This window comes from Mesobacillus harenae (assembly GCF_013343715.1).
In the GTDB taxonomy this organism is placed as follows: Bacteria; Bacillota; Bacilli; order Bacillales; family Cytobacillaceae; genus Mesobacillus_A; species Mesobacillus_A harenae.
This window is the reverse complement of sequence record NZ_JABUNR010000008.1, coordinates 57,672-113,643: the sequence shown is the minus strand read 5'-3', so window position 1 is coordinate 113,643 and position 55,972 is coordinate 57,672. Positions and strand designations below refer to the sequence as shown.

Annotated in this window: 67 protein-coding genes, 1 tRNA gene and 2 pseudogenes (2 of these 70 only partly in view); 15 read left to right on the top strand and 55 right to left on the bottom strand. The window is 38.5% G+C overall.

Going from position 1 to position 55,972, the window contains the following annotated elements; all coding sequences use genetic code 11:
• On the bottom strand, positions 1 to 544 hold the 5' portion of the coding sequence (locus HRJ06_RS11405) for an ATP-binding protein (protein ID WP_174733049.1). 290 nt of this gene lie to the left of the window's left edge; only the first 544 of its 834 coding nucleotides appear in the window; it begins with the start codon at positions 542 to 544; its stop codon lies beyond the left edge, outside the window.
• A gap of 29 nt (positions 545 to 573) precedes the next feature.
• Positions 574 to 2,094, bottom strand: coding sequence for a replication initiator protein A (locus HRJ06_RS11400; protein WP_174733048.1), 1,521 nt, complete (start codon positions 2,092 to 2,094; stop codon positions 574 to 576).
• Between the two features lie 183 nt (positions 2,095 to 2,277).
• Here HRJ06_RS11400 and HRJ06_RS11395 point away from each other — a divergent pair.
• Positions 2,278 to 2,360 (top strand) — tRNA-Leu (locus tag HRJ06_RS11395).
• A 108-nt stretch (positions 2,361 to 2,468) separates the two neighbouring features.
• On the opposite strand, the gene HRJ06_RS11390 is transcribed toward HRJ06_RS11395, so the two are convergent.
• Both HRJ06_RS11390 and HRJ06_RS11385 read right to left on the bottom strand, forming a co-directional pair.
• Positions 2,469 to 2,684, bottom strand: a complete 216-nt coding sequence (locus tag HRJ06_RS11390; RefSeq protein ID WP_174733047.1) for a cold-shock protein — start codon at positions 2,682 to 2,684, stop codon at positions 2,469 to 2,471.
• A 213-nt stretch (positions 2,685 to 2,897) separates the two neighbouring features.
• A complete protein-coding gene (locus HRJ06_RS11385; RefSeq protein ID WP_174733046.1) occupies positions 2,898 to 3,098 on the bottom strand; it encodes a cold-shock protein in 201 nt (66 codons plus the stop codon).
• Positions 3,099 to 3,333: 235 nt separating this feature from the next.
• Here HRJ06_RS11385 and HRJ06_RS11380 point away from each other — a divergent pair, with 235 nt between their 5' ends.
• Together HRJ06_RS11380 and HRJ06_RS11375 are read left to right on the top strand one after the other, a co-directional pair.
• Positions 3,334 to 3,960, top strand: coding sequence for a LysE family transporter (locus HRJ06_RS11380; protein WP_174733045.1), 627 nt, complete (start codon positions 3,334 to 3,336; stop codon positions 3,958 to 3,960).
• A 147-nt stretch (positions 3,961 to 4,107) separates the two neighbouring features.
• Entirely contained in the window at positions 4,108 to 4,398 is a 291-nt protein-coding gene (locus HRJ06_RS11375; RefSeq protein ID WP_338421082.1) for a DUF6509 family protein, read from the top strand.
• 152 nt (positions 4,399 to 4,550) lie between these two features.
• Here the strand turns inward: HRJ06_RS11375 and HRJ06_RS11370 are convergent, their stop codons facing one another.
• The 5 genes from HRJ06_RS11370 to ku all read right to left on the bottom strand — a co-directional run bounded on the left by HRJ06_RS11370 (position 4,551) and on the right by ku (position 8,932).
• Entirely contained in the window at positions 4,551 to 4,946 is a 396-nt protein-coding gene (locus HRJ06_RS11370; RefSeq protein WP_174733043.1) for a cytosolic protein, read from the bottom strand.
• A 28-nt stretch (positions 4,947 to 4,974) separates the two neighbouring features.
• Positions 4,975 to 5,472, bottom strand: coding sequence for a metallophosphoesterase family protein (locus HRJ06_RS11365; protein WP_174733042.1), 498 nt, complete (start codon positions 5,470 to 5,472; stop codon positions 4,975 to 4,977).
• A 67-nt stretch (positions 5,473 to 5,539) separates the two neighbouring features.
• A complete protein-coding gene (locus HRJ06_RS11360; protein ID WP_174733041.1) occupies positions 5,540 to 6,067 on the bottom strand; it encodes a hypothetical protein in 528 nt (175 codons plus the stop codon).
• A gap of 209 nt (positions 6,068 to 6,276) precedes the next feature.
• Complete coding sequence (glpK, locus tag HRJ06_RS11355; protein ID WP_174733040.1) at positions 6,277 to 7,767, bottom strand: glycerol kinase GlpK; 1,491 nt, start codon at positions 7,765 to 7,767, stop codon at positions 6,277 to 6,279.
• 325 nt (positions 7,768 to 8,092) lie between these two features.
• On the bottom strand, positions 8,093 to 8,932 hold the full coding sequence (ku, locus tag HRJ06_RS11350; RefSeq protein WP_174733039.1) for a non-homologous end joining protein Ku: 840 nt from the start codon (positions 8,930 to 8,932) through the stop codon (positions 8,093 to 8,095).
• A gap of 142 nt (positions 8,933 to 9,074) precedes the next feature.
• Here ku and HRJ06_RS11345 point away from each other — a divergent pair, with 142 nt between their 5' ends.
• Entirely contained in the window at positions 9,075 to 10,916 is a 1,842-nt protein-coding gene (locus tag HRJ06_RS11345; protein WP_174733038.1) for a DNA ligase D, read from the top strand.
• A gap of 63 nt (positions 10,917 to 10,979) precedes the next feature.
• On the opposite strand, the gene dapF is transcribed toward HRJ06_RS11345, so the two are convergent.
• The 10 genes from dapF to HRJ06_RS11295 all read right to left on the bottom strand — a co-directional run bounded on the left by dapF (position 10,980) and on the right by HRJ06_RS11295 (position 19,355).
• A complete protein-coding gene (gene dapF / locus HRJ06_RS11340; protein WP_174733037.1) occupies positions 10,980 to 11,969 on the bottom strand; it encodes a diaminopimelate epimerase in 990 nt (329 codons plus the stop codon).
• A 107-nt stretch (positions 11,970 to 12,076) separates the two neighbouring features.
• On the bottom strand, positions 12,077 to 13,330 hold the full coding sequence (locus tag HRJ06_RS11335; protein WP_174733036.1) for an EAL and HDOD domain-containing protein: 1,254 nt from the start codon (positions 13,328 to 13,330) through the stop codon (positions 12,077 to 12,079).
• Positions 13,331 to 13,438: 108 nt separating this feature from the next.
• A complete protein-coding gene (locus tag HRJ06_RS11330) occupies positions 13,439 to 14,014 on the bottom strand; it encodes a TlpA disulfide reductase family protein (protein ID WP_174733035.1) in 576 nt (191 codons plus the stop codon).
• 282 nt (positions 14,015 to 14,296) lie between these two features.
• Positions 14,297 to 14,626: a four-helix bundle copper-binding protein gene (locus HRJ06_RS11325; RefSeq protein WP_174733034.1), complete on the bottom strand. Its 330-nt coding sequence runs from the start codon at positions 14,624 to 14,626 to the stop codon at positions 14,297 to 14,299.
• A gap of 68 nt (positions 14,627 to 14,694) precedes the next feature.
• Positions 14,695 to 15,474, bottom strand: a complete 780-nt coding sequence (locus tag HRJ06_RS11320; RefSeq protein ID WP_174733033.1) for a hypothetical protein — start codon at positions 15,472 to 15,474, stop codon at positions 14,695 to 14,697.
• Positions 15,475 to 15,772: 298 nt separating this feature from the next.
• Positions 15,773 to 16,618 (bottom strand): patatin-like phospholipase family protein, encoded by an 846-nt coding sequence (locus HRJ06_RS11315; protein WP_174733032.1) that lies wholly within the window; start codon positions 16,616 to 16,618, stop codon positions 15,773 to 15,775.
• A 124-nt stretch (positions 16,619 to 16,742) separates the two neighbouring features.
• Complete coding sequence (locus tag HRJ06_RS11310; protein ID WP_174733031.1) at positions 16,743 to 17,522, bottom strand: ABC transporter permease; 780 nt, start codon at positions 17,520 to 17,522, stop codon at positions 16,743 to 16,745.
• A complete protein-coding gene (locus tag HRJ06_RS11305; protein ID WP_174733030.1) occupies positions 17,519 to 18,427 on the bottom strand; it encodes an ABC transporter ATP-binding protein in 909 nt (302 codons plus the stop codon). The genes HRJ06_RS11310 and HRJ06_RS11305 overlap by 4 nt, the downstream gene beginning before the upstream one ends.
• Complete coding sequence (locus HRJ06_RS11300) at positions 18,428 to 18,628, bottom strand: PLDc N-terminal domain-containing protein (protein ID WP_174733029.1); 201 nt, start codon at positions 18,626 to 18,628, stop codon at positions 18,428 to 18,430.
• A gap of 406 nt (positions 18,629 to 19,034) precedes the next feature.
• The gene (locus tag HRJ06_RS11295; protein ID WP_174733028.1) at positions 19,035 to 19,355 is read right to left on the bottom strand and encodes a DUF4870 domain-containing protein; all 321 of its coding nucleotides are present in this window, start codon (positions 19,353 to 19,355) and stop codon (positions 19,035 to 19,037) included.
• Between the two features lie 154 nt (positions 19,356 to 19,509).
• Here HRJ06_RS11295 and HRJ06_RS11290 point away from each other — a divergent pair, with 154 nt between their 5' ends.
• The 3 genes from HRJ06_RS11290 (at position 19,510) to HRJ06_RS11280 (ending at position 21,877) form a co-directional block, all read left to right on the top strand.
• Entirely contained in the window at positions 19,510 to 20,292 is a 783-nt protein-coding gene (locus tag HRJ06_RS11290; protein WP_174733027.1) for an undecaprenyl-diphosphate phosphatase, read from the top strand.
• Positions 20,293 to 20,321: 29 nt separating this feature from the next.
• Complete coding sequence (gene uptA / locus HRJ06_RS11285) at positions 20,322 to 20,906, top strand: undecaprenyl phosphate transporter UptA (RefSeq protein WP_174733026.1); 585 nt, start codon at positions 20,322 to 20,324, stop codon at positions 20,904 to 20,906.
• Between the two features lie 404 nt (positions 20,907 to 21,310).
• On the top strand, positions 21,311 to 21,877 hold the full coding sequence (locus HRJ06_RS11280) for a GNAT family N-acetyltransferase (protein WP_174733025.1): 567 nt from the start codon (positions 21,311 to 21,313) through the stop codon (positions 21,875 to 21,877).
• 73 nt (positions 21,878 to 21,950) lie between these two features.
• Here the strand turns inward: HRJ06_RS11280 and HRJ06_RS11275 are convergent, their stop codons facing one another.
• Positions 21,951 to 22,112 (bottom strand): hypothetical protein, encoded by a 162-nt coding sequence (locus tag HRJ06_RS11275; RefSeq protein ID WP_242035210.1) that lies wholly within the window; start codon positions 22,110 to 22,112, stop codon positions 21,951 to 21,953.
• 783 nt (positions 22,113 to 22,895) lie between these two features.
• Between HRJ06_RS11275 and HRJ06_RS11270 the strand changes: the two genes are divergently transcribed.
• Positions 22,896 to 24,260, top strand: a complete 1,365-nt coding sequence (locus HRJ06_RS11270; RefSeq protein ID WP_174733024.1) for an MATE family efflux transporter — start codon at positions 22,896 to 22,898, stop codon at positions 24,258 to 24,260.
• A gap of 289 nt (positions 24,261 to 24,549) precedes the next feature.
• Here the strand turns inward: HRJ06_RS11270 and HRJ06_RS11265 are convergent, their stop codons facing one another.
• Positions 24,550 to 25,332, bottom strand: coding sequence for an SDR family oxidoreductase (locus tag HRJ06_RS11265; protein ID WP_174733023.1), 783 nt, complete (start codon positions 25,330 to 25,332; stop codon positions 24,550 to 24,552).
• A gap of 234 nt (positions 25,333 to 25,566) precedes the next feature.
• On the opposite strand from HRJ06_RS11265, the gene HRJ06_RS11260 reads away from it, so the two are divergent.
• The gene (locus HRJ06_RS11260; protein ID WP_174733022.1) at positions 25,567 to 26,046 is read left to right on the top strand and encodes an Hsp20/alpha crystallin family protein; all 480 of its coding nucleotides are present in this window, start codon (positions 25,567 to 25,569) and stop codon (positions 26,044 to 26,046) included.
• A gap of 41 nt (positions 26,047 to 26,087) precedes the next feature.
• Here the strand turns inward: HRJ06_RS11260 and HRJ06_RS11255 are convergent, their stop codons facing one another.
• From HRJ06_RS11255 to HRJ06_RS11240, 4 genes are all read right to left on the bottom strand, one after another.
• Entirely contained in the window at positions 26,088 to 26,594 is a 507-nt protein-coding gene (locus HRJ06_RS11255) for a GNAT family N-acetyltransferase (RefSeq protein WP_174733021.1), read from the bottom strand.
• A gap of 303 nt (positions 26,595 to 26,897) precedes the next feature.
• The gene (locus HRJ06_RS11250) at positions 26,898 to 27,368 is read right to left on the bottom strand and encodes a FixH family protein (protein ID WP_174733020.1); all 471 of its coding nucleotides are present in this window, start codon (positions 27,366 to 27,368) and stop codon (positions 26,898 to 26,900) included.
• A gap of 38 nt (positions 27,369 to 27,406) precedes the next feature.
• The gene (locus tag HRJ06_RS11245) at positions 27,407 to 27,709 is read right to left on the bottom strand and encodes a hypothetical protein (RefSeq protein ID WP_174733019.1); all 303 of its coding nucleotides are present in this window, start codon (positions 27,707 to 27,709) and stop codon (positions 27,407 to 27,409) included.
• A 158-nt stretch (positions 27,710 to 27,867) separates the two neighbouring features.
• Positions 27,868 to 28,134: a hypothetical protein gene (locus HRJ06_RS11240; protein ID WP_174733018.1), complete on the bottom strand. Its 267-nt coding sequence runs from the start codon at positions 28,132 to 28,134 to the stop codon at positions 27,868 to 27,870.
• 111 nt (positions 28,135 to 28,245) lie between these two features.
• Here HRJ06_RS11240 and HRJ06_RS23230 point away from each other — a divergent pair, with 111 nt between their 5' ends.
• Complete coding sequence (locus HRJ06_RS23230; protein ID WP_242035209.1) at positions 28,246 to 28,488, top strand: DNA alkylation repair protein; 243 nt, start codon at positions 28,246 to 28,248, stop codon at positions 28,486 to 28,488.
• Positions 28,489 to 28,527: 39 nt separating this feature from the next.
• Here HRJ06_RS23230 and HRJ06_RS11235 read toward each other — a convergent pair whose 3' ends face one another.
• The 4 genes from HRJ06_RS11235 to HRJ06_RS11220 form a co-directional block, all read right to left on the bottom strand.
• Positions 28,528 to 29,373, bottom strand: coding sequence for a hypothetical protein (locus tag HRJ06_RS11235; protein ID WP_174733017.1), 846 nt, complete (start codon positions 29,371 to 29,373; stop codon positions 28,528 to 28,530).
• Between the two features lie 151 nt (positions 29,374 to 29,524).
• Complete coding sequence (locus HRJ06_RS11230) at positions 29,525 to 29,695, bottom strand: DUF2188 domain-containing protein (RefSeq protein ID WP_174733016.1); 171 nt, start codon at positions 29,693 to 29,695, stop codon at positions 29,525 to 29,527.
• A gap of 57 nt (positions 29,696 to 29,752) precedes the next feature.
• Positions 29,753 to 30,679: a CobW family GTP-binding protein gene (locus HRJ06_RS11225; protein ID WP_174733015.1), complete on the bottom strand. Its 927-nt coding sequence runs from the start codon at positions 30,677 to 30,679 to the stop codon at positions 29,753 to 29,755.
• On the bottom strand, positions 30,672 to 31,082 hold the full coding sequence (locus HRJ06_RS11220; protein ID WP_174733014.1) for a hypothetical protein: 411 nt from the start codon (positions 31,080 to 31,082) through the stop codon (positions 30,672 to 30,674). The genes HRJ06_RS11225 and HRJ06_RS11220 overlap by 8 nt, the downstream gene beginning before the upstream one ends.
• Positions 31,083 to 31,201: 119 nt before the next feature.
• Here HRJ06_RS11220 and HRJ06_RS11215 point away from each other — a divergent pair, with 119 nt between their 5' ends.
• Together HRJ06_RS11215 and HRJ06_RS23695 are read left to right on the top strand one after the other, a co-directional pair.
• Positions 31,202 to 31,813, top strand: coding sequence for a class I SAM-dependent methyltransferase (locus HRJ06_RS11215; protein ID WP_174733013.1), 612 nt, complete (start codon positions 31,202 to 31,204; stop codon positions 31,811 to 31,813).
• A gap of 528 nt (positions 31,814 to 32,341) precedes the next feature.
• Positions 32,342 to 32,482: a transposase gene (locus HRJ06_RS23695; protein WP_174733150.1), complete on the top strand. Its 141-nt coding sequence runs from the start codon at positions 32,342 to 32,344 to the stop codon at positions 32,480 to 32,482.
• A gap of 229 nt (positions 32,483 to 32,711) precedes the next feature.
• On the opposite strand, the gene HRJ06_RS11205 is transcribed toward HRJ06_RS23695, so the two are convergent.
• From HRJ06_RS11205 to deoD, 7 genes are all read right to left on the bottom strand, one after another.
• Positions 32,712 to 34,169, bottom strand: a complete 1,458-nt coding sequence (locus HRJ06_RS11205) for a lmo1851 family serine protease (protein ID WP_479684635.1) — start codon at positions 34,167 to 34,169, stop codon at positions 32,712 to 32,714.
• A gap of 252 nt (positions 34,170 to 34,421) precedes the next feature.
• Positions 34,422 to 34,628, bottom strand: a complete 207-nt coding sequence (copZ, locus tag HRJ06_RS11200) for a copper chaperone CopZ (RefSeq protein WP_174733011.1) — start codon at positions 34,626 to 34,628, stop codon at positions 34,422 to 34,424.
• 31 nt (positions 34,629 to 34,659) lie between these two features.
• On the bottom strand, positions 34,660 to 37,089 hold the full coding sequence (locus tag HRJ06_RS11195; RefSeq protein ID WP_277874670.1) for a heavy metal translocating P-type ATPase: 2,430 nt from the start codon (positions 37,087 to 37,089) through the stop codon (positions 34,660 to 34,662).
• A 19-nt stretch (positions 37,090 to 37,108) separates the two neighbouring features.
• On the bottom strand, positions 37,109 to 37,411 hold the full coding sequence (locus HRJ06_RS11190) for a metal-sensing transcriptional repressor (protein WP_174733148.1): 303 nt from the start codon (positions 37,409 to 37,411) through the stop codon (positions 37,109 to 37,111).
• 156 nt (positions 37,412 to 37,567) lie between these two features.
• Complete coding sequence (locus HRJ06_RS11185; RefSeq protein WP_174733010.1) at positions 37,568 to 38,074, bottom strand: GNAT family N-acetyltransferase; 507 nt, start codon at positions 38,072 to 38,074, stop codon at positions 37,568 to 37,570.
• 211 nt (positions 38,075 to 38,285) lie between these two features.
• The gene (locus HRJ06_RS11180; RefSeq protein WP_174733009.1) at positions 38,286 to 39,152 is read right to left on the bottom strand and encodes a D-alanyl-D-alanine carboxypeptidase family protein; all 867 of its coding nucleotides are present in this window, start codon (positions 39,150 to 39,152) and stop codon (positions 38,286 to 38,288) included.
• A gap of 179 nt (positions 39,153 to 39,331) precedes the next feature.
• Positions 39,332 to 40,036, bottom strand: a complete 705-nt coding sequence (gene deoD, locus HRJ06_RS11175) for a purine-nucleoside phosphorylase (RefSeq protein ID WP_174733008.1) — start codon at positions 40,034 to 40,036, stop codon at positions 39,332 to 39,334.
• Between the two features lie 187 nt (positions 40,037 to 40,223).
• Between deoD and HRJ06_RS11170 the strand changes: the two genes are divergently transcribed.
• Entirely contained in the window at positions 40,224 to 40,370 is a 147-nt protein-coding gene (locus HRJ06_RS11170; RefSeq protein WP_174733007.1) for a hypothetical protein, read from the top strand.
• A gap of 104 nt (positions 40,371 to 40,474) precedes the next feature.
• Here the strand turns inward: HRJ06_RS11170 and HRJ06_RS11165 are convergent, their stop codons facing one another.
• Positions 40,475 to 41,245: a sporulation protein gene (locus HRJ06_RS11165; protein WP_174733006.1), complete on the bottom strand. Its 771-nt coding sequence runs from the start codon at positions 41,243 to 41,245 to the stop codon at positions 40,475 to 40,477.
• A 235-nt stretch (positions 41,246 to 41,480) separates the two neighbouring features.
• Between HRJ06_RS11165 and HRJ06_RS11160 the strand changes: the two genes are divergently transcribed.
• Positions 41,481 to 42,638 (top strand): DUF2515 family protein, encoded by a 1,158-nt coding sequence (locus HRJ06_RS11160; RefSeq protein ID WP_174733005.1) that lies wholly within the window; start codon positions 41,481 to 41,483, stop codon positions 42,636 to 42,638.
• 231 nt (positions 42,639 to 42,869) lie between these two features.
• Here the strand turns inward: HRJ06_RS11160 and HRJ06_RS11155 are convergent, their stop codons facing one another.
• On the bottom strand, positions 42,870 to 43,043 hold the full coding sequence (locus tag HRJ06_RS11155; RefSeq protein WP_174733004.1) for a YozD family protein: 174 nt from the start codon (positions 43,041 to 43,043) through the stop codon (positions 42,870 to 42,872).
• Positions 43,044 to 43,206: 163 nt separating this feature from the next.
• On the opposite strand from HRJ06_RS11155, the gene HRJ06_RS11150 reads away from it, so the two are divergent.
• On the top strand, positions 43,207 to 43,371 hold the full coding sequence (locus HRJ06_RS11150; RefSeq protein WP_174733003.1) for a hypothetical protein: 165 nt from the start codon (positions 43,207 to 43,209) through the stop codon (positions 43,369 to 43,371).
• Here the strand turns inward: HRJ06_RS11150 and HRJ06_RS11145 are convergent.
• From HRJ06_RS11145 to HRJ06_RS11065, 17 genes and pseudogenes are all read right to left on the bottom strand, one after another.
• The gene (locus tag HRJ06_RS11145; RefSeq protein WP_174733002.1) at positions 43,368 to 44,084 is read right to left on the bottom strand and encodes a hypothetical protein; all 717 of its coding nucleotides are present in this window, start codon (positions 44,082 to 44,084) and stop codon (positions 43,368 to 43,370) included. The two genes, HRJ06_RS11150 and HRJ06_RS11145, sit on opposite strands and share 4 nt — an antisense overlap.
• 214 nt (positions 44,085 to 44,298) lie before the next feature.
• On the bottom strand, positions 44,299 to 44,517 hold the full coding sequence (locus tag HRJ06_RS11140; protein ID WP_174733147.1) for a YozE family protein: 219 nt from the start codon (positions 44,515 to 44,517) through the stop codon (positions 44,299 to 44,301).
• A gap of 263 nt (positions 44,518 to 44,780) precedes the next feature.
• Positions 44,781 to 45,515 (bottom strand): annotated as a pseudogene (locus HRJ06_RS11135) (glycerophosphodiester phosphodiesterase family protein).
• Between the two features lie 352 nt (positions 45,516 to 45,867).
• Entirely contained in the window at positions 45,868 to 47,115 is a 1,248-nt protein-coding gene (locus HRJ06_RS11130) for a DUF4153 domain-containing protein (protein ID WP_174733001.1), read from the bottom strand.
• A 47-nt stretch (positions 47,116 to 47,162) separates the two neighbouring features.
• Complete coding sequence (locus HRJ06_RS11125) at positions 47,163 to 47,378, bottom strand: helix-turn-helix domain-containing protein (protein ID WP_174733000.1); 216 nt, start codon at positions 47,376 to 47,378, stop codon at positions 47,163 to 47,165.
• 10 nt (positions 47,379 to 47,388) lie between these two features.
• Positions 47,389 to 47,871 carry a DUF2975 domain-containing protein gene (locus HRJ06_RS11120; RefSeq protein ID WP_174732999.1) on the bottom strand — a complete coding sequence of 161 codons (483 nt, stop codon included), beginning with the start codon at positions 47,869 to 47,871 and terminating at the stop codon, positions 47,389 to 47,391.
• Positions 47,872 to 48,215: 344 nt separating this feature from the next.
• Complete coding sequence (locus HRJ06_RS11115; RefSeq protein WP_174733146.1) at positions 48,216 to 48,497, bottom strand: YokU family protein; 282 nt, start codon at positions 48,495 to 48,497, stop codon at positions 48,216 to 48,218.
• 9 nt (positions 48,498 to 48,506) lie between these two features.
• A pseudogene (locus tag HRJ06_RS11110) lies at positions 48,507 to 48,941 on the bottom strand (lysine 2,3-aminomutase); the annotation flags it as partial.
• Positions 48,942 to 48,982: 41 nt separating this feature from the next.
• The gene (locus HRJ06_RS11105) at positions 48,983 to 49,126 is read right to left on the bottom strand and encodes a hypothetical protein (RefSeq protein WP_174732998.1); all 144 of its coding nucleotides are present in this window, start codon (positions 49,124 to 49,126) and stop codon (positions 48,983 to 48,985) included.
• A 194-nt stretch (positions 49,127 to 49,320) separates the two neighbouring features.
• Positions 49,321 to 50,061, bottom strand: coding sequence for a hypothetical protein (locus HRJ06_RS11100; RefSeq protein ID WP_174732997.1), 741 nt, complete (start codon positions 50,059 to 50,061; stop codon positions 49,321 to 49,323).
• 138 nt (positions 50,062 to 50,199) lie between these two features.
• Positions 50,200 to 50,508, bottom strand: coding sequence for a helix-turn-helix transcriptional regulator (locus tag HRJ06_RS11095; protein ID WP_174732996.1), 309 nt, complete (start codon positions 50,506 to 50,508; stop codon positions 50,200 to 50,202).
• 551 nt (positions 50,509 to 51,059) lie between these two features.
• Positions 51,060 to 51,503 (bottom strand): helix-turn-helix domain-containing protein, encoded by a 444-nt coding sequence (locus HRJ06_RS11090; RefSeq protein WP_174732995.1) that lies wholly within the window; start codon positions 51,501 to 51,503, stop codon positions 51,060 to 51,062.
• Between the two features lie 174 nt (positions 51,504 to 51,677).
• Positions 51,678 to 52,076 carry a hypothetical protein gene (locus HRJ06_RS11085; RefSeq protein ID WP_174732994.1) on the bottom strand — a complete coding sequence of 133 codons (399 nt, stop codon included), beginning with the start codon at positions 52,074 to 52,076 and terminating at the stop codon, positions 51,678 to 51,680.
• A gap of 130 nt (positions 52,077 to 52,206) precedes the next feature.
• Positions 52,207 to 52,917, bottom strand: coding sequence for a hypothetical protein (locus tag HRJ06_RS11080; RefSeq protein WP_174732993.1), 711 nt, complete (start codon positions 52,915 to 52,917; stop codon positions 52,207 to 52,209).
• A gap of 86 nt (positions 52,918 to 53,003) precedes the next feature.
• Entirely contained in the window at positions 53,004 to 53,897 is an 894-nt protein-coding gene (locus HRJ06_RS11075) for a hypothetical protein (RefSeq protein WP_174732992.1), read from the bottom strand.
• 157 nt (positions 53,898 to 54,054) lie between these two features.
• The gene (locus HRJ06_RS11070) at positions 54,055 to 55,686 is read right to left on the bottom strand and encodes an Eco57I restriction-modification methylase domain-containing protein (RefSeq protein ID WP_338421081.1); all 1,632 of its coding nucleotides are present in this window, start codon (positions 55,684 to 55,686) and stop codon (positions 54,055 to 54,057) included.
• Positions 55,687 to 55,696: 10 nt separating this feature from the next.
• A protein-coding gene (locus HRJ06_RS11065) for an Eco57I restriction-modification methylase domain-containing protein (RefSeq protein WP_174732990.1) crosses the window boundary here: on the bottom strand, positions 55,697 to 55,972 show its end. The gene runs 2,781 nt beyond the window's last position; the window shows 276 of its 3,057 coding nt (coding positions 2,782–3,057); its start codon lies beyond the right edge, outside the window; the stop codon is at positions 55,697 to 55,699.

Genomic DNA, 55,972 nt, shown 5'->3' with positions numbered 1-55,972 from the left:
CCTTGAAAAACTCCCCTTCAGTTTCTTCACTGTTTTTGGACCACGTGTCTTTTATAATCCTCATAATTTTGTCCATCTCCAAATAGATCGACGTAAACCCTTTTTCTTTAATTTCTTTGTGAATGCTGATGGCCAAGTGGCTTTTCCCAACCCCGACATCACCAAAAAAATACAGTTTTTTGCCATTGTTAGGAACGAATCTCTCAATATAATTAATGGCTTTCTGTAATGCCTTCATCTGGGAACGATCCTCAGAGTACTGAAAATCATTTAAGCTAGCATGTTCTAGATCCGGATTTTGGGTTGTATAGCGGTCAAATTGCTCGACCTTAAGTTCTACCTGTCGCTTTTTAGTTGCCGTTGCAACCTCACAAAGACATTCAGTCCATTGCTGATGTACTGTACTTTCTCCATCTTTGTTAATCTTTGTCGTTTCCCTCAGTTCGAGCATTTGATTGTTGTGAGGGCACATTTTCGTTTCTACTACTCGTTGGCTAAATCTAGTTCCGCCACCCTGGCTTAATAAATCTTTAAAGCTTTTCATAAAATGCTCACCCTTATAAGTTCTAAAATCTATTTGTTTCTTAAACCAGCTAGTTTTTCTTTAAGAGCCTTAGCCTGTCTTCTATACTCGTCTTGTTCTTCTGCGGACATTTTTTCAATGGCACCTTTAGTATCTTTTAAATTAACTATTTTTTCAACCCAATTACTCTCCGGGTGATCTGTTGAATCATCTGGCACTTCCAATACAGGTACTTGTTTTTGACCCTTAGTTTGCAAATCACTTTGGATATATTGAATGGCTTTGCTGAAATAAGATGCAATGCTATATATTTTATCAGCCATGAATAAGCGTCTGAAAGCCATCTGGAAAACTTCGTCAGGAAGATCTGAACTTCCCCTTTCCTGATAAACCGTGTTAACTGCTCTAAAGTTATTCATTACTAGCGCATAACGCTCTGGGAAATAGCTGTCTGCCTTTTTCATCTGCTCGTATACAAAGCTTTTTAAGTGGTCTGGCAGCGCAAATAGCTTTTCTGTAATTTGCCTGATTAAAATTTGGTCTTTGTAAAAAAGCCCTTCATTTTCAATTATAGTTTTGAAAAACTTTGTAAAGTCTGGAAGTTCATTAAGATCCTTGCTGTAATCATACGCCTCAAGGGCTTCGTCGAGCAAGAGATTAAAACGGTCTTTATTAAGCTTAAACTCATTTTTCAGGGTTAGCATAAGCGGAAGGTTGAACAAGTTATTTTCCCTCAAATAGGTCATCTTATCGAAGTGCTTATACAGTATGAGAATGCTGTCATCCGCAAGTAAGGTTCGTTCGGAACCACTTAGATAACTTTCCATAAATTTTAACGCTTTTTCATAAGAATCATCGGATTCGCTATTAGAGAGCTCTCCTTCTGGCTGATGGTCAGGGGAATTGTGTTTCTGCTGTGCAGAATGAGAGCGGCTAAGGCCAGCAGGTTTGTCAATGATCATCTGGTAGATCTTTTTAATTTGCTGATAGGTTATCTCCTGGACAGAATTTCCCACTATACACCGGTTGTACAATTCGTTTATCAGCGTCTCATCCTGTAACTTCTGATCTAGGATAAACTTTTTGAGTAAATGGCTGTTTGCCTTTTGAATAGTTTCTGGCTGTTGACTCAGCGTACTACTATGAGTTGATATACTATTTTCCATTTTTCGAAAGTACTCTTCGCGTTTCTTTTCAATCTCAAGGGCATCTTTTTCGTCCTCATACGGTTTTAAAAGAAAATATTTACTTGATCCGCTTTCACTTGGCTCACTAGCCTCTATCAGATTAAAATGAATCAGTTCTTTTAGCGAATCTAAAGGAGAAATGATTTCTTCCCTTCTATATAATTCAAGCAGCCGTAAAGGCTCAAGTATAAAAACCCTGCCTGTTTCGGGTTCTGACCAGCCTTTTTGCGAACATAACTTCTGAAGATCGAACAAAAGGGACCAAAATATGATCGCTTCAAAGGAAAGCCCTTTATAGTTATGATTCGTCATCAAGCATTTTGGAAAAAAGAAATACTCTTCGTTCCGTAAATCTTTAGCAAAGAAGTAATTATCAGACTGCACCAAACCCCCGCCTTTCCTTGCTTTTGCCAGGATCAACTGGCAGCATATCTGTTAGGCCTTTTAAGGACCTTAAAAGATTATACCGTACTTTCCAAAACACTTAAATGATGAACTATAGGCTTGTCAAAATTTTCCGTGCCAACTGATTTTCTCTATGATATATTATTTTATATCGCATCATATGCGGATGTGGCGGAATGGCAGACGCGCTAGATTCAGGTTCTAGTGGTAGCAATACCGTGGAGGTTCGACTCCTCTCATCCGCATCAAACAAAAGGGCAATCTACACTGAGTAGATTGCTTTTTTGTTTGATGCAAAAAAAACAGCGAAAAAACAGAAAAGACACTAGTTTGTATAGTGTCTTCTGTTCAAGCTATTCTGCTTTAGCATTCAGCTTCTGGCTATGATTATTGACGACTTCTAAAGTTCTAACTTCCTGTTCCATCTCGCTGTGGCAGATTGGGCACTTAGGAACCTCACTGCTCTTAAAATTATCGCGAACCCAGCAGTTGCAATCTTCCGAGCTGCAAGCCCAAACTTTCGTTTCCGCCGTGATTATTTCTTCTGGATTTTTTCTTCCAAATGCCATATTCTCACGCTCCTGTTTAATGATCGCTCTCGGCTTACAAGTAATTGTCAATTTAGAAAAAGAAAATAAGTCCATACAAAAAAAATTCATTTATTATAAAAAGCCCTCAATGTTAACTCTTTATAATAAATGAATATAAATTCTAAATCAACATCTTTTTTTATAATAGCATGCTTTTGTTTTTCTGTCAAAAGTTAGAAACAATTCAGAAGTTTATGCTTTTGAAACATTAACAGCTTGTGGACCACGCTGACCTTCTTCAATATCAAAGGTAACTTCTTGGCCTTCATCCAGACTCTTAAATCCTTCTCCTTGAATGGCTGAAAAATGCACAAACAAGTCTTCTCCATCTTCTCTTTCGATAAATCCAAAACCTTTTTCGGAATTAAACCATTTTACTTTACCAGTAGCCATATCTTTCCTCCTGAAAATTACTAATGTTAGAACGAATAACGTTCTAGAATAGTATGCACATATTTACGAGGTTCATTCGTAAAATAACATTTTTTTATTGAACGTTATCTCCTCCAATTGGTAATAACCTAATTCCTCGATAGAAATAATCCATTTTTAAGTGGTACAAGCATAATGAACTGAATACATATAGTACAAGCAGGACTACACGATATGTTAGATGGAGGGTATAATATTGAGTGCATTTTTTAGCTATGTATTTCTGGGATTATCACTCGCGGCCCCAATTGGACCAGTAAATGCCGCCCAAATGAACAAAGGAATAAAAAGCGGCTTTTTTCATGCCTGGCTTTTAGGATTAGGTGCTGTTACAGCTGATATTATTTATATGGTGGCTGTCTACATGGGAGTAGTCCACTTTCTTGAAGTGCCTTTTATGAAGTCCTTCCTCTGGCTGTTTGGCTGTTTTGTTCTTATATACACCGGAATTGAAAGCATGGCAAACGCTGGAAAACTCGTTTTAGAAAAGGAACGCGGTGGAGATTCTAAATTCAAATCTTTTCTATCAGGATTCTTGCTTTCCATTTCTAACCCCTTAACCATTTTATTTTGGCTAGGGATCTATGGTTCCATTCTTGCTAAAACAGCCGCTTCCTTTGGTACGAGTGAATTGGTCTTTTACAGTTTTTCCGTTATCCTAGGAGTGCTTATCTGGGATATAACAATGGCCAGCATCGCAAGCGGATTCCGCAAATTCTTAACAACCAAGATCCTTACCATTATTTCAATTTTTTCTGGTTTATCTCTAATTGGTTTTGGCCTGTACTTTGGTTATGAAGCAGCTAAACTCTTGTTTGGCTGAAAACAGGCAAAACACATTAGGATCATAGGGTTTTTGGCCAGGCTAAAAGACAAATAAAGCGCAGAGTATGAGCCATCAAAGTCTTTTTTGATTGATAAAGAACTTTTCGTTATATAATATTATAAGTGAATGTACGGAAGGGAGGTCATGGATTTGGAAATAACAGGATATGAGGTAGAGAGCCTGGAAGACCCATTTGGGCTGTTAGCTGGAGAACGCTACGAATACTTATTAAACATAGAAGTGGACGAGGAAGATGAATTATACAGAGAACAAGGTCTTTCTTTAAGAGTGATTTACAGAAATGAAAATGGTGATGGAACTATTTTGCAATATCATTTTATAGACAGGGCAAGCGGAAAAGTGATTGATTTTGCCCTTGAAGAAGACGAAGAAACTCAAGTAATTTCTTATTGCAAGCAGCATTTGCCAGAATAAGAATGAAAGTGCAAGCAAGCGTTGGCGACTAATGGGACTTGAGCGGACGAAAGGGTGCAGAATGCAGGACAACACATTCAGTTATCCCTACTTGGACCTTTTATAATTCCCCATCCCATAAGAAAAGAGCAGGCATCTCTCCTGCTCTTTTTCTATTCTGATATGGTTTTTCCTTCTTCAACAATATGATACATAAGGTGGGCAAGATGTTGTATCGGCCCATAAACTTCCTCATCCTCATTTGTTTCCTCATTGAATTCAAAGTCATTCAGATACAATGCCATAAACTCGTAAAATTCCTTTAATTCGAAACCATAACACGCCGTAGCTTCCTCAGAGTCCTCTTCAAGCTGAAAGACTAAGTGCGAAGCATTTCCTTCTTTATCGACACAATCAAAAAAAACAAAGAAGCCGATATTGGTATCAAGTTCAAATAAATGTCTTGTGCCTCCTTCACTTGCCTTTTCATAGTCTTGCTCATTTAATTTATGAACGGTGATTTCATCTAGTTGATCTTGTTCATGGAATGAAACTGTGAACTTTTTCATGATTTGCTCCTTTGTACTGTACTATTTTTCATTGCTTATTTTCGTAAAAAATATGTTCAAAAACTGGGCTGGAGTCTAATGATATCTTCCCGTATGAAAATTTCGGCTGTCTGCGTTTATCAGTAGCAGACCCTGGGTTAAACAGTATCTTGCCATTTATTAATTTCTTCATAGGGATGTGAGAATGCCCAAAAATAATACAATCAACCGGCTCATCGGCGAAAGCTTTTAAGGCGCGCTTTTCAGTCGAACTTCCCTTACCATGGCCATGAGTTATTCCTATATTGTAACCATTAATCGATATTAGTTCACGATCTTTCAAAGCTGTTTTAAGTTCAGGGCTATCCGTATTGCCTGTCACACCAATGACCTTGCCAAAGTTAGTTAACTGTTTCCACATTTCGATCGTCTGCCAATCTCCAGCATGAATTATTAAGTCAGCCACTTCTAAATCCTTTACAATAGCTTCTGGAAACTGCTTGGCCATTCTAGGCATATGAGTATCTGAAAGTACGATGATTTGCATATCTTGTCCTTCCAGCAGATTGTTACTGTTATCAACCTGCAAAAAACCTTATTGTGAGAATCCTGTTCTAACGGTCCCTCTTAAATTCTGTGATCTCATAATAATCATTGGTGTCTCGGTACCCATTGTATTCGATATCAAGATCATGAAAATAGCGGTGGAGACTTTGAAGCAGTTTAGCATCCTTCTCCCCGGATGCTACCTGTTCAGCGTAACCGGCTATAGAATTAAAATCCTTTTGAAGGTCAGCATGATCTGTTTCAATTAGAGCCAGCTCAGCTTGAAGTTCAGAAGCTGCCTTTTGCTGGTCTATCCAGCTAACCGCCTTAAGCCCGCCCCAGCCAAGCTTCTGGTTATACCATTCATGATACTCAGCTATAAAGTCTCCAACGTTTTTAAATTCTGATGCCCCTTCATTAAATTGAGCTTCTTCCTCTAACGGCCCGTCAACTTCGTCTGGCAGGTTTGCTTTTTCCTGTAAGGTTTGTTCTGAAGAAAGGTTTAAGTAATGATATCCCCAATAGGTACCAAGCACCCCAATAACAAGGATTAAAGGGATAATAAATATTTTCCGGTTCAATGTCTTATTTTTCAATACCCCGCACCTCCCTGTTCAAACGTGTCATAATAGTGAAAGACGTAGCTTCAATCGACTCCTGACCTCGAAAGCTTCTGCTTACCTTCCCTTGTTTCCCCGTGGATTTTCAGCCGCTCTGCTATTGTCAATTAGCTGATCTGCCAACTTTTCTCCGAAAAATTTAGTCCCTGCAAGTGTTAGTAGCATCCAGAATTATTTATTACTCCCTACTTAAACATCATTGCCGCATTAACGGCTTTTTTCCAGCCGCTATAAAGAGTGCTCCGAATGTCATCATCCATTGAGGGATCAAACCGTCTTTGAACAGCCCACTGCTGCGATATTTCTTCTTTGTCGCTCCAGAATCCAGTAGCAAGGCCAGCTAAATAGGCTGCTCCTAGTGCCGTCGTCTCGCTTATTGTAGGCCGCTCCACAGAAACATCAAGAATATCACTTTGGAATTGCATTAAAAAATTATTGTTAACCACTCCACCGTCCACTCTAAGGGTTTTCAAGGTAATTCCTGAATCTGCTTCCATTGCAGAAAGGACATCCTTGGTTTGATAGGCTAAAGATTCCAGGGTTGCCCGGACAAAATGTTCTTTGCTCGTGCCTCTAGTTAACCCAAACACCGCTCCCCGTACATCACTATCCCAATAGGGCGTTCCTAAACCAACAAAAGCAGGGACAACGTAAACTCCGTCGGCAGATTGTGTTTTTTCTGCATAACTCTCACTGTCTGCAGAAGTTTTTATCATTCTTAGACCATCACGCAGCCATTGGATTGCTGAACCGGCTACAAATATACTTCCTTCGAGAGCATATTCCACCTTACCATCTATTCCCCAAGCAATTGTAGTTAATAATCCATGCTCCGATTGAACAGCTTTCTCCCCTGTGTTCATAAGCAGAAAACAACCGGTTCCATATGTATTTTTCCCCATACCGGGTTCAAAGCAAGCCTGACCAAACAGAGCAGCCTGCTGATCACCAGCCACTCCGGCAATGGGAATCTTTTGTCCGAAAAAATGCTGTGTATCTGTATGAGCATAAATCATTGATGAAGGATGGACTTCAGGCAGCATGCTCTCCGGAACATTAAGAATTTGGAGTATTTCTTTATCCCATTTCAAATCATGAATATTAAATAGTAAGGTACGTGAAGCGTTTGAGTAATCAGTAACATGTGCCGCTCCTCCAGATAGCTTCCAAATTAGCCAAGTATCTATTGTACCAAACAGAAGCTTTCCCTGCTCGGCTTTAGCTCGCGCTCCATTCACATGATCCAATATCCATTTAACCTTAGTTCCAGAAAAATAAGGATCAATTAACAGGCCAGTTTTTTTCCTGAACAGCTGATCATGGCCTTCCTCTTTGAGTTTTTCACAAATGCTGCTCGTCTGCCTCGATTGCCAAACGATTGCGTTATATACAGGAATCCCTGTCTCTTTGTCCCAGATTACCGTCGTTTCCCGCTGATTCGTTATGCCAATTCCAGCAATTTGCCCGGGTTTAACACCTGATTCAGATAGGACAGTGGCGATAACGGATAAAATCGATCCCCAAATTTCATTAGCGTTATGTTCTACCCACCCTGGCTTAGGAAAGTGCTGATTAAATTCCTTTTGCGAGGTATGAACAATATTCCCATCATTATTAAACAAGATTGCCCTGGAGCTTGTTGTTCCTTGATCCAAGGATAAAATGTATTTCTCCACCGAAATCTCCCCCTGTCCTTAATATACCTATTTTAACCATTTCCTTAATAACAGTCTATTCAGAAAGGTTCTGATCAGGATACAAGCAAGAAAGCCTGTTCCCTAAAGAGATTGGATTCTTTGTCAATAATTTTGCATACTACGCCTTGTCTTTTTTAACAAACTGAAACTCAATAATGTGCAAGCAAAACTAGCAGATTCCTGCAAAGATTATTTGTTCTTAGCGAAAACTGAAGAATTCATGAATATAGTCAATAAATTTTTCTAATAATCAAAAAACCGATTCTGCGTAAAAGCGGAATCGGTTTACTGATCTAGAGTGTGTCTATGCTTGTTTCTTCTTTGCTTTGGGCGAAGCTGCTTTCTTTTTTCGAGTGGCAGGTGCTTTTTCAGGTTTTGTTTTATCAATAGATGCCTGGAGGGCTGCCATTAGATCTGTAACATTTGCAGCTGGTTCCTTTTCGGTTGGCGTAACAAATTCCTGTCCAGTTCGCTTCGCTTCAATTAGTTCCAGAAGAGAGGCCCGATACTCATCCGTGTACTTGCCCGGTTCAAACTCAGCGGTTAGCTGGTCAATGAGCATTATAGCTGTATCAAGCTCTTTTTGGGTGATCTTTTCATCCGCTGGTACATTAGGAACATCACTGGCTTTCCGGACTTCGTCAGGATAATGGATCGTTTCCATCACAAGAGTGTTTTCATATACTCTAATAACAGCCATCTGCTCTTTAGAACGGATGATCATCTTTGCGATTCCGACCTTTTGGGACTCTTCTAAAGCTTTCCTTAACAAGGAGTAAGCTTTGCCACCACCTTCATTGGGTGACATATAATAGCTTCTATTGTAATAAATTGGATCAATTTCCTCGATTTTTACAAAATCCACAATTTCAACTGCTCTATCTTCATTTGCTTCTTTTAATTTACTTAGTTCATCTTCCTCAAGCACAACGAATTTACCTTTTGTATACTCATAAGCTCTGACGATATCTTCACTGGTTACCTCTTTTTCACATACAGGACATACCTTCTCATACTTTATTGGGGAATGGCATTCCTTATGAAGGGTCCTCAGCTTAATATCTTTATCCTCTGTTGCTGTATGAAGCTTAATCGGGATATTAACAAGGCCAAAACTTATGCTTCCCTTCCACATTGTATGCATCGCATTTTCTCCAATCTAATTATTGATTATCTTTAATTTACGCAGATCCCAGTACCCAATGCATTAAAAGATTTGCCAGCCGACTATTTTTAGTGGTAGTTGGAAAAATTAGTGTAAAAGGAGTATGGAGAGGAGTGGTGAAGTGAAACCAATGCTGCCAACATTAAGTTTTGATGTGCCGGTCGGGGAAGAATGGCGTTATGAAGTAAAGTATGATGGCTTTAGGGCTATTTTAGAATGGGATCAAAACATTATGCTTTCAAGTCGAAACGGCAATCCTCTCGACAGCCTGTTTCCCGAGATTAAGAATTTTCTTTTATCTCATGAAGAAATTTTTCGGCCTTTTTTGCCATTAACACTGGATGGTGAAGTAGTGTTGCTTGCAAACCCTTATAAATCTAATTTTGGCGAGGTCCAGGTCAGAGGAAGAATGCGTTCAGATGAGCGAATTCACGAACAGTCTTCCAAAAAGCCATGCCATCTAATGATTTTTGATTTGTTGAGACTAAAAGGGGAAAACATGTCGAATCAACCCTACGATAAACGGAGGAATCAGCTTATCGCCTTATTCCAAGAAACCGGGCTTCCACTTGATCCCCAAATGGATTCGGACCGTTTAGTGCAGCTTGTTCCCTCTAAAAGTGACTTCAATTCATTATGGGAAAAAGTGACTTTGTTTGACGGAGAAGGCATTGTTGCAAAGAAGCAGAACAGCTCTTGGCAGGAAGGGAAAAGGACGGAAGCTTGGCTTAAATATAAAAATTTTAAATATGTATCATGCATTATTACTGCTTATGAAAAAGCGAATGGCTACTTTTCAATCGCCGTTCTTAAGGATTCCGAGCCAGTTCAGATAGGAACTGTATTATTTGGATTTAAACCCGAAGAAAAATCTGCCCTTTTTGAAACCATAAAACAAAACAAACTCTCTGAGGATAAACGATTTTTGTATGCCGCCCCTGCTATATGCATTGAGGTCAAATACCTTGAATTGTATCAAGGAGAACTGCGCGAGCCACATTTTCATAAATTCCGATTCGATTTGTCTCCTGACGCCTGTACGTTTGAAAGGTTTTTACAACAGCAAAAAAATCTGCCAGAGGACATACAAATTACTCACCCAGACAAGCCGCTCTGGGGAGAGCCTCTTATTCAAAAGATGGATTATATCAACTATCTTAGAGACATTTCACCATACATGCTCCCTTTTCTAAAAGATCGGGTGCTTACAGTTATCCGTTATCCTCATGGAGTCGTCGGCGGTGAGGCTTTTTATCAAAAAAACAGGCCTGATTATGCTCCAGATTTCGTGCAAACTCATGTTGAGGAGGGAATCGATTATATAGTTTGTAATAATCTTAAGACTTTTCTTTGGCTGGGCAATCAAATTGCAATTGAATACCATATCCCATTTCAAACGATTCACAGCAAGGGGCCCAGCGAAATTGTATTTGATCTTGATCCCCCATCAAAAGATGCTTTCCAGCTCGCCATTAAAGCAGCTCTTTTGATAAAAACTGTACTAGACCAGCTAAATCTGATTAGTTTCATTAAAACGTCCGGGAATAAAGGACTTCAAATTTATATCCCCTTGCCAGAAAACAAATTCTCTTATGAGGATACTCGGCTGTTTACCGAGTTTGTTGCACAATACTTAATCTCAAGTGATCCAGATTCGTTTACAATTGAAAGACTGAAGAAAAATCGCGGCAGCCGCCTGTATGTGGATTATATACAGCACAGTGCCGGAAAAACGATTGTTGCACCTTTTTCACCAAGGGGAAATCCGCGTGCTACAGTAGCAGCACCATTGTTTTGGGATGAGGTGGATGAGACTCTGTCAATGGAACGCTTTCAAATTACCTCGATGGTCCAGCGGATTAAAAAGGACGGCAACCCGTTTGCTGAATATTTTTCTGCCAAGGAAGAACAGCTCTTTGAACCGGTTCTTAATTTTTTAAAAGGACAACAAAGTAAAGTCTAAATGGAACATTCGAAAACAAGTTAAAAAAAGAGCAGCGAGATTAATTTATCCCGCTGCTCCTTTTTAGTTCTGGATATATTTTGCTACCACTGTTTGAGCGTGCTCTTGAAGTTTTGAGTAACTTTCTTCCTCCAATAGCTCCTGCTTGCTAAGAATCTCCGCTCGTGCTTTTCCGCCATCAAAATGAACATATAGAGAAGCCTGGTACAGGTACGTGGCATTCCCGATTAAATCAATCGTATAATCATCTTGGTTTTTATGGACAATGCAACGAACCATTCCACCATTATTAAACACGTTTACGGGTGTTTCAATATTGCTAATTCCAAGTAGAGTGGTAACGAGAGTTGAAGCAGACATTGCCGTCCCGCAAGCGTTTGTAAAACCGACTCCCCGCTCATAGGTACGCACATAAATTCCTTCTCCATCCAGAATCTTTACAAAGCTGACATTCACGCCATCAGGGAACAATTCATTGGGACCATTCACTGATTGACTGATGTTTTTCTGCAAATCAGACTGAATTTGCACGCTTTCAACTACCGAAACCAGATGCGGGTTCGGAACAGCTAGAGCTGTAAACACAAGTTCGTTTGATAGCGATGAAATCTGGTCATTTATTAATGTGTTACGTTCAATCCTTAATGGCAGGTCTTCCAGCTGGAAGGAAACCGGTGAAATTTCGACTTTATAGGTTGGGATTCCCGGATAAATATTTTCCTCTATTCCAACACGGAGGATCGCTTTCATTGTTTCAATTACCGCTTCTTCTTTGCCCTGCTGTTCACATATGTAACGAGCAACACAGCGAAGGCCATTCCCGCACATGGCAGCCTCGGAACCGTCTGAGTTGAACACACGCATTCTGCCATCAGCCTTTTCACTGTTCTGGACAAAAAGGATCCCGTCAGCGCCCAGGGATTCCTCTCTGCTGCAGAGATTCCGGGCAAGTTCAGCTCTTTGTTCTTCTGTAATTGTATAATTATTGCTAATTTCATCTATGAGTAAAAAGTCATTTCCAGATCCATGACACTTTATTAATTCTAAATTCATAATTTACCCTCCAAAAGCATTGATATAATAAAAGATGCCATAAATTGCACCATAGTTCAATTTATTTCGTCAAAATATAAAAAAATCCCGCCATATACATGACAGGATCATAATGTCTCTTTTAAAAATGATTCCTTCTCAAGCATGCGGTTTGACCAGTTAACGGCTTCGCCGTACGCCCTGAATAAATCAACAGCCTCAAATCCCATGCTTTTGCATCTTTTATTTATTTGGCTCCATTCCGCCTTTTCTGCTATTAATGCCAAATCTAATGTTTCTTTGTATGTATTAGGCTTGCCTTTTAATGCCTCACTAATATCTTCTTGAAGCGGCAGGTCAATTAAAATTTGATCCATTGGTACCCCAGTTATTGTATCCATACATGAAAGCATTCCAGTTAGGAAATATGAAGCAGCAGGAGCCGGTTTTGCTGACATACTTGCAACGGACTCACACATCTTCCCCCTAATTAAGCATAACCGGACAGCTTCCTCTGACAGCATCTTTTTTGTACCTGTTGATTCTCTTACAGCAAGAACATAAATCCACTTTTGTATTTCAATTAATCCCAGCAACACAATTGCTTGGCGGATAGACTTGATTTTGCTCTTTGGCCGGTATGCTGGTGAATTGATAAGTTTAAGCAGTTTGAATGTTAATGACAGATCACGTTCTATTAATTCTGTTAGAGCGTCAATACTAGGTTCAGTAACGGACAGCATCTGAATCATCTCAAAGTAAGACTGGAATGAAACTGGAATATCATAGGAAGATACGATCACCGGCTTAGCAAAATAGTAACCTTGAAAATACTGGTACCCTGCTCGTTTTGCTTCTTCAAGTTGTTGTCTCGTTTCAACCTTTTCCGCAAGAAGCTTAACATTCAGACTTTTAGCGACTTTCTCCATTTTCACCCTTGTTTCTCTAGTTGTTGACAGGAAATCAATCTTTGCCAGGTCTGCCACCTCTAGAAGCTTTCTAGAATAAGGATTTAAGTCGTCTAAAACAAAATCATCAAGCGCCAATTTATAACCGAGGCTTTTCAATTCGTGGCAAATTACTAATAACTCTGGCCCAGGATTGATCGTTTCCAGCAGCTCCACAACGATATCTCTAGGAGGGAAGTAGGTTGGCAGCCTTAATTGAAGAAGCTTTTCTGTGAAATTCACGAAACACGGTTTTCCATTTGAAAGCTTATCAATTCCAATGTTAAGAAAACTAGTTATAATGACATCTGCAGTAGCCTGTTCGCCATTAATATCAGGATACTCATTTGTCTGATCGTTTCGGTAAAGCAATTCATAACCATATATTTTCTCATTTTCATCATAAATTGGCTGCCTTGCAACAAATACTTCCATTTTAAAACCCCCGTTGACCTGTTGTCTTAATTATATAAAATGCCCGGCTCAAAAATTTGTCGAAAGATGCTGTAATGCAAAAAAACCTGACAACGGATCATTATAGGACTAAGGAAGTTTTGCGATTTCTTTTTCAATATATTCCTCTGTCATACCGCCAATTACTTTGGACCGAATTACACCATCTGAGTCTATAAAGAAACTGGTGGGATAAGCCATAATTTCATATTCTGCGGAAACTGTTCCCTTTTCATCCATTGGAATCGGAAAAGTTAACTGATTGGCCTCAACAAACTCAGAAGCATCCCCCGGTTTCTTTTCAGTTGTTGTAATATTGACAGCCAAAATCTCAAATCCATCATCCTGATATTGCTCATACAATTTTTGCATATAGGGCATTTCTGCCTTGCAAGGAGGACACCAGCTTGCCCAGAAATTTAAAAGAACCTTTTTCCCCTGGTAATCCTGTAAGCTTACTGTGTTTCCATTTAAGTCGGTAAGAGTAAACTCAGGGGCCAAATTTTCAGCTTCGATTCCGTATGGGAGCTGATCAGGATTTTCCAGTTTTTCATATTTATCTGCTTGTTCTATTTGATTGATTAAACCCTTTTGCTTTAAAACAAATGTATCGACAATAAACAAAGCCGCTAGTATAAACGCAGCAATTACAAGAAATTTTTTCATGTTTTCCTCCAAAAAAATCCATCATAAACGAGTTCAACAAACGGTAAGATTTGTTGCTCAATCTATCATAACTGTTATTTTAATCTTTTACATCCATTTTACCTTACCGTTCATTAACATTTCATTATTTATTTGTCTTTAAGGAGCCTTTATAACTTTTGATACTAAATTGAGTTTAAGAATAATATCAAAAACTCTAGAATAAGAATTAGCACAAGCTCCTAAACAATAAAAAAACCAGCTATATCGCTGGTTTAATATCTTTATTAAATCTTAAAATGATTAAGCCGCCATTTTACGGCATTCTTCAGCACACCGGAAACAGGCTTCTGCACACCTTTGGCAATGTTCGTGGTCATGCTTTTTGCATTCTTCCGCACATGCCGTGCAAATGTCAGCGCAAAGTTTACAAATGTTTTTTGCAAAGGGGCTGTTTCTTTGCATTGCAGACGCTGCATAACTGCATACTTCCGCACATTCACGGTCAAGCCTGATGCATTCCGACATCATTTTGACATTATCCTCGTGTAAACATGCATCGAAACAGACATTGCAAGCCTCCATACACTCCAGGCAAGCTTTGATACACTCATTATACTGATCATCAGTCATTAAACTCCTCCTCCATCAGAAAAATACTAATCAATAGTCTCTAGCCTGATGTATGGTGAATTAAACATTTAGTGATCATAATATAAAAAGTCAGTAGTAATACTGCCGATTATAGTGAGTCTCTCCCTCATTGTTGCGGTTGGGTGAAAAACTATCACAGGTGTATTAGGATCTGGAAAGTTATTCTCCCACTTTAATGGCATCCACCCTCTCCGAAGACGCCCTGCTATTTCACCCTTTTGTGAAATATATTTAGTATCAGTGAAAAGCATGGAACCATTAACCTCCAGAGTTGAACCATCCATAATCTTTACACTATTCCTTCTTACCTTTCCTGAATTCTTTAAGTGTGCAATTAGTACAGTGTCTATATCATAAATACTAGTGCCGTGTTTTTTGGAAATGATGATTTTCCCCACTAATTGTTTATTTTGATCATAAATCAGAAATGTTTTTTTAAAATACCGGTCAATGAATACAGGGATTAGCCATCTCCATTTTGCTGGGTCCATCTCTTTTATTTCACCTGCCAGTCTTCCCCCCGGCTCAAATAACATCATTCTTAAAGCAGGCGCTGGTAAAAAGCCGATGAGTAACTCATTCTGAAGCAATATTGGACTATCGATATGGTTTACAGGTCTGGTTTGCCTAGATATGTTGAGATATTTCATGTAAGCTTGATACTGAAAAAAACAATAGATTAAAAAAGGCAGTGTAATAAGAGCTATAGGTGGCCTTATTGGGAGGGCTAGACTACCTGCAATGAAAATTGCCACAATCAAGCTAGAGGCAATACAAGCATAAAGAAATGAAGCTGCCTGACTACGATAAAAATGTTCTGTGGTCATGAAGAATGCACCTCGTCTATTAAATCCTGTCTCTTCTAGTCTATTGATTTAAGGCTATTTTCATTCTGACTTTCTCTCATTGAGTAGATCATTTTAAAGACTAGTAATTATTCTGGCTTTCTCAAAGCACAAAAGGCAAGTGAAATAAGGGACCACGAAGGCCCAAGCAATTCGATGTTGACTTATCGCGGGGTTTGGCTAATTACACTGCTCTCTCGGCACTGAAACACTGGACGCAGGCAATGGAACCGCTTATCCACAATATTTCCAAATAAAAGCTGCCTTAATTGGCAGCTTTTTACCAGGCGACAAGCTTTTCAGCAATCCTCTCTGCATCCTTATAGCCAAGGTTGTACAAGTTTTCTAGCTTTACCGGGTCTTTTTCAATCCTTCCGACTTTAATTGGATCAGACGGGCGAATAATTAGAACCTTACCTTGGCGTTCTTGCTCCATTAAATACTGAATTGTTGTATTGTATTTTTGATGCCTCAATGCAATCGCTTCTTGCAAACCCTTGTACATCGGATATTTTCTCTTAAGTAAAAAGTGAAAACGAGAAGGCTTTTTGAAATACCCATCATTTCTGGTTAAAACAACTACATTTCTTTCGTTGCCATCCCGTTCTGACTGCTGGATTGGAATAGGATCACTAATTCCCCCATCAAGCAAAGTTTTACTTTGAAAAATCACTTCAGGGGCTATAAATGGAAGAGAGCTAGATGCTCTTATTAGTGTCAGCAACTGATTCCGGTAGTCTTCTTTTCGGTAATAGACTGGCTTGCCAGTTAAACAATCTGTTGTCCCGATGACAAACTCGGTATTGTTTTTATAAAACACATCATAATGATAAGGAACCAGTTTATTGGGTATTTCATCAAAAATAAAGTCCATCCCAAACACCTGGCGTTTTTTCAACAAGTTTTTCCACGAAATGTAGCGGGAATCTGAGACAAACCCAATGTTTACTTTTTTATTTCTCCCTTTCTGCATGGAAAGGTAGGAAGCAGCATTAGCAGCTCCAGCAGAAACTCCTATGACATATGGAAAGGTAATATCATGTTCTAAAAAGTATTCTAGAACTCCTGCGGTATAAACCCCCCGCATTCCTCCTCCTTCCAAAACAAGGCCTGAATTTACGTTCAACGGTACCCTTCCTTTCTCTCTTTTTATTTATATTATATTGAGATATCATTATATTTCCAGTATTTAGTTTACACAAAAAACAGCCCGGAAGACTAGTTCCGGACAAAGTTTAATTTTAAATAGTTCAGGAGGCTAGTTCTTTCTTTTTAAATACATAAGTGCTACCCATCAGAATCACGATGCAGCAGGCGACAGAAAAAACAATTGAGGAAACCGAATGGTCCTGCAACGTTCCTGTTCTCAAAACTCCTTCAGCATAACCCATTAATTGAGCAGGACTCCATTCAAATATATGTGCTAATGTTCCACTTACGAGGCTTAGGATAATGACGAAGGCCAAGGAGGCTGCTCCTGCAGCTCCTGGAGATTTGAACAGACTGCTAAAAAATATAGTTACTGAAAGTACGAATGAGAGCCATATTCCGTATATAGCGAACGAAATGAATACTTCAACAATAGGAATTTGCTCAAATAAAACTGAAATATAATACCAGCTAGCCAAATAGCCAGCTAGAAAGGATACCCATAATAAACAGAGCATAGCAGCCCACTTAGTTGTAATAAAAGACCCATAGGATACCGGTTTGACAAGTATTAATTCTGCAACACCGCTTTTTCTCTCTCCGGCAACTGCCCCCATTGAAGTAAGGATAATGAGTAACACCCCTATTGTAGAAAATTGGCTTAGACTCATCATCAGTACGTCAACAGGAGCTGGAGTCGGAATTTCGATCACTGTCCCCTCCGGTAGTCCGCCTGCTGCATCCAAAATTTGAGGCATATAAAAAGTGGTTAGTGGGTCCATAACTCCAAGTAAAATAAACGTGATCGGTACCCAGATCCATTTAAAGTTCCTCGCCATTTCCAGCATCTCTTTTTTGAATAAACTGACCCACTGGCTCATTTCTTTACCACCTTCATGAAAATATCCTCCAGTGTCGTTCTGCTGATTTCAAATTTTACGAGCGGCCAATCTTTCTGAACAGCTTCTTTTAGAAGAGTCTTTTTAACAATATCCAGGTCTTTAACAACAAAACTTGCCTTGTTTCCCTCAAATGAGAAAGTCTCGATTGCAGGCATTTGTGCAAACTCACTTAAAAATTTCTTAGCTGGCTCCTTAAAGACAACCTCCATTTTTGATTGTGTATGCCTTGAATTCAGCTGCTCCATTGTGCCAGACTCCACGATTTCCCCATCATGAAGAAATAAAATTTCATCACAAATCTCTTCCGCATCATTTAAAATATGGGTTGAAAATAGTACTGTTGTCTCCTGTTTTAAGTTGTCTAACAACTGTAGAACCTCTCTTCGCCCAAACGGATCTAACGCAGAAACAGGCTCATCTAGCATGATCATTTTTGGACGGTGGATAATCGCCTGGGCAATTCCAAGTCGCTGCTTCATCCCTCCAGAATATTTGCCTATCCGCCGTTTCTTCGACTCAGAGATTCCTACTAATTCAAGCAATTCATCTGCCCGTTTTTTTGATTCCTTTTTTGAAAGCCTCGCTAGCTGGCCAACGTATACAAGGAACTCTTCTCCGGACATCCACTCATAAAAGACGGGGTGCTGTGGCAGATAACCGATAAAGCTTCTAATATCTGTACCTGCCCTTATTCCAGAGAATGATATATCCCCTGAGCTGGGCTTCATTAGCCCCGAGAGCATTCTTAGGGTAGTTGTTTTGCCAGCCCCATTAGGCCCCAAAAGCGCAATACATTTGCCTTGTTCAAGCATAAAACTTAGATTTTTAATCACCTTTATATCTCCAAAACTTTTGACTAGGTTATCAACCTTGATTATAGACATTTAGTGATTTCTCCTTCCGATCACAAAATAAAGGATCGGGCCGATAATGTTAACAAACAAAATAATAATGGCCCAGAGCCACTTAGGACCGTTTGTTTTCTCTATCTTGACAAGGTCAATTAAGGCCACCACAAACAAAACCAGCTGAATAATAAGGATTGGCAGAATTAATGCCCAATTGACAGTTTCTAGTATCTCCACTTACATCTCCTCCAATGTTTTCTCTTGTATTTACCCGTATGACGGTTAAAAAGCAAAAACGTTCATTTGTTTTACGATAATTTTAAAAAGCCAATAAGCCACGTGGTTTTAATCGCCTCATTGGTTTAACGGATGACACGAATGCCAGATATGTATGGGGTTTATGCCATCATAAATAAACCGCTGGATCCATACTTGGACGCCATGCTTCCTATACTGAGCGTAGCGGAGGAAGAGGCCCGGTACCGCCCGCGAAAAGCGTCAACCCGGAGAGGAAATCTAACCACATAGGCTTTTCTATCTTAATTTTAAAATGAAAAAGACCGTAGGCAAACTCAAAATTCTTCGAGTTTGTCTACAGTCTGAAGCCAAAGCAGAAAGCTGTGGCATGATTAGAGCGAATATTTTACAGCAGGCGGAAAATAAATGGGAATCTGTATTCCTTGCCTTCGTACGTTCTAATAGCTGCCACGATAGTAAATACAACCGCCATAATTCCGATTACCCATAATAAAAAGACTCCTATGAGCAAAATGACCAAGATTCCACTGACAATTGAATAGACCGTATAGGAAATAAAGAAATTTAAGTATTCCCTTCCATGATAATCAACAAATGATGACTCATCTTTTTTAATCAGCCAGATAATCAGCGGACCGATAAAAGCGGTGAAAAAACTGATTAAGTATATTCCGGCAGCAAGCAGCCGTTCATCTTTTTCAGGCATTAGCTATCCCCCATTTCCTTTATAGGTAGTTTACGGCACTGTTCTGAAAAAGTTTCACAATAACCCGATAATTATCCTTTATCCAGTTCTTGAAAGAGCCAAACTGAATACATTTGTTATAGACAAAATAAGACAGGCTTAAAGGGTGGTATATATGTTATCTAAAATTGAAGCGTTAATTCTGGGGATTATCCAGGGACTGACCGAATTTTTGCCGATATCTAGTACTGGTCATCTTTATCTTGGCAGACATCTTTTCGGTTTAGATGAGGCTGGGCTGTTTCTAGACACAATGCTCCATATCGGAACACTGCTTGCTGTACTTGTTCTTTACAAAGAAGAATTGCTGACAATTTTTAAAAAGCCATTTGGGAAACTTTCAATGCTGATGATAATTGGAACGATCCCTGCAGTTGTAGTTGGACTGTTATTCAAGGACTGGTTTGATTCTATCTCTAAAACAGGTGTTACGATAGGGTGGGAATTTCTTGTTACAGGGGCTGCTTTATGGATGGCAGACGGAATTAGAAAGGGGAGAAAACAAATGGATGAGATAGGTTATACGGATGCACTGGTAATAGGAACATTTCAGGCGGCGGCCATTCTCCCTGCTGTTTCCCGTTCAGGCCTTACAATTGCAGCAGGCCTCTTCCGGGGATTAAACAAAGAAACTGCTGCTTACTTTTCATTTCTATTATCCATTCCTGCTATTGCTGGAGGCATTGTCTTTCAAGTACCAGAGCTTTTCAGCCAAACTAACGAGGGAATCAGCTTTACCAGTTTATTCTTTGCTACAGTTGCATCTGCTCTATCCGGATATTTTGCGATTGTCTGGATGATTAATTATATTAAAAAAAATTCCCTCAAAATTTTTGCTGTCTATGTGTGGGTTCTTGGACTGGCCGTGTTAGCCCTGCAGTTTAGCGGAGTCTTTTAAGCATTTAAAACAATGGAGGCTTGCGTATAATGAAGGATTGGTTTTTTATTTTTTTTGAATGGCTGTCTGGACACGGATATATTGGAATAGCCCTTGGATTAATGATAGAAATTATTCCGAGCGAAATTGTCCTTGGGTATGGGGGCTACTTAATTGGGCGGAACCAGATCCACTTCCTGGGAGCCTTTTTAGCCGGTGTGTTTGGAGGGACTGCAGCACAGCTCTTTTTATACTGGATGGGTCTATACGGAGGGAGGCCTTTCCTGGATAAGTATGGGAAATATCTATTTATCTCAAAAAAACATTTAGACGCTTCAGAAGCCTGGTTTGAAAAGTACGGAACTGGAATGATTTTCACCGCCAGATTTATACCCGTGATCCGTCATGCCATTTCAATCCCTGCTGGCATTGCCCGGATGCCCCTGTCCAGATTTACGTTATATACTGTAGCTGCAATGATTCCATGGACAGTCCTATTCTTACTCATGGGGATCGAACTTGGCGAGCATTGGCGTGATATTAAGGTATACGCAGGTCCTGTTATGCTTCCAATCATTTTCTTGGCATTCCTGTCTGCTGCCGCTTATTATTTCTATAAAACCAAGGCTAGATGAGCTTTGAACAGTGCATTGAAAACTACCTGATAGAAATTAAGTTTCGTCATTTTCTGCAGCGTTTTTCAGCTCAAAATCCTATGCGAATCACACCAGATAACCCTTGCAAAGAACAATCGTTTCTAGCTAATTACCTTTGTAGAATTTTGGCAATAAATCTCTAAAAATATTGGCAAATTACCTATTTTCTTTTCGTGTTTTTTTTAGTATGATACGTATTGGAAATTGTTTAACCGAAAAATATCGGATATGTAATCAGGGAAGGCAAATGGTGCGCCACCAGTATTCTGGTCCTAGTGGGTTCGATTCCCACCCCGAAATTTTTTAGCAATTTTACAAAAAATTTCGAGGGTGGCCATGCCTATTTATGCATGGACTTGGACTGCCCTATTGGAGGGATACAAATGCTCAAAAAACGTGATCTTCAAGATTGCCATGAATTATTTGAGCTGCTGATGGATCCGGAAGTCTTCCCTTTCGTCCGTCAGAAGGCGTATTCATATGATGAATATGTGTTCGTTACAAAACAAACGATTGAAGCTGAGGAACGCGGCGAGCTAGTTTCACGAACAATTTACGACGACTGGAATACGCCAATAGGAACAATTAACTTATACGACATCCAGGACGGCGCTGGTTTCCTTGGAACATGGATAGGAAAGCCATTCCATGGAAAAGGATACAACGGTATTGCGAAAGATGCCTTCTTTGAAGAGCTTTTTTATGAGCTTGGTATCGAGACTGTCTTTATGCGGATCAGAAAGGTAAACCATCGCTCTCTAAAAGCTGCCGAAAAGCTGCCTTATGCTGTGAAAGCAAATGAGACCAGACCAGCTATTTATTTGCAGCTTAATGCTGCTGAAGATATTTACGACTTATATGAGATTTCCAAGGATCAATATACTTTACACATGAAGAGATCTGCCGCACACCTACAGGAAGATTCTCATGTTCACCTTATGGAAGCTTAATAACATCGCGCTTGCTTTGGCAGCGCGTTTTTTTATGGACTTTTTTGAAAATCTCTCGTTCAGGCGGAAGCCATTAGTTGAAAGGATCCACTTCATTCTTGCTACTTTCACTTAACGCCGCTTCTGTTAGAAATAGTTCAAGCTCATCATCGGTCAGGGTTTCATAACGCCCATCATTAAAAAACACTTGCGTCTGGTTAGGATTAATTCGATTTAAGCTGAATTCACTGCCCAATATTATCACCCCTTTGGTTATATAATAGACAAAGGAAAGAGCTTCCATTCCTGCATGCACTTATTTTACAAGCTAAAAGCCACATCTAGGAATAGTAACGGATTCTGTTTTGAAATACTAAGTACTAATTCATATAATAATTCGTACTAGAATTTAAGCAAATTGGTTCAAAGACAACGCTTGGAGAGATCTTCAATACTCTGCTCAACCCCTACCATAAAAAGCAGACTCGTACGGGCCAGCAAAGGGAATCTGCATGGTTGATAAATAAGCGGAGAAATTTCTCTTAATTATGAAAAGGCACGGAAGATAGCTTAAATAAAGGGAAAGCTTCCGCCTATTTGCTCCAAAAAACATAAAATCGATCATCTTGCCTTACTTAACGGAAAAACTTCCGCTTATATTCTAGAACTGAGCTCTATTCTGCAGTATAACGGGAAAGTCCTCCGCTTATTTTATAGACTGAATTAAGGATAAGAAAGAATGTTTTTATTTATCCGCCCCCCTGTTCAATAAAAAGAGGCAGTCTAATTCAGTTCCAAATTGGTGTGTTAATTTAGGGATTTTTCAAAAAGCCGAACCCGTTATAGGAATAGACCACTGCTTTTAGGTTGACATAAAAAAATTATTTTATAACTAAAAACACATATCGCCCTATGCTCACTAAGCAAAAAAGAGAAAGGGCACTGCCGGAATTGCAGAACACCTTCCGTTGCTAAGGAGGATATCGGTAATCTATGATATAATACTTTTTTATATATTGAATGCAAATGAGGCTTTTAAATGTACCAAACCTACACACTGAGAGAAAAATTAAAGCAGCTTAATATTATTCTTATACCTATTTTAGTAACACAGCTCGCAATGTACGCAATGAATTTTTTCGATACTATGATGTCTGGGCAATACAGCCCTTCTGATTTAGCTGGTGTTGCGATAGGATCGTCGCTATGGGTTCCTGTTTTTACAGGACTAAGCGGAATTTTGCTTGCGATTACCCCTATTGTTGCCCAGCTTGCAGGCGCAAAAAATGAAAAAGACGCGGCCTATTCCGTAATTCAGGCTGTTTATCTGGCGACTGTAATGGCCATTATCATTTTCTTGGTAGGTGCTTTTACTGTAAAGCCACTTCTCCTAAAAATGAATTTAGAAACAAGTGTTTATGAAGTCGCCCTTCAATATTTAATCGCCCTAGGCATTGGAATTATTCCGTTATTTATTTTCAATGTGCTGCGCTCTTTCATTGATGCATTAGGCAAAACTAGAGTTACCATGGTGATCACCCTCTTGTCTCTGCCGATCAATGTTGTTTTTAATTATCTGCTTATTTTTGGGAAGTTTGGATTTCCAGAATTAGGTGGGGTAGGAGCTGGATATGCTTCTGCAATCACATATTGGCTGATTGCTCTCATTGCCGCTTATATTGTTGTCAAACAGCAGCCCTTCGCAAATTTCGGAGTCTTTCGTAAATTTCATGCTGTTTCCATCCAGAAGTGGAAAGAGATACTAAAGATAGGTGTGCCGATTGGCTTTGCGATTTTTTTTGAAACAAGTATTTTCGCAGCTGTTACTTTATTCATGAGCAGTTTTAATACGGTGACTATTGCCTCACATCAAGCTGCTTTAAATTTTTCATCCTTTTTATATATGATTCCGCTCAGCATATCAATGGCCCTTACTATTGTTGTAGGTTTTGAAGCAGGGGCGAAGCGGTACAGGGATGCCCGGGTATACAGTTGGATCGGGATTGCCTTTGCCGTCGTACTGGCTTTTGCATGCGGAGTGGTTTTATTAATTTTCAGGACTGAAATTGCCGGAATTTATACTTCTGACCCAAAAGTACTAGCCCTGACATCAAACTTTCTTATATACGCTGTATTTTTCCAATTGTCCGATGCTATTCTGGCCCCAGTTCAAGGTGCACTCCGCGGCTATAAGGATGTAAATATAACCTTTTTAATGGCGTTTATTTCGTTCTGGGTAATTGGTCTTCCGCTGGGCTACTATCTTGCAAACTTTACTGAGTGGCAGGCTTTTGGCTACTGGGTAGGATTAATTGCTGGATTAGCAGTTGGTGCGAGCTGCCTTCTGGCAAGACTTGTTTATCTTGAAAAGAAATTTTTAAACCATACAAAAAATGCTGTGTAGTTATAAAGAGGTTCAGTTGAAAAAAAAGTCTTTCACAACCAAATCCACATTATAAAAGGCAACAAGAATGACACTAAATCAAAAATAAAAAATAGCCATTGATTTCGTATATTGAAATCATGGCTATTTTTTGTATTTCCTTTGGCGTATATTGAGACATAACGGCTTGTTCTGTAAATACACCGCGCTTTCCGCAGCTAGCATTGCTTTAAAAAAGACAAAGCACCTGATACAGCAATAAAAAGCGACTTTGCACTAAACCCGTTATGAAAGCTATACAGCAATCTTATTAGCTTTCGTTATTCCGATATACTTTCCCCAGGACATCCTTGCCTCCGGTTACAGGTATTATACTACCCGTGATAAAACTGGACTTCTCTTCAATAAGAAAGGCAATCACTCTAGAGACATCTTCACCTGTTCCTGGTCTCCCGACAGGGGATGAGTCGTCACCCATTTCAGTGGCATCATGGATCGTTTTTTCCTTCCACTCGGCGATAATATCTCCGGGGCACACCATATTGGCAGTAATCCCGTTTTCAGCCTCTTCAAGTGCTATTGTTTTGGTCAATGAGGCCAATGCCGTTTTAGCTGCAGCAAAGGCAGAACGGTAAATCCAGCCAGGCGCAGAGTCGACTCTGTCGTAACCAATCGTAATAATCCTGCCCCAGCCTTCTTTTCGCATCTGTGGTATCAGCAGGTTCGATAGATAAAAAACGGCATTCAGATTGCCATTAACAAGGTATTGCCACTCCTCAACAGAGTAATCGGTCATTTTCTTGCGATCTGCGATATATGGGCCTGCATTATGGACAACAATATCGACTGTTGGAAAAATAGATAAAGATTCATTAACAATGTTCTGGCAGTTTCCAAACTGTGTAATATCTCCCTTGACGGCAATGTTTCGTGTTCCATATTTCTCTGTCAGATACTTGGCCAGTGAGGTGGCTTCATCCTTACTATTCCGGTAATTGATGATAACATTAATCCCGTTTTCAGCAAGCTGAAGAGCCGCTCTTTTTCCAATACCTTTTGCACCGCCGGTAATTAAAGCAGTTTTTCTGATCACGGTAACTCCCCCGGACTTTTAAAGATAGGTTGTAATATAAATATATTAAAAAGATAAATGAACTTATGCAAATATACTTCGCTATATTTTCCCTCTATCCTGCTTTTTGGAGAATTAGGGGCTTATATATTTGATAACCTTAAGAATTAATAGTGCATAGTATGTATCATACAACAAATCAAACAGCTGAATAAGTGCAAGTGGATTTGACATAGCTTTGAAAGGAGTGTCCCTATGTTCCCTTGGAATTTATTCCCATTTAGTAAGGATATGCAAAAAAAATTTCAGAACATGAACACAGAAGAATTTGAAAAACACATTGAAAACGTGGTTTCAAAAGCAATCCCCTCTAACTTAAAAGGCATGTCAGATTTAGATGGGATCATGCAAGGCTTTGGATCACCCACTAATCCAAAAAAGCAAACAGAACGACCAGTTAAGATAGAAGCCTCGATTTTTGAAACCCATGATTTTGTTTATGTTCGTCTTACCATACAAGATGAAGAATGGCTAAAAAAAATAAAAATTTACCATACCTCCAACCAAATGATAATTGAACATATCCCAAATGAGGAAGATAAACAAGTGCTGACACTCCCTGCTTTGGTTAAGAAGAAAGGAGCCGTTGCCCGTTATAAGGAGGATACACTAGAAATTAAAATCCCGAAAAGTGTTGATATGCAGTTTTCTGAAATTGACGTCCAAGATCACTGATAATGATTAGACGTCTTTTTATTTTAGCCAGGTAAGGCTAATCAGTGATTTAAGATTTTATCATAACAATAAAAGGGGGAATTTTTGCCCATTAAGAAGATAGTATCAACTCGTTGATATCCGTTTTTTTCAAAAAGTCGCTGCGCATTTGGATTTAGGCTATATGTGTCCGTTTTCATATAATAAACCCGATTATATATAGAAAGATTTTCGGCGTGACTGATCAATTGGCTGGCGATTCCAGCCCCGCGAATTTCCGAATCCACCACAAGCCTATGAAATACAAAGAATGGTTCATCCTTCCTTCGCCAATCCGCTTCTAGGTATTCTTCAGGCTGTATTTGGTCAACAGTAATAGCTCCAACAACTTCTCCATTAAGATCTGCTACATAAAGAGACCCTTCATTCAAGTCCTTTTCGAAATCCTTTGTCAGTGGATATTCCTCTGTCCACTGGTCACTATTTTCCGATTTCATAATCATTATGGAGATTTTAACCATTTCCATTATTCTCGGCAGATCCTGTTCCTTTGCCAGCCTGATGTTCACAAAGAGCACCTTCCTCTCATATATTCAGGCTTATTTTATCCGTTTTTATTCCGATACATGAAAAAATACTTAATATAAGTTTATATTGATAATATAAGTCCGTATCTTGCAGCGAACGTCGGTGCCTATTATTGATCTAATTCTTTCTTCGGGTCAACAATATTCAGACATCCACTTCTCTACGAGATGCACAGCCAGGTTTCCCGATAGTACGGAATCAAAACAGGCTGTCGAGAGTTCCTCGACAGCCTTTTAAGGCATAGCCTCTTCGCTTACTTAACCTGCAGTTGATAATCCCCTGTCTTAATGGCTGTTATGCTCTTCTGAGTCGCTGCCTTCCGGTTGTTCCATATCTTCCATTTCCGATTCAGGGCTGGTCTCTGGCTCACTTGGCTCTCCAACTACAAACTCGACTTTAGGCATATTGTGCATGTCTCTGGCAGTTACATGTGAGATGACATAATATGTCCCTTCCTCCTCAAAAGTTTTTTCGAGTTGATACACACCGTTTTCATTGTGTGGTACCTCCAGCTTCTCATGTTCCTCATCGTGGGCACGCCAAATCTCAAATTTCACATCTTCTGCATCTGTAACTTCTTCGTCACCATACGTAACTCTTGCCTTTATAACAATAGGTTCATTAATCTCACCTTTTTCAGGATTTACTGATACCTCAACATCGAGAAACTGCGGTTCTGCTTCTTCATTCGTGCAGCCCGTTAAGCTAAAAGCCAGGCCCATAACGGAAAACATCGTTAATAATACCTTTTTCATGACGATTCTCCTTCTAGCGCTAAAATAAACTTATCTCATTATGTATATTCAACTGCACCCTCAGCTAATCCTTCTTTACGCATGGCTACCTCTTTCAGGTCATTCGAAATTAATTCTAAGTCCCATGGGCTATCTGTTTCAATTATTAGCTTACCTCCAAAGATCGTAATTTTAAAGGGGATCTCATCTATCCCCTTAATAGATTCAATGGAGTACTCTTTAACCGACATTTCCCTTTGTTCCTCGTCTAGCCAACAGCCGTTCACCAACAAATCAAATACAAATTCAATCGATAGATTACTATCTTTCAGGGTCATCTCCAGCCTGGCAAAATAGGACATTAAGTATTCCTCCTTAGAGTTACTAATTGGGAAAACATAGCTTATCTCTATTCTATCGGAATAGTCAGTAAACTTGCAAGGAGAATAACGAAGAGATAAAGATAACAACATTTCTTCGTAGTATATAGGCTTTTTGAATACTCGCAAAAAATTATAGGCTACTCTTTTCGTAATTCCTTAAGGATATCTGCATGTAATTCTATTAACAGCAGCTTTGCCTTGTTTTCAACCCGAGATTCTAAAATTCTGCTTGTTGCTAGGTAGTACTTCTCGAATAAATTTTTACGGATGCGAGGATGCGAATTTTCGTCCTTCAATTCTCTTTCGACCGCTTCCTTTAAGACTGTTTCATCATCCAATATTGAAGATAGTTGTCTATTATTCCATATCATTTTATATTGGCTTAAGAGATAACTGTAATCCATAGCTTTTAATAACCTCCTGCATGTCTGCAAAATGCTTCTTCATCCGTATTTTACATACTTATTATTTTATTAGCAAAATATAAGGTAAACAGTAACGAAAGGATGATGTAAATGAATACCCCTTATCGATGTCCCAATTGTAAAACAAACAGAAGCAGATTTAATATAATCCGGCAACTCTCGCAATCCGTAAAGCTGGACCCGCAATCAGGGACCCTTTTGGAGGAATATACCAGTGAACAATTGGACCCTTTCCACATCCCATATAACGGCCCAGATATGAAGATTCAATGTGGAACCTGCGGCTTAATTGAAAATGAAAAAACTTTTGCCAAGCATGGAGAGCTACGGTAGAGGATCACAAAAAAGAAGCAAGAGCCTCGGCCTTGCTTCTTACTCTTTTAACTCGCTGCTTTCTTCGAGAGTGTGTAAATTGTTTTCTGACAAGAACTGGTTTGAATCGATTTTCCAGGCACCGTTTGGTGAGAAGCGGACTAGATGTACAGCGCCCTGATGCTTTATTCTTCCATGGTTTTTTAAATACCATTCTGTTTCGATTGGGACAGTAATTTGCAACGGGTGTTCATCATCTTCTAATGACAATATTTCCATTCTGCTTACTGTAACATTTTCCACTTGTGGAAAAATCTTCTCCCAGTCCATTTTTTGATGAGAAATAAGTGATACAATTTTTTGATCATGCTGTTTAATTCCTGCTATATAGGCATTTACAAGCTCATATGGATCACATTTACTAATGTATCGTTCAAGCTTGCCGGCGGCTTTTAAAATCATTAACTTATGGCTGATATCCATATTACTCGTACGGTGGGTTGTACTTCCATAAAAGTGAATACAGAAGTGTCCAGGAAAGTTATTTTTCAGCGCACCTGCGCCATGAGGCATTCCATGCATCGATGCTGCGACTTGTCTATCATTGGCAAGAACGATGATGGCTCTTCTTTTCCAGCTCCACTTTCCGTTATAAATTTCCTTCATTATTTTAGTATCCTTTGCAGTAAGCGGCTGTACGTCTGCATGGCGGCTCCCGGCTCTCCTTTGTACCTTAAACTTCCTTTTGGATTCAACATCAAGTACAGTGAAGGTGCTGTATCTTGGAACCAAGTCATTAACTTCTTCCCAATTAAGCATTTCGATAGGATGGCTTTTTGCATCAACTGTTAGCGCATTTGCTAGTACTAATATTAATAAAGCAATACATAGAAGCAGCCTTTTCATAATCATCATCTCATTTTCTATAAGAGTACATAAACAGAGTTTTTCCGAAGATAAAAAAACTATTCGCACAAATGAGAATAACCACATAGCCTTGTTTTATTTTAAAGTCGTTTTGTATATAAAAAAGAAGCCTAAAGTGCAAGGCTTCCCATTAATGATTTGCTTCATATTCTTTAGCTTTATCAATGGCAATAGGGATTGCTTTTCCATCCTCATAACCTTCCTCTTCAACCAGCGCATTGGCAATTTCAATGGCTTTATCTCGTACATCTGGCTTTAAGTTCTTCATAGAGTCTGGATAGTCATTATTTGTCCAGGGCATTACTAATCATCCTTTCATTCTTAGAGAGGGTTTGATTCCTTTACCCCGACGGCAACCCTATAAACCTTCATTCCCCTCTAGCTCACTTAACTCAGCCTGTATTTCGCTCCAGTCGGTACCTTGGCCAATGAATACCATGTTAAGGGGTAACCTCATATACTCCTTCATATAAAGCGGTGTTCCATAGGAATACTGAAATAAATCTGGATAGTCGGAATGAGAAAATTGAATATAGCCTTTAATCCGATAGATATTATCAGGAAGACTTCTTAAAAAATCCTCAAAGCCCTGCTGACTGACAGGCTTTTTAAATTGATGAACAAAAGTGCTTAGCCTTAGATCTCCTGACACATGGCTTTTTTGGCTTTGTTCTTTTTTGAACATAGTAATTCCCTTTATTTCTTTCATGGACACTTTGGAATAAGTTGTTAAAATAGTTCTGGCTTTAGGGTTTATATTTTGAATCTCCATGCTTATTTTTGCCTGTTCGGAATCAGATAGCTGATCTGCCTGATTAACGAGTAAAAGATCTGCATGCCTTACCTGTTCGGCTATCAGCAGCTGGAGCTGAGGATTCATAGTTCTCCTAGTTAACCATAAAGCACCATTCAAGGTGGTGATAATCCCCTTAATATTAAGCTGGAGTGCAAACAATGGAGACATTACTGCATCCATAACTTCTACAGGGTGAGCTGCTCCAGTAGTCTCAATATAAATGACATCAGGTGAATCTTCAATAAGGAGGGTCTGTAGCTGAGCCTCCAATTTGTCCTGAATTGTACAGCAGATACAGCCGTCAAGCAGTTCCTTTAATGGAACATCCTCTCCGACAACGCCTGAGTCAATTGAAATTTCCCCAAGCTCATTCATCATCACAGCTACTTTTCGCCCGGCCTCTTTCTCTGATTGGAGCAACTGTTTTAATAGTGTTGTTTTCCCGCTGCCTAAAAACCCTGACAATATATATAATTCGGTTTTATTCATTTGTTTTTCCTTCCTCATGCTGAAGTTCAAGATCTTCAGCTATCTCTGTCATCATTGATTTAAGTTTTATTTTAATCCCTTTGATGTCTTTTGTGAAATAACCTGTTTTATGGAACATCTCACTCTTACACTTCCAAATCGGAATGTATGCATGTGGGTAGTAACCATCATCATCTTCCGTTCCAATTTCAATGTAGGATTCATATCCATCATCAAAGAGCTGATCTTTTGCTGCAGTTTTCCCGCGAATAGAACGTGTTAAATCCACGATCAAACTAAGTTTTCCACGTAAAAATAAGGGTGAATACAGCTTGCGGACTTCAGTACAGTAATTCTCGCACATGTCTTCTACTATTATAATTTTTTCCTTTTGTTGTTCGTCAAGCATAGTAATCTGTTCCACACTATCACCTCTTTACTAGCCCTCAGCGTCCCTCAATGAGACATTCTAGCTGATTATGGCGTCCCTTACAAACCATATGAATGTTTGTTATACTATTTTAGACAAAGGGAGGCCAAACGATGCTAGAGTATACCGGTGAAAGAATAATACCTGAAAAAATGAAAATTACAAACGGCATGTTGCTTGAGCATCTCGCAAGATATTATTTCTCCCTCTACTATGCCAATGGGCGACTGCTTGATTTCGCCTGTGGAACTGGTTATGGTTCAAATATTATCGCCAAAGCTGCTAAGGATAAAATTACAGAAGTGGTGGCAGTTGATATTGATCCCCTAACGATCCAATATGCAAAACAGAATTATTACCATCCTAAAGTAACTTTCACGTTGGGAGATGTAACCAATTCTGAAATTGTAAAATCACTAGGCACCTTTGATGTTATTGTCAGCTTCGAGACAATTGAACATATAGAGGATGAAGTCCAGTTTCTTAATAATGTTTACAATTTACTGAAACCAGGCGGTACCTTAGTAATTTCTACCCCCTTTGGGGCAGGACGGGGAATGCAAACAAAGGAGCCCTTCCATGTCCATCAGTTAACAGAACAGGAGTTTTACAGTTTATTCAGCAGGTACAGTTCAACTGAAGTATTCTATCAAAGAAGCGTACTGATAGAGCCAAAGCGACCAGGAAAGCATTACCCAATTGGCATAGCTGTCTGCATAAAATAGGAATGCAAAGTCACAAAAAGAGGGTGTACCAAAAGTATAAACTTTTGGCACCCTCTTTTTTGTTAGACTGCTTGTAAAAATGGTTCGTTGATTTTTGTTCCAGGGCGCTTCGCTTTCCGCGGGGCTGGCGCTGAGCCTCCTCATCGCTTTGCTCTTGCGGGGTCTCACCTGTCCAGCTAAGCCCGCAGGACATTGATTGGGCATCCTCGAATTTGCCCACGCACGAAGGAAATGCGATAGCATTTTCGAGGAGTCTTCGCGCCTTCCACTCCAATCAACTCAGATTTTTATCATTGATTTTCATCGCAAAATAAAAACAAGAAAATTATAACACAAGCCAGTTAACCCTTCCAATGGACATCCAAGTTTTGATTCCGATTGATTTTGCCGTTGATCGGATCCCAATATCTTTCTTTCTCTTTATCCTGGTGGAGGCAGGCCTCCCTACCATCCTCAATGATGGTTAAAAGTCATTCTTTATTTTCATATGCCAACCGAATTTATTTCCTCTAGTATAAATCGTGAAAAATAGACGTCGAGCCAGTTTTTGGGCAGATTAAACACAATCACGCGCTTAAGAGATTGGGATTAAGGGGCCTCTCCAAAAATACCACGGATTGGGGTCTTGTTGCAATAACGTCCTCAAGTGGGCAGCCAATACGGAAATGAACACAAAAATTAGGATAAATGAGGGAAAGAATATCCCTCTATCTCTTATAAATTCATCAAGTTAAACCCAAAAACTGAATAAAAAATAAAAGAGGTAACTCTCAGGTCGAATTTATTCAACCTTTTGAGTCAGCCTCTTCTTATGTTGGGAACAGTAAGCCTCTTTACTAGGCACCGAAGTCAATAACTTCAAGAACTAGCTGTTTGGCCTTTCCTTAAGATCTTGCTTTTATTCCTTTTCCATTTCTTCCTTTAATACTTCAATTGCTTTTTCAATCTGCGGGTCATTATTCTGAATTTTTTCTCTAAGCTTGGTCATAAGCTGGATGGTCGTTTCGCCTGACAGGATTCCTGTTTGCTCAAGCTTTTCATCCTCTTGGAAATTCATGACCGCTTGCTCTGTCTTTTCATCAAAATATCCATCTTCTCGTCCTGGGTCGTAGCCAACAGCCTTTAACATCTGCTGTGCAGCTTTAACATGTTCAGACGCTGTGGAGATTTTAAGCTCTGTTTCAGGATTAATAAAGGGCAGCGCTGCATAAGCAGGAAGGGCTACTTCATAGTCAGGAGTGATTCCTTCTTTATGGACCCAATTACCGTTTGGTGTCAGCCACTTTTCAGTTGTGAATTTTATATTTGATCCATCACTAAAATCCTGGGCTCTTTGAACAGTTCCTTTACCGAAGGATTTCTCACCAACTAAAGGTACGCCTGCTGATTCATTAACGGCACCCGCAAGAATTTCTGAAGCACTGGCGCTTCCCTTATCAATAAGAACTACCAGAGGAAACTCGGCACTTCCTTCGTTGTTGGACGTGTATTCTTTTACATTTCCATCTCTGTCCTCTACCTTAAATAAAACTTTTCCGCTTGGGACAAACAAGCTTGAGATATTGACAGCCTGATCCAGCAAGCCGCCGGGATTTTGTCTAATATCAAGCACTAGTCCCTTCATTCCTTTTTCCTGTAGATCATTTAAGACATCAACCAGTTCTTTGCTGGTGTTTTGTGAAAAGTTTGTAATCTGAACCTTACCGATCCCATCTTCCCCTTCAATCATTTCACCGTATACGGTCTCTAAAGGAATCGTGTCTCGGGTAATTGTTACCTCTATAGGGTTTTCGATTCCTTGTCTTCTGATTGTGAGGTTTACCTTTGTCCCTTTTTCTCCACGGATAAGTGTTACAGCTTCAGATGAACTCATTCCTTGTAGACTTTGTCCATCTACTGACAAAACGACATCCTCAGGCTTCAATCCTGCCTTTTCGGCTGGGGATCCTTTAAGTGGACTGACAATGCCTATATATCCATCCTTTTCCTGAATCTCAGCTCCTATTCCTTCAAAAGAGGAAGAAATGCTTTCATGAAAATTCTGGGCATCATCTTGATTCATATAGTCTGAGTATGGGTCATCTAAAGAATCAAGCATTCCATTAATGGCACCATTAATTAACTGATCCTGGTCAACCTCTTCGAAATATGAATCTTGAAGAGTATCAAATGCCTGATAAAGCTTCTCGAATTCTTCTCTTTCCCTGATAATTTTGACAGCACTTTCTTCATCACCGAAAGCAAGAGCAAAGGTTGTAATCCCTGCTGTTATAAATACAAGAAAAAATAACAGCATCACAAAATGAAATTTTTTGATACGGAGAAATCCCTGGTTATTCTGCTTGCTCTCCGCCACTTCCTCATGGTCTGGACTGCTGCAATTTTTATTATCTTCTCCAGTTACCTTTTCCTCGTCCAACTCGTTCACCACTTTCATTCCCCAAACAGCAAGTTTTTAGAACTTCTACAAAACTAAAATAATAACTCAGTAAAACTCTTAATTTTTACAATAACATTTTTCCTAAAAAAAAAACAGAAAAATAAACAGACGCTCATGACTAGACTAAAAATAAGAAAAGACAGCTTCCGCTGCCTTTTCTCTAAATCATTAAGCTACATCGTAGCCTTGGTCTTCCACTGCCTCTTTTAATTGGCTTACATTTGCTTTTTCTGCATCATATTCGACTTCAGTTTTCCCATCCTTCAGATTAACTGTTACACTCGCGACACCATCCACACCCATCAGAGCGTTTTTTACAGCTTTCTCACAGTGTCCGCATGTCATTCCAGATACGTTTAAGATTGTTTTTTCCATTGTTTTCATCCTCTCCTCTTCTAAATTATTATTATAACTTCACTCTCTTCAAACGAAGGGAGTTGGTCACCACTGAAACGGAACTAAATGCCATTGCTGCCCCGGCCACCCAAGGAGCTAGGAGCCCAATTGCAGCGATAGGGATTCCTGCCGAATTATACGCGAGTGCCCAAAATAGGTTTTGGCGAATATTCTTCATTGTTTTCTTGCTTAGCTGAATTGCTTTAGGGAGTAACGTAAGCTCTCCCCCCAAGATCGTAATGTCTGCTGCCTCGATGGCAACGTCAGTACCAGTGCCTATGGCGATACCAATATCCGCCAAAGCAAGGGCAGGGGCGTCATTTATCCCATCACCTACCATAGCAACTACCCTGCCTTGGAGTTGAAGTTCTTTCACATGATTCGCTTTTTCCTCAGGGAGTACCTCTGCAATTACATGATCAATGCCAACCTGGGCTGCAATGGCCCTTGCTGTTCTTTCATTATCCCCAGTAAGCATGTAAACCGAGATTCCTTGTTCTTTTAATTGATCGATGGCCTCTTTGGCTGTTTCCTTTACTACATCAGCTACTGCAATAACTGCAGCCACCTTTCCATCTAAGGCAACAAACATAGCCGTTTTCCCTTGTGTCTCTAGCTCCTTGAGCCTAGCCTCATATTGGTCAAAAAGGACAGCTTCTTTATCCATCAGCTTACGGGTTCCTACTAATATCTTTTCCCCATTGATTTCTGCCTTAATCCCATGGCCTGGGATAGCTGAAAAATTGTCTGTTTTAACGGGGTTAATTCCTCTGCTGATCCCGTAATCAATTATTGCGTCAGCTAAAGGGTGTTCCGAAGATTTCTCTGCAGAAACAAGGTACTGTAAAACTTTAGTTTCATCACTAAAGAATTCAATATCTGTTACTGCTGGTTTTCCTTTTGTCACAGTCCCCGTTTTGTCTAAAACAATTGTATCTATCTTATGGGCCGTTTCAAGGTGTTCTCCGCCTTTAAAAAGAATTCCGCTTTCAGCACCTTTACCAGTCCCCACCATGATCGAAGTCGGGGTGGCAAGGCCAAGAGCACATGGACAGGCAATTACTAGAACAGCGATAGCCGTTTCCAGTGCAGCTGCAAAATCACCTGGTGTTATGAAAAGGTACCAGACTGAAAAGGTTAACAGAGCAATTGCTACAACAACCGGGACAAAATAGCCTGAAATAGTGTCTGCTACTCGCTGAATGGGTGCTTTGCTGCCTTGAGCCTCCTCTACTACTTTGATAATCCCGGCAAGGGCAGTATCACTTCCAACTTTCACAGCTTTTATGGTCATTGTTCCATTTTTATTGATCGTTGCGCCAATAACTTTGTCACCAGCTCCCTTTTCAACGGGAATCGACTCGCCAGTGATCATCGCTTCGTCAACTGAAGAGTGTCCGGAAATAACAAGCCCGTCAACCGGGATTTTTTCACCTGGCTTTACGATAATCAGATCTTCTACCCTTACCTGTTCAAGTGGAATCTTTATTTCCTGCCCATCCCTTATAACAGTTGCTTCCTTAGCCTGCAGGCCTAGCAGCTTCGAAATTGCTAATGTTGTTCTGCCCTTGGCCAATGCTTCGAACAGCTTACCAACAAGAATAAGCGTGATTAGGATTGCACTTGTTTCAAAATAAAGGTGTGGATGGTAATGAGGGTTTCCCAAGGTCCTTAACGATTCAGCCAGACTGTAAAAATAAGCCGCAGATGTACCAAGAGCAATCAAAACATCCATATTGGCACTTTTATTCCTTAAGGCATTGTAGGCACCAATGTAGAACGGCCCACCGACATAAAACTGAACTGGGGTAGCTAGCAGAAGCTGAAACCAAGGGTTCATTAACAATTCTGGTACCGGAATTCCTAAATCCCACGGAGTATGACCAACCATCGTATATAAAAGTGGCAGAGATAATAAGATTGAAATCCAAAGCTTTCGTTTGCGGCTTTTAATCTCCTCTTCTTTATATTCCTCTTTTGCTCCCCGATGAGTCTTTCCTTTAGCATCATAACCAAGCTTTTGAATTCGCTCGATAATTTGATCTGCGGATATAATAGAAGGATTATATTCTAGTGACGCCGATTCTGTTGCAAGGTTCACGTTAGCAGATGTAATACCCTCGGTTTTATTTAAGACCTTTTCGATCCTCGTCGAACATGCTGCACATGTCATGCCAAATACATCGAGTTCGGTCTTCTCTAGCCTTACTCCATATCCTAGTTTCTCGACTTTCTCCTGTATCTGTTCTGACGTTACCTTTGCTGGGTCAAAATCAATCGTAGCACTTTCCATCACAAGATTTACATTAGCTTCTACCCCATCCATCTTGTTTAATACTTTTTCAATCCTAGTTGAACATGCAGCACATGTCATGCCAGTAATTCCAATCTTTAAATGTTCTGATGAATCAGGCATGTTAGCTTTTAAAGGTTCTGCCATTTCAACCACCCCTTATCACTTAAGTCCTTGTAAATTGGTCTACAACCTTCATTAGTTCCTTGATAGCTTCATCTCCGCTTCCTGATTTTATTGCACCAGAAACACAGTGTGTTGTATGGCGCTCTAGAAGATTCATTCCCACCTTTTTAAGCGCATTATTTACGGCCGTTACCTGTATAAGTACATCTACACAATAGCGGTCTTCCTCAACCATCTTTTGAATTCCTCTGACTTGCCCTTCTATCCTTTTTAAGCGTTTAATTAACTGCTCCTTCTCTAGATCCGTTCGAGGAACCATACTTGGATGGTTGGATAATCCCATTTCGTCTTCATTACCCATTCAGCTCACCTCTTTATTGATTCTTATAGTATTACTATACCCCCGTATAGTATAAAAATCAATATATAAAGCTTAATTGATTTTCGACAACCTTCTACCTTATTCTACTCGTATTTTTTAAAAATACATTGATAAATATCACAAGTACTTAAAATATTGAATGGCGTCATGATATTGCTCTTCCCAAAAAATATGGTCTTTTAAAACGTTTTTCTTAAAGAATCCACTGTTTTCCAAAACTTTCAACGAGGCATAGTTACTAAGAATCGCCTGAGCTGATAAGCCTGTAAGCCCTAGATTCCGGGCAACAGGAATCAATAAATCAACAGCTCTTGAAGCATACCTATTACCCGTATGTACTTCTCCAACTCGATATCCGATTTCTCCATGACCTATTTCGCGATCAATATTAAATAAATTAATGCGGCCAAGGATTTCTTCTTTTTGATTGAGAATTAAATACATATAATATTCATCGCTCCTTCTTAGCATATACATATCATCCAGGGACTTTTTAACACCCTCAATAGAATAATATTTACTATTCCGAGGAGGAACATATTTTTCGAAATATGTACGATTATCAACTTCAAACTTCAGTAATGCCATACAATCAGCAAAATCAACTTCTTTGATTTTAATCACTATTATACCCCCACCATGTTAGGAATAATTTTATTATAACCATCTTCCTGAAAGACGGACAGCCGTTTCACTCAGGTCAAATTAACGGAAGCGCCTTGGCGGCGAGGAAAAAGTGAAAAGTCCATAAATGCTCAAAGTGAAGTAGTAAAGTGACCCGAGTCACTAAGAGGCAAAGTATAAAAAAACAGCCCGGCTAGCATCAGGGCTGTTATTAAACTTCTTCAACTATATTGAAATATTCCTCTAGGGTCCAATTGTTCTCATAAATATCTGTGGCCGCTTCTTTTCCAACGTAGCGAAAATGCCATGGTTCATATTTGTAGCCCGTTACCTCTTCTTTACCCTTAGGATAGCGAAGGATGTACCCGAAGCGATGGGCATTTTCAGCAAGCCACATTCCTTCAGCTGTTGTCCCAAACTGTTCTGTCAGGCCAAAGCCAGCGCTGCGGCTTGAAATATCCATAGCCAGTCCGGTCTGGTGTTCACTGTTTCCTGGAAACGCTACAGCTTGTACAGCCTTTTCTTCTCCAGAGCGCTTTACCTCGGCAATAAACACCTGGTTTTGGCGGCTAAACGAACGATAACCAGAAACGGCAAACAGTTCCATTCCATCTTTATTTGCAGCAGCAAACATTTGTTCAAGTGCGTCTGCAGCTTCTTTTCTCAATAGGCTTTTTTGAACCTTTTGATCACCAAACGAGAAAGCAACATCTGCCCTGACAAGGTCTTCCGGAATATATTCTTCAGGAAGCCCAAATAATTTGTTGACCAGTGCCAGTTCGTTGGCCGGGTTTTGGATGATATTTTTACCGCTCACTTGTTTAATCTCATTAAAGTATACAGATTTTAGAGTATGCTCATTCTGCTTTTCTGTATCTTGATTTTGACCGCTTTCTTTTGTTTGATCTGACAATGGATTGGAGTCCCCCGATGTTTCTTCATGGTTTGTTGTTTCCTCTGTTTGATTACTATCTTTGTCTGATAGGAAAGGGACTTTTTCTGTTAGCGAACGAATATCCGCTTCGCTGCAGCCAGTTAGCAAAAAGAGCAGCATAAATGTAAAAATCAATTTCTTCATTGTATCACCTGTCATGTTCTAATTTGATTCATCCCTTTATTTTACCACTCTAGATTTCTTTGTCTAATGGCCTTTTCTTCCAATCTCTTCCCTATTAAAGAAAAAACTCCTCCCTTTTGGGAAAGAGCTTTGGTTTTTAATCAATAATGTGCCGGCTAATAACTTCGCCAAAGAAGCGATTACTCCTTAACAACTGCTTCCAAAGCAACCTCAATCATGTCGTTAAAGGTTGTTTGCCGTTCTTCCGAAGTGGTTTCTTCACCAGTTAAAATATGGTCGCTTACAGTTAATATCGATAAAGCTTCCCGATCAAACTTGGCAGCCAATGTGTAAAGAGCAGCTGTTTCCATTTCAACCGCAAGTATCTGGTGCTGAGCCCATTTTTCCAGCTCTGAATTATCGTTATAAAACATATCAGCTGTGAACACATTGCCAGCCTTAAGGTTAAGACCTTTTTCAACACCAGAATTATACGCTTTAAGGAGAAGATCAAAATTTGCTGTAGGTGCAAAATCAACTCCGCCAAATGTGAGACGGTTCATCTGTGAATCAGTGGAAGCACTCATAGCAAGAATAACGTCTCTTACCTTAACATCTTTTTGAATCGCACCGCATGTTCCAACTCTTACAAGCGTCTGAACATTGTAATCCTTCATAAGTTCATTTATATAAATTGAAATGGACGGCACGCCCATTCCTGTACCCTGAACAGAAATTCTCTTTCCCTTATATGTTCCTGTATAACCGAACATATTTCGAACTTCATTATAGATCTGGGCACCCTCTAAAAAAGTCTCAGCAATATATTTTGCCCGTAATGGATCCCCTGGCAGCAACACTGTTTCAGCAATTTCATTTTCTTTCGCACCAATATGTATACTCATAATTGGAACCTCCATTCTTTCTGTTTCAACTACCTAAAAACTATACCATAATCAGGCCGAACTGGAAAATCTTCCGTTTAACTTACGTTATATTTTACATAATAAAGGTTAACCTAAAACTAGCTTTACCATTAAAAATAAAATTCATGCTGTTTTAACCGAATGAGATACAAAGGGGGAACTGCAAGTGGGAAAAAAACATCGGAATCGAGTAAACCAGCCTAAGAAGAATAACCATATTCCAACTGAGGATATTATAGCTGAACATGAAGCACATGCAAAAGAAAACTCAGCCAGAAAGAGAAAGAATAGTCCTGGAAGCCATTTAACGTAAAGGTACGCCTTCTATAAAAGCTTAAGTGGTTCCTAATTAATATTAATAACCATTAAAAAAAGTAAAAAACGATAAAGCAGCTGCTTCATCGTTTTTTACTTTAATTAAGAGTATTTTTTTATAACAGATTCGAGTTTTTGTTTCATTACAGGTATATCTGAAGTATCGACAGTCAGCCTCACATTGGTCTCATCCGTTTCAAGGGCTTCAGAAAGGAACCCACCAAGCCCTCGGGCTTTTCTGTCAACCTGTAGGAACAGCTCGATATGGTCCTTATCAGAAGCGGAAAAAACCAGCTCCAACTCATCAAGTTTACCTCGAAAAGCCCCAGCGTAAGGGACAAATTCAAACTCCTGAATGGTTGGCAAGCGCCTCCGCATTCCTCGCTTTGCCTCTTTGCAATCAGCTTCTCTTAATCTGAAACCAATTCCTTCTAAAGCCGTGAATACTGCAGACATCAGCTGGTTAGGAATTACCCTAATATAATCTTTATCAGTTGGATCTATAGCATTTTTAATATCCAATCCTGTTGTTACCCATATTTTAGTCCTCCCCAAGGTTAAAGGAGCATCCAGCGGTAACGTAAAGGAAAAAGGAATACTCTTGATTTCTTGAGGTTTAATTGTAAAAAGTTCGGTTATCCGAAATCGGTCTAGAACAACCGTTGACGTATATTTCTTGTCGTCCTGTTCTTTTATGTAAGATGTATACAAGGATAAATAGATTCCGTCTATTTCCTGTTCAGTTTTACCCCCTCGCACTTCAATCAGCCCTTCTATCTCTTCCCCCGGAACGAAAACATCTTTTTCAAGTTTTGTGTCCACCTGGGCTGAGCCAATTCCAACACTAGCAAAAACCTTATTGAATATAGACATTTCTCAATCACACTCCATTTTTATTTTATGAAAAACCGGCAATTCTTATATTTAAGGCTCCTAGACGTTTTTGTAAATTTATAGATATTTCCCAAACCCCTGTTCTGACATGAATTTTAACCTATACATATATTATAGAAGGGAAGCAAAGGATTGTTGGGTACTTATGAAATTCCCTTCTTTGATATATACGCTGATTGATACCTAATAGATTCAAAAATCCGGAGGGATTCCATTGTTTTTTAAAAAAATTTTAGAACGGATTTTTTCACATACCATATATCAGCCAGCCAACTTAATAAAAGAGCGTGAAATTTTGTCTGATACCGAATTTAATTCATTCCTTGCATGCTTAAAAGAACAGGTGCAGCAACAAACAGGCATGATTGTCCACACGGGAAATGAACAAAGAATAGTAGCGGAAATTAGAAAAAAAACAGCTGAAATGAATGTTAATAATGTTACGAGGACAAGAGCCTATTTAAGCTATTACAAAAGGAATCCTGAAGTGCATTGGGCGTTCCTTGCTCACATGGTTTCCAGGAATGGCGGATACTACATGACCGATTTGAAAAGTGAATATTTGGACCATCTTTTGCACACTGATGAAGGAGACAGCTATTTTCACTTCTTAGAACGATGCAATGCTTATATTTTTAATGATGCATACCCTCAGCTGCTGTTATATGAATACAGCAAAAAAAGAAAAACCCCTCTTTTTGAGCTACTGAGGAGTTTCCATGTTTCTGTATTTATGAGACCCGTTTGGGAGATGTTTTTTAAAAATAAAAACTCTAGCTTTATTACAGCAGCCATGATCATTAATGAACAAAAAATGCTTGAAACACGAGTCATAAAAGGGCTCTACAAATCAGCAACACTTACGTCCGATCTACTATTTAAAATACAGGAATCCCTTGGATTTACAGCTATTTACTTTCCGGAGAGTAACCGTAAAAACAAACCATTGCGTTTAAAAGGAGTCTCCGTAACCAACTTTTCAGATGTTGATTATCGTATTCGAACCGGAAAAAAGCTTTATCAACTCTTGTTCTTTAGTAAAAAAGAAAATCCGCTCAGCCTCTCTTTTGCCTCTAAGCAGGAGCATACCGGATCAAGGGCTGATTATTGGGGCTGGCTGTTTACTAACCGAAAAAAAAAATCAGCAAAGAAACTTTTCAGTCCTGCACTGATTGATGCTTGGAAAAACCAGCAGCATTTCTTTATTCAAAAGCGCGATTGGTATCATAACCCGCAAGCAGCTGACCATCTCCGTACTCTAGATGAAGTTTTTAATCGGGACATGACAGACCATGCTCTAGGTCAAATCGCAGCTCTCACAACTCTTGATCACCTTTCTGAAAAAATCTCCTCTAATATATCCAGCATGTAACATAACGCTATATAAGGTAATATTGAAACAAGTCGTCAAAATCGCTCGCTTTCCTAAGGACAAACCAACGGGCATGTAAACAGCTTTGCCTCATAAAAACTTGGAAGGCACATTCTTTTTCGGAGATGTCCTGCAGGTTTGTCGCCTGTTAGGATTAAGATTTACAATGTCAACGGAAAAAGACGAGTCCATGGACCCGTCTTTTTATTTAATATTTAATTAATTCTTCGGTTAGCCTTCCTCTGAATCTTCGTCTATAATGCATTTTTCAATTAAATATTCAAACATGATATCGGCTATTTCTTCAAGTTCTTCCTCTGTGGGAACGTATCCCCTTTTTGTAAGCTCATGAAAGAAAAACTCGGCTATTTCTTCCGTGTCAATAAAAACTTCGATCTCTTTCACAGCATCGCCCCCTTTGTACAAAATGTATGAGGCGAGTGAGCCTTTCATGCAAAGGTTTATATAAAACTGCCAATCCATATTTTATCTTTTGGAAATGTAGTCATTTTATGATGGGACAAGCATATCTTTAACTAAATAATCTTTAGAACGGATGTGTGATTTCATGGTACAGTCATGGATAGAGGAAATTAAGAAAGATGTTAACAGTGATGACAGTAAAGTCATTCATGCTTTTGGAGAGGTGACAGACATGATTTTCAAGGTGCTATTGTTTCTCGGTATTCCTTTTATGTTTTATGTTCTGAATCAATTCATTCAGCTCATTTAACCACGGCTTTTGCCATTGCCATCATTATTGTTGATAGTAGCCAACTTCCGGAGGACAACTCTCATTACATGTTCATATTCAACATCATGGAACATTTTATAGAGTATTTGATAATCATTGTAGATATCGAGCAATCCATCAACAAGGGTTTTTTTATATTTCTTCTTTGATAACTCCGCCATTTCTGCTTTCCGAAAGGGCTGGATAGCCTTTTCAAGTTCAATAGGTTTATTGTCTTTATTCCCTGCAAATAAAAGCCCCATTTTCTTGATCACGGTATCCGCACTTTCTGCATCGGCCAACAGGGTTAATTCCTCCTCGCCGGCTTCAAGCCATTCTCCGTCATTGACCCTTGATAGCTCATAAATGACATCCTCCCAGGCATCCTCTTTGTAGCGCCAAATCTCTGTTCGGAAGCCTACAACCTTGAATAAATCTGAATTATACCCCTTAACCTGGACAAGATCACCAAAAAAGTATTTATACTCAATATCAATATGTTCCTTTTCAATCTGTTCCTTTTCAATGAGCCTTCCCTCATACTCAGGCAGACTTTGAAGGCTCGCTTCCAAATACAAACCTTCGCTTTTATTAATCTCATACACATAAAGTCCGTCCAGCCACTTTACATCTGTAATTTTCCCTACCGTTCCATACATGGAAATCACGACTGTATCACCGATTTTGAATTTTGGTGTTTTTTTACTATCCATTTCCTCCATCCTCTCAATGATTGGTCGTGGGTCGTGAAGATTAATTACCACATTATATGCTCAGCCTAAAAAAATCGTCATAACAAATATCCCTAATTTGAAGTTTTAAATAGGTTTTTAAAATTTCTTAGCCTACTAACACAAATAAGGGCTTGAGCCAGTTAGCGCTCAAACCCTAATAATTTTTATTAATTAATTTTCTAAGGAACCATCATTACCCTTCAGAAATTAGATAAAGCTCCCATGCATCATCGAAAATTGCCATACTTTCTGGATAGTGAACGTTCAATTCAAGATAGGAGCTTAGCTCGTGATAGTCCTCCGAATTTTTTGGGAAGCTATGGTCCTCGTATGCCGAATTTGCAAAGCGGCTAATATCATCCTTTGGTTCTGGATGACGGTATTTCAACAAAAAATGATAAAAGCTTTTCATCATATATTAACGCCTGCCTGTTTTAATATTTTGTGGAATTGTTGAAAGCTGGTTACTAACGTTTACTATAACGGATTGTTTAGACAACGTCCATCTGTAAATCAGCTCCAAATTTACTATTCCAGCCTAAAAAGCCCGGTAACCAGGGCTGTTTAATAGTTATCTGATCATAGTATCTTTGTACTGTGCAATAAATTGAATTTCTATGGTTGGTTTATTCTTTTTCTACATAAAACAATCTATTCGTTTAACTTGCACGATAATTATTCTTCTAAAATAGGGGTTATAATATCAATACGATTAGTCCATATACCACCTGTATAATTTTTAGGAAGGCGTTCTAAATCCTGCTTTTTATCAAAATCTTCTGACCATCCCCCATCAACCGCAACGAGAATTACTCTTGTATTAGCATCATCCATTCTGACTAGAAATTTGCTTGAAAATCCCCATAAATATGGAGCGAATTTTTCTGGAATATGCAATTTTGTGTTTCCGCATGCTGACGGTATATATCCTGTCCAACCAACTGCTATGTATGAAAGCAACTTTTCATCGTATCCTTAGACATGACACGAAGTTCAGGTAGTTTTTCTTTCAGAGAAGCAATCGGCTTGTCCCCACCATAAACAGAAAGGTTTTTTAACCGACTATCTGGAACCTTTGTGAGATAGTTGGACAAATGCTCCCCTTCATTTGGGTCGTTACCCTTGCATTGTATGGTCCCTTATTACTCCTTCTCCATCTGTTCTACACTCTAGTATCCAATCGTGAAAAACATCAAACTCTACAATATCTGCTCCTGCCTCAAAAGCAGCTTCCATTGAAGATATTGAGTTTTCTAAAAATGGATGGTCAGGTTCGTAAATTCTCTCTGCTGTGCATGTTTCAGCTGTAATTCCTTCCATAATGAAAGTCTGTGCCATTCCGCGATGAGCCAGCAATAAAGGTTCTCTGTTACTATTTTTCGTAAATAACACTGTGTTATTCAGGTACATAAAAGCCAATAAAATAAATATAAAAATAAAAACCCTTTTAATTTTCGTTTTAACTTCTTCATATTGCTCCTCCAGATGCTACATTTAACAGCTTGCTTCAATAGACTTGCATAGAAAAACAACTTTTTAATTATCTTTTTATTGCATTGCTCTGCCTCGTTATTCGATGAAAGAGAATTTTTAACGATCCTACACAAATTGTTAAAAGCGATAGCCCTGTTAAATCCCTTTTAAAACTTTAATAATGAAGATAAATCAAAACTACGTGACTTGTATTAAAAGCTGCATAATATCATTCTAAAGTGTTATACGTTTTGAAGGATACCCCTTTCAATACATAAACAGCGCCTTTTTAATTAAAAATTATAGGAAATAAAAATGTAACAAAAGCTGCCCAAAGTCCGTAGACCGGCAAATACTTAGTAATGGCATCTTGAATATCTGAAGGCCCTGATTTGTTTTGTAGATAACGCATATATGAGAGCATAATCCAAATTAGATTTGCCCAGATAAGTATGTTTACTCCTAAAACAGCAAGTCTATTAGGCGTAATCCCAAAAGTAGAAAGTCTGAAAACAATGGCTGACAAAGCTACACTATCAATGATAAGTGCAAGAGCAATTAAGGCAAAATTTATATAATGAGAAATGTTCTTTTTCTCGTCAGATTCACTTTCAGTAATGGAAAATATGGTAATTGCCAATATACCAAGGAGTATTCCATTGAAGGCTATCAAAAAGTTTCGATCCAAGAATGGATTTTTTCCGACCCATATCACCGTTATAAGATAGACCAACAATGTGATCAGGACAAGGGGACTAAAAATCTTAGCTATATATGGTGTAATATTTTTAGCAAGTTTAAGATTCATTGATACAAGATATGCAGCCACAATAGCGAGAGCGGAAGCACCAAATAAAACTACATTACTAAAATAAAAGTCCTCTATATCCAAGCCAATAAAGCTAAATAACTGCATGGTTAGTGCCGCCAGAACCATTCCGCTAACTGCCATGCTGGCGTAGAGAATACAATATTCCAAATTAAATTTAATATAGGCTAATCTTGTACTACCTTTTGAATATTCATTTCCTGTAAATGCTAACCCTACCAATACCCATAGGAATACGGGAAAGTGTAAATAAACAAGGATAATACTGTCTTTATAATTTAACGGAAGCAAATTAAGATAAAATCCTGAAATTAGGAACAACGCTGCAAGGGAATAAATAATACTCTTTCTTGGAGTATTATTGTAAACAAAATAGGCCGTAATAAAGGGAATTATACCAAAAGCCAGGTTAATTGGAGCAATTGCTTCCTGTTCAACAAAATGGAAGATAATCCTGGTGCATATCCCGGCCAAAATGGCCAACATGCCCATGAATATGAAACCTCTTTGAAGCAAGGGAGATTTTTCTGTTTTGGTCGCCTCCTTGAAATACAGCCTTTCATACCAAACACCAAGAACCTGAGAATCAGGATTTTGTTCCCATGCGTGTGAAAATGACCTTTTAAAAGCTTTGGGGTCTTTTCTATACATTCTCTCAAGTTCATGAGAGTTAGCCATATTTTTAATAATCAAATTGTTAATGTCCATAGTTTTACCTCCCTTAATAACTGTATAGTAAGTTCCCTCTATATTGATTAACTGTCTTCATCAATTTTGTATTCTAAAATATCTCCCGGCTGACATTCTAAAGCCTTACAAATTGCCTCTAAAGTAGAGAATCGAATTGCTTTTGCCTTTCCATTTTTTAATATAGAAAGGTTCGCCATTGTTATCCCAACCTTCTCCGAAAGTACTGTTACGCTCATTTTCCTTTTCGCAAGCATTACGTCAATATTAATTATAATTGCCATTGTTTACACCTCACACTGTTAAATCATTTTCTGATTTAATATCTATTGCTTCTTGTAAAAGTTTTTGGAGAACAGCAGCAAAGACTGCGATAACCATCGAAGCAAAAGGAACAGCCATTCCGACAAAGATAACTCCTGGTGCATTGTCTATTTCCGCAAAGATATAGTAAAGCGGTAAAACTAACACATGTAGAATGCTGATTGTGATTGCACAGAATTTAATTTTCTTTAAAGCTTTTACAGATAAATTAGAGAAAGATTTATTTTTATCAATATAGCGTAAGAGTTTGAAGGCCTGATACAAGGCAAAGTAAAAAGGTATCGCCGAACCATCAAAAACGATGAGAACGAAATATTTTATAAAAGAAAACTCTGGAAGCAGTTTTGCTGAAAGATCTGCCAGGTCAGGCACCAAAAAGATGCACAGACCGAGAACCGGGACTCCTAAAAGAATAACTGCTATTTTTAAAAACAACGTTGTAACTTTTTCCATATAAGCACCTCACTTATTTATTTGATTTTAATATATAATTTATTGTTTTACAATAAATATTTATTAATTATTATAAAATTTTTATTATTAGGCTTTGTTTCTACTCAAATAAAAAGCATTCTTTATTTAAAGATATGCTCTATACTTTAAACTTTTAAAATTATCGCTTATACATCAGATTAGAAAGGATTAAGTGATTAAATAAAGTAGGGCTTAAGCTAAGAATCACCATAAAAATCCTCGTTCAAGTAAACTCCCTTTATAAAGCAAATTATTTCACATTAAACACACAGACATGATAAAAGACACCCATTTCTGAGTGCCTATTATTAATGGGGGTATTTTTAAGAAGAAAAATCAAAATAATTCCTCTTCAACAACCTGGGTAATTCCATTAGTTCCTTAAATCCTACCGAACTACTAATCTTCTTCGTATCCACCAAAAACAACTGATCCTCAATTTCTTTAATTATATCTTCATTCTGGTACACCATCTCACATTCCCCGCAATCAACAGCTGGTGTCATCGTAATTTCTATAGCCCTTGACCCATCAGGCAGTTCCCAATAAACTGTGTTTTCTCCGTTACTAGCTTTGCCTCCACACCACTCGCATGAAATATCCATAGGATTCACCTACTCATCACCCCCTGGTACTTTTTCCTGATCACCAGATTCGGTCATTTTTTGCTGCTGGGAAATAAATTTCTTTTCCTTCAGCTCATCACGTTTTTCACGTTTATCCTTAAGTGAAGAGTAATTTGGGTCTTCCTGGTAACTTTGTCTTCTATCCAATCGTTGCAGATCTTTCGGTACCAAGTTGAATTTGCTGTCATTCATAACAGCCGCAATTCCCACGTTCGACTTTTTCTTTTCGTAGTCAGGGTAAATATTGCTGAAATAATCATCAGCCTGCCCGGCCACATAATTTTCGGGCTCCGGATAAGAGGTAATCACCCCTTCAAAGTTTCTTAAAACCACCTTTTCAGGACTTTGTGATATCAGGTAATTTGGCTGCAATGCGATTTTCCCTCCGCCGCCTGGTGCATCGACGACGAACGTTGGGACTGCGTTTTTTAAATGATGTATAAAAAGGAAATAAAAAAGGAGAGTTATTTAACTCCCCCATACCTCACATATTGCGATATTATGCATTCTGCCCATACTTTGTAGTTCGGCTTGTTAACCTCGATAACAGTTCCTTTTGGTCGTCGCTTCTCTGCTTGTGGCTTCGCTTGCTCTTGCTGTTTACTCATAACGCAGCCCCCTCGCAAACCTACCCTTTTTACAGCGTATGAGCTTGTGAATTAGTCCAATTACTTTTAACCTCATCTTTTCGCCTTCTTTCTTTGTTTGAAAAGATAGGCGCAGCCCTTATCGATTCTTGGTACTTGTGGGCAAAAAAAAGAGAGCAGCTTTCGCCGCCCTAATCTTCGTTGACTCGTCCTCGTTAGTACATGCTCACTTTTTTAATAAAGTCGCTTTTTGTTGTCATATACGCATATGGATTGTTAGCAAAGCGTGCTAAGTCCCTGCTTATTTCGCCTAGAGCGCTAACTAAAACGGAAGAAACTAAGTTAGCAGCTAGCATACTGTTAGCCATTTCTAAGGCTTTCTTAGCTTCTTCCGCGTCCTTAGGCTGCGCTTTTTTAACTAACTCTTTGTATAAAGATCCTAGTTGCCTTTTAGCTTGTATGCGGTCTTCCCCGGTCGCATTAGCTATCACTTCATTAGAAAGAGTTAGTAAGCTCTCAGTTGCTTGCTTTACTAGTGCAGGTTCTTCTTCGTCTGTTAGTCCTTGTAAAGCCTCTAGTGCGCTTTTATAACTAGACGCAAACATAACATTGGCTTTTATTTGTTGCAGTTTATCCTTAAATAGCTGCTGATGTATGTCATTTACTTTTGGAAGAGGCTGGGTGAGTACTTTCTCGGCTGCATTACGTGCGTTTATTACCTCTTGGTCTTGCGTTTTTTGCATTTCATAGAGAGCCTTCATAGTCTCTACTTCGAATTTATCCCGCAGCTTTAACAGCTGGAATTGCTTACCTTCTTCGCTTAGCATTCGGTCAGCGTTTACTTTGCCGCGGTGCTCTTGGTAAGGCACGATATGGAACTGACGTATAACTGCTGATACATTATCTCTAACCTGCTGCGCTTTCTCCAAGTTATCTCTTATAGTCTCGATAGTCATAAATAACTTAGCCCCCTGTAATAGATTTAAATTAATAAGATCTATCTAGCAGCCTTCACCGCTTGTTAGCAACGGTGCTAGCTCGAATAGATTTAATCGGTCTCTAATAATAATTGCTATACATATAATGTTACATTCTTATAGGTTTGCCTGTTCACGTAGCTTCTTTTTTAGTCGTGCGTGTCTACGGCTGTTCTCGCTTTCGGCAAGTAGCTCGTTAATTTCGATCAAATCTTCTTCGTCATAGCAAAGTACTTCCTGTATATGGCGTATTGTCTTAGGCAGCGGCTTTTGTCTTCCAGTCTCTATACGCCATACTGTAATTAAGGTAAGGTCTAGTGCGTATGCCATTTCGTTCTGGCTGAGGTTTAATGCTTGGCGGATATATTGAAGTTGTTTTCCGATCATGCTGTTGCCCCTTTCGTCTTTTACGTTTGTAGTAGTCACTCATTTATCGTGTTAACAAAATAAAAAAGGAGCTAGTAAAAAACTAGCCCCTAGGCGGAATAGGACGAATGAATGGGAAGTGTTAGGTACTTCCCTACTATTAGGTACGCATATAGTGTGATTATTTGCGGTATATTTTACGATTATTTGCTCTTTTACGCATACTTTTTATTAGGTATAGCGGACTTAATATCCAGCTGTGCGACCTGTCGTTACGGCAGCGTTGTCCTGTACTCTACTCTGGCCTTTATCGCTTCTATCGTTCTTATTATATCTCTTTCTATTGTATAGGCATGCGTTTTTGTTTTTATATGCCTTTTCTTTTTTTAAAAACTTTAGGATAATACGCATGTATTAGCCTAGTAGCTTTAGCTACTGGATATTTAGTTAACACTAAATATCGTTAATAATTTTAGTTTAATAAATGTCGTTAAATAATTATAGTTTACGTGTAGAAGATACAAGTACCGGCACCTAGTTTTACTGTAAGAAGTACCCTAAAACACCTTCTTGATCTTAACTTTTCACTTCCCCCGCATAACGAATTTACACTACTTGCTTTTTGCTTCTGCCGCCCATAACCGGAACAAGTCGTCATTAACTTTTTTCCTTGTAGCATTCTCCCTTTTTTCGAAGTTTTCCGCAGCAATTGGGTATTTTGCGAAGAATTCTTCTTGCGTAAGAGGTACGAGCGGCTTATAGAAGTTTACTTTGCCCCTTGAGCTCTCAAATACGTCGATTAGCCCTACTTTCTTAAGTACCTTTAAATGCTCGCCTACTGTCTTCTCGCTTTTTCCGTAGTCCTTGGCAAGTTGGTAGATACTTGGAAACGCATAACCCTTTTCGACGTTGTAATAATCCACGATAAGTCCATAAAGAAAGCTCATTTCCGCCTTATAGTTATTCATATACACATAGTGGCGAAGGTTCGATGGCAGCGGTATAAACTTTTCTCCGTTCTCTTGCAGCCTGGATTTATTAAATACTTTTCTCATTTACTTTGCGCTCCTTTATCCTTGTTATTGTTCGGCAATAAAGTTCTACCGTCCAATAACTAGGCGCAGCTTTTATGAATGTTTGGTAATATACACAAAAAAAGTGGTATCCAAAAAATACCACAAAGATTTCTTTTATATGTTGTTTTTGTTTGTAATTGTATTGAAATGTTGTTAGCTGAAACAATAATCATTCCATCGTTTCGCAATATCGTCCCAATGAAATTCTTGGATGCTTCCTCTGAGTCTTAGTGACATGATTTTTTCATTTGCGTATTCTGAGTTTATAATAAATTCGGCTTTCCCCTTAGCATATCCAGGTCTATACCTGGTATATAATATTTCCAGAATATACACAGAATCTCCATCACATAAATACTCGCTGAATTCATAATCATAATTCCAATTAACGTCCGTAAATACATTTTCGTCTTTTTCTGTAGGAGTAAGCCATTTTCTTAAGGGCTTAGGACGAGAATTTAATATTATCGCTTTAGGCTCACTAACAAATTCTTTAAAATAACCACCATTCACTGTCAGGACAAATTTATCATCACTTTCAAAGACTTTCAATTTGACACCCCCAATATTACTCTCCAGTGATTAGTTTAAAGTAAAATTCATTAAAATTACTGTATTAATGTGTCCAATCTTCTACAAATACTTATGTGTAGAACTCCAAATCAATAGTAATTAACGGGCTTTAAGACAAGTTTTTCTTCCATTTATACCATTCTGTGATCCAAAAGATGGTTGCCGAAATAACCATAGCTGTTAGTATTGACGAACCAATACCATAAAAGGTTGTCATCTCATTGTCTATTTCAAATTTACTAAGTATTTGTAGTAATAAAATTGCTCCTAAAGACAAAACAGTTGCACTCAAAGGAAATTTCCTTTTTGACTTTAGAATCTTTTGAACCCCTACAATTCTACTAGATAATTCAATATCATTTTTGTAATTATTTACTAAAAGTTTGAATATTATCTCATCTTTAGGATTTAATAGCATCGGTTTAACAGAAGTTGTACCTAATACATCACCTATAGCATTATCTATCTTTATTTTCAAATTTGCAGGGTTCGTTTCTTTTACCTCTGCAACTATTATTGCTCCTCTTGAAATGATTTTTAAATCTTCCGTAAACTCAGTTGGCTTTATAGGCACATTTCCTGTATTAGCTAGTTTTATTAATACTAAATGTACTTCACCTTTTACTTCCACTCCATCAAGTAAAAGCTTCATCCTATTTTTTAACGCCTCATCTTTAATTAGAAGAGAAGTTGACGAAAGTACTGAATACGATAATTCTTTCTTAGTTCTATTTTTTATATACGATACAACAGCGATAGCTATCGCAGTAATAATACCAATAATTCCAACAATGTTATTTATAACAAAATTTGCTGACATGGTTTCTCCTTAATTCGGTTGTTATTAAAATGTAATCTTTACATGACTGTACTATAAGTTCCTAATAAATTTTCTTCTCTTTCAATCTAGTCTTCGAGATAACTTTTTATTAATGTATTATCTTTATATATCAGTGAATATAAATGAAAAATTGCTTGCTCAACATCTTTAATATATTTTTCCACTTCTTCACTAGTTAATAACACTTCATTTGGCTTATGGATTAATGAGTTCCGTTTGAAGGCACCTTTGTTTAGCTCAGAAACCTTAGGTGATTTTTCACCGTAGAAAGATTCTAATACTATTCCATAAAGCTTATGTAAGGGTGGAGAAGGGACTTCAAAAATTAAAGTTCTTAACTCAGGCTTATCACTAATCAAAAACTCCTTTATGGCAAGCTCTGCAGCTATTGTCGCATTAATCCACTTGTGGCGATTATCCTGCTCTCGTTTAGCTTTATGAAGATAACTTAACGCTACATAGGATCGTAAAAAGTCTCCATTAAGACTCTTTTGAATTATCTGTTCAGTTTGGGACGTTATATTATGCGAGGGATAAACCGATACAGTTGCATTAGGTTCACCAATAAGTATATAAGGAATAGAGAACCATTCATCACCATCATACGAGTACTTATACTCTTTTAAAGTCCCAACATTATTTACGTCCATTTCGTACCAATCAAGTAAGTAAATAGTGGTTTTCATAAAGTGTTTATATGCTTGTCTAATTATATTTCTTACTTCCAGTAACTCTTCCTTTTGAGATAATTCAAAGGTTTCATTATCAAATCCGTCCCTTAGTGCATTAAATAGAGGTTCCGACACCAGGCATTGATATAAGCATGTAACATGCTTTGAATCAGATGAATTTACATGTATTTTGACAAGTTTAGAATCCCCTAAAGTAACATCAAAAATATATTTTTCTTTAGCTATATTTGTGAACAATTCAGTTACATATACACTCTTAAAGAACATTTCCCTTTCTATTCCTCCTTTTGACTATAAGTAATATTTTTCCAACGGAGTTATAAATATTATAGATTAATAACAATGCTATGTAAATGTAGGAAATTTCCCACGTAAACATATTTAAAAAAACCTCTATGCCTAAAACATAGAGGTAAATAAGATACTAAGCGCGTTGTCTTCTTCTATTCATTAGTTGACGCCAAATATCTCTGAAAGATGTAATTATTTCATTACTTATACCTAGGTGCTGATTTAAAATGACTGCATCAACTTCGGGCAAAATATCTTCGATGCGTCCTCTTTCCCTTATGTTTCGATCAATTAAATTAAGCAAACGATTAACTGTCTCCTCATCTAAGTTTTCAAGATTTGGTAGTAAGATATTCTCAACTTCCCCTGGCAGTATTTCTAAGACTCCTCCCCCATAACTGCGACCCTCTATCTCAGTAAACGCAAGGGTGATACTATTATAATAAGCTAGAAGGACTTTGAGATGGTCAACATTCTCTTTGAATTTTATTCGGTGCATGGTATCAGTGCTAACTGCATTAATTTCATTAAGAACGAACTTAGGATAAGTATCATTTCTTCTTAAGAAAAATGCATCAGGCACCCAGACAGAAGGGATTCGATACCAATTTTTGCGGATACTGCATTTATAACCAGTATGCTGGTTATTGGTTTCACCATATTTTACGTAATCTTGAAGGTTCGAAGGTAACTCTTCTTCTGGCACGTCCGGAAAATGAACCAGTTGAGCTGGCAAACCGTCTATTACGTTTTCTAACCAATCCTGCTCATTAAAGAAAAGACCTTTCGCATGTGCACTCCTTCCTATAAGCGGAAGAGCATACTTATGAAGGTGATATTGCTCAACCAAAGAGTTAGTGACTGAAAAATACTTATTATTTCCTGTAGTAATCCCAATATCTACAGAAGCATATTCCTTAAACTTCTTAAACAAATTATGTTTTGTAATATTAGAAATTACTTCAAGCTGCGTATTATTAAGGAAATACTTTGTCCACTTATCTTTATTATGGTCAATTTGCTTATATTCGATTGCTTCATTAATGGAATCCTGGTTAAGGTGATCTAAGTTTTGCAAATCCACTACAGATATAATATTTTCTTCTAGATTTTCACCTTTTTCTCCGAGCAATATAACAACCTCTTGTTGAACGTCCGGAAAAACAAGTTCTCTAAAGGTCACTATTGTAACCTGTGATAAATTTTTCGAGAGAAATAATCTTAACTCTGCTGCATATGCAACCTGGAGTAATTCTGCCGGGATGACTAAAGCAATCTTTCCATTGGTATCTAACAATTCCACACAAGCTACCAAAAAAGACACCCATGCGTTGATTAATTTATTAGATTTCATCCCATTACTTACCAATATATTAGATTGAGTAATTCTTTGTTCAGGTGTTAGGTATTGATACCTAATATAAGGGGGATTCCCTAAGATAAGGTCATACCGCTGCCCCCGTAGATTCCATTCAAACTCCTGAAAAAAATCATTATTTACCACGTTAAAGTTTTCTATATCGCTAACAAGTTCGGAAGCCTTTTGAGCCTCTGTTGAATCCAGCTCAATAGCTAAGCATTCTTCAAACCGATTCGCATAACTCTTTAGGCTCTCAAGAAATGCTCCATCTCCACAACTTGGTTCCAAAACATTCCTTTTGTCTCCATCAGAAAATGCCCACTGAGCAATATAGTCAGTCATTTCGATTGGTGTGTAATAACCTCCACGCAATTTCTGAGCCGAATTCTGACTTAATAACTTCACATCATCACCCTTAATTCTCGAAGATACTCTTAAGATGGTCCATCCCATAAAAATCTGTAATCATATCTTGAATATTTTTTATTAACTCTTCCTTATCTCTTTCAAGGGTTACTTTGTCTTTCTTACTTAAGCCTGTTTTTGCTAACTCCTCGTTGAGATCATATACTTCCTGCGAATATCGTATTACCTTATGATAATATTCCATATGTTCCTTATTAGTAAAGTTAATATGCTTAATTGGTAATTTATTTAATGCATAGGTGCCTCTTGAATAAAAATCACCCTC

Coding starts and splice junctions, on each gene's coding strand:
- HRJ06_RS11390 (WP_174733047.1), bottom strand. CDS start 2,684: ATGGCATTTGGAAGAAAAAATCCAGAAGAAATAATCACGGCGGAAACG.
- HRJ06_RS11385 (WP_174733046.1), bottom strand. CDS start 3,098: ATGGCTACTGGTAAAGTAAAATGGTTTAATTCCGAAAAAGGTTTTGGA.
- HRJ06_RS11375 (WP_338421082.1), top strand. CDS start 4,108: ATGGATTTGGAAATAACAGGATATGAGGTAGAGAGCCTGGAAGACCCA.
- HRJ06_RS11370 (WP_174733043.1), bottom strand. CDS start 4,946: ATGAAAAAGTTCACAGTTTCATTCCATGAACAAGATCAACTAGATGAA.
- HRJ06_RS11365 (WP_174733042.1), bottom strand. CDS start 5,472: ATGCAAATCATCGTACTTTCAGATACTCATATGCCTAGAATGGCCAAG.
- ku (WP_174733039.1), bottom strand. CDS start 8,932: ATGCATACAATGTGGAAGGGAAGCATAAGTTTTGGCCTTGTTAATATC.
- dapF (WP_174733037.1), bottom strand. CDS start 11,969: ATGAATTTAGAATTAATAAAGTGTCATGGATCTGGAAATGACTTTTTA.
- HRJ06_RS11335 (WP_174733036.1), bottom strand. CDS start 13,330: ATGGAAGTATTTGTTGCAAGGCAGCCAATTTATGATGAAAATGAGAAA.
- HRJ06_RS11330 (WP_174733035.1), bottom strand. CDS start 14,014: ATGAAAAAATTTCTTGTAATTGCTGCGTTTATACTAGCGGCTTTGTTT.
- HRJ06_RS11325 (WP_174733034.1), bottom strand. CDS start 14,626: ATGACTGATGATCAGTATAATGAGTGTATCAAAGCTTGCCTGGAGTGT.
- HRJ06_RS11320 (WP_174733033.1), bottom strand. CDS start 15,474: ATGACCACAGAACATTTTTATCGTAGTCAGGCAGCTTCATTTCTTTAT.
- HRJ06_RS11310 (WP_174733031.1), bottom strand. CDS start 17,522: ATGAGCCAGTGGGTCAGTTTATTCAAAAAAGAGATGCTGGAAATGGCG.
- HRJ06_RS11305 (WP_174733030.1), bottom strand. CDS start 18,427: ATGTCTATAATCAAGGTTGATAACCTAGTCAAAAGTTTTGGAGATATA.
- HRJ06_RS11295 (WP_174733028.1), bottom strand. CDS start 19,355: ATGCCTGAAAAAGATGAACGGCTGCTTGCTGCCGGAATATACTTAATC.
- HRJ06_RS11290 (WP_174733027.1), top strand. CDS start 19,510: ATGTTATCTAAAATTGAAGCGTTAATTCTGGGGATTATCCAGGGACTG.
- uptA (WP_174733026.1), top strand. CDS start 20,322: ATGAAGGATTGGTTTTTTATTTTTTTTGAATGGCTGTCTGGACACGGA.
- HRJ06_RS11280 (WP_174733025.1), top strand. CDS start 21,311: ATGCTCAAAAAACGTGATCTTCAAGATTGCCATGAATTATTTGAGCTG.
- HRJ06_RS11270 (WP_174733024.1), top strand. CDS start 22,896: ATGTACCAAACCTACACACTGAGAGAAAAATTAAAGCAGCTTAATATT.
- HRJ06_RS11260 (WP_174733022.1), top strand. CDS start 25,567: ATGTTCCCTTGGAATTTATTCCCATTTAGTAAGGATATGCAAAAAAAA.
- HRJ06_RS11250 (WP_174733020.1), bottom strand. CDS start 27,368: ATGAAAAAGGTATTATTAACGATGTTTTCCGTTATGGGCCTGGCTTTT.
- HRJ06_RS11245 (WP_174733019.1), bottom strand. CDS start 27,709: ATGTCCTATTTTGCCAGGCTGGAGATGACCCTGAAAGATAGTAATCTA.
- HRJ06_RS11240 (WP_174733018.1), bottom strand. CDS start 28,134: ATGGATTACAGTTATCTCTTAAGCCAATATAAAATGATATGGAATAAT.
- HRJ06_RS23230 (WP_242035209.1), top strand. CDS start 28,246: ATGAATACCCCTTATCGATGTCCCAATTGTAAAACAAACAGAAGCAGA.
- HRJ06_RS11235 (WP_174733017.1), bottom strand. CDS start 29,373: ATGAAAAGGCTGCTTCTATGTATTGCTTTATTAATATTAGTACTAGCA.
- HRJ06_RS11230 (WP_174733016.1), bottom strand. CDS start 29,695: ATGCCCTGGACAAATAATGACTATCCAGACTCTATGAAGAACTTAAAG.
- HRJ06_RS11225 (WP_174733015.1), bottom strand. CDS start 30,679: ATGAATAAAACCGAATTATATATATTGTCAGGGTTTTTAGGCAGCGGG.
- HRJ06_RS11215 (WP_174733013.1), top strand. CDS start 31,202: ATGCTAGAGTATACCGGTGAAAGAATAATACCTGAAAAAATGAAAATT.
- copZ (WP_174733011.1), bottom strand. CDS start 34,628: ATGGAAAAAACAATCTTAAACGTATCTGGAATGACATGCGGACACTGT.
- HRJ06_RS11195 (WP_277874670.1), bottom strand. CDS start 37,089: ATGGCAGAACCTTTAAAAGCTAACATGCCTGATTCATCAGAACATTTA.
- HRJ06_RS11190 (WP_174733148.1), bottom strand. CDS start 37,411: ATGGGATTATCCAACCATCCAAGTATGGTTCCTCGAACGGATCTAGAG.
- HRJ06_RS11180 (WP_174733009.1), bottom strand. CDS start 39,152: ATGAAGAAATTGATTTTTACATTTATGCTGCTCTTTTTGCTAACTGGC.
- deoD (WP_174733008.1), bottom strand. CDS start 40,036: ATGAGTATACATATTGGTGCGAAAGAAAATGAAATTGCTGAAACAGTG.
- HRJ06_RS11165 (WP_174733006.1), bottom strand. CDS start 41,245: ATGTCTATATTCAATAAGGTTTTTGCTAGTGTTGGAATTGGCTCAGCC.
- HRJ06_RS11150 (WP_174733003.1), top strand. CDS start 43,207: ATGGTACAGTCATGGATAGAGGAAATTAAGAAAGATGTTAACAGTGAT.
- HRJ06_RS11145 (WP_174733002.1), bottom strand. CDS start 44,084: ATGGATAGTAAAAAAACACCAAAATTCAAAATCGGTGATACAGTCGTG.
- HRJ06_RS11140 (WP_174733147.1), bottom strand. CDS start 44,517: ATGAAAAGCTTTTATCATTTTTTGTTGAAATACCGTCATCCAGAACCA.
- HRJ06_RS11130 (WP_174733001.1), bottom strand. CDS start 47,115: ATGGACATTAACAATTTGATTATTAAAAATATGGCTAACTCTCATGAA.
- HRJ06_RS11125 (WP_174733000.1), bottom strand. CDS start 47,378: ATGGCAATTATAATTAATATTGACGTAATGCTTGCGAAAAGGAAAATG.
- HRJ06_RS11120 (WP_174732999.1), bottom strand. CDS start 47,871: ATGGAAAAAGTTACAACGTTGTTTTTAAAAATAGCAGTTATTCTTTTA.
- HRJ06_RS11115 (WP_174733146.1), bottom strand. CDS start 48,497: ATGGATATTTCATGCGAGTGGTGTGGAGGCAAAGCTAGTAACGGAGAA.
- HRJ06_RS11105 (WP_174732998.1), bottom strand. CDS start 49,126: ATGAGTAAACAGCAAGAGCAAGCGAAGCCACAAGCAGAGAAGCGACGA.
- HRJ06_RS11100 (WP_174732997.1), bottom strand. CDS start 50,061: ATGACTATCGAGACTATAAGAGATAACTTGGAGAAAGCGCAGCAGGTT.
- HRJ06_RS11090 (WP_174732995.1), bottom strand. CDS start 51,503: ATGAGAAAAGTATTTAATAAATCCAGGCTGCAAGAGAACGGAGAAAAG.
- HRJ06_RS11080 (WP_174732993.1), bottom strand. CDS start 52,917: ATGTCAGCAAATTTTGTTATAAATAACATTGTTGGAATTATTGGTATT.
- HRJ06_RS11075 (WP_174732992.1), bottom strand. CDS start 53,897: ATGTTCTTTAAGAGTGTATATGTAACTGAATTGTTCACAAATATAGCT.